This is a genomic window from Bifidobacterium erythrocebi (assembly GCF_012932675.1).
In the GTDB taxonomy this organism is placed as follows: Bacteria; Actinomycetota; Actinomycetes; order Actinomycetales; family Bifidobacteriaceae; genus Bifidobacterium; species Bifidobacterium erythrocebi.
Map to the genome: position 1 here is coordinate 1 of NZ_JAAIIF010000007.1, position 57,671 is coordinate 57,671.

Genomic DNA, 57,671 nt, shown 5'->3' on the forward strand with positions numbered 1-57,671 from the left:
TTCCGTCTCCTGGCTTCCAATCGCGGTTTTTTGTTTTGGCGAATGAAAATCGTACACAGGACGCGGGCCATGCCCTCCTGCGTCAGGGCCGGAATCCGAAAGTGCGCAAGATTTCGGACGTTATCTAGATTGTGTGGCTGATCGGCATCTATTTCGCTTATGTGTGGCACCCGGTTGGTAGTAAGCCGTCTTCGGTCGTTGAAATCGCAACGGTTGGAACTCGCAGACATGAGAACATCTGCCACACGTAAACGAGATATGTCCGGTCCATACTGCGAATCTGCCACACGTAAGCGGAATGGCCGTCATAGACGGCAGTCCGCGAAAGGATATTCTCGGCAACTCGGCTTCTTGTCTCAGGCGGCGCATTGTCTCACATCTCAAACCGACACGCCAGAAGCGAAGTAACGTGGCCGTACCATTCGAAGTGTTATATCGACGATGGTATCGCAGCATCGCATATCATCGCTTATCGCATCGGAGGGAATATGTCCTTGACTGATGATCAGCTGACGACTCTGACCGCAGCTGGCAAGGATTACGACTACTACAACATTGCGAATCTTCCCGGCATCGACCATTTGCCTTACTCGTTGAAGGTCCTCGTCGAGAACCTGGTGCGCAACATCGATGGCGCCAACATCACCGATGATCACGTCAAGGCGCTGCTTGACTGGGATCCGAACGCCCAGCCGAGCCACGAGATCCAGTTCACGCCGTCCCGCGTGGTCATGCAGGACTTCACCGGCGTGCCGTGCATCGTCGATCTCGCCACCATGCGCGATGCGGTCAAGGAACTCGGGGGAGACCCGGAGGTCATCAACCCTCAGGTCCAGTCCGACATGGTGATCGACCACTCCGTACAGATCGACAAGTACGGCGTCGCCGATGCCGTCGAACAGAACATGGACATCGAATACCAGCGCAACGGCGAACGCTACCAGTTCCTGCGCTGGGGACAGCAGGCCTTCCGGAACTTCCGCGTGGTGCCGCCGGGAACCGGCATCATCCACCAGGTCAACATCGAATACCTCGCCAAGGTCGTCATGACCAAGGCAGAGCAGAACGGCAACACCCTCGCGTACCTCGACTCCTGCGTCGGCACCGACTCGCACACCACCACCGTCAACGGTCTGGGCGTGCTCGGCTGGGGCGTGGGCGGCATCGAAGCCGAAGCCGCCATGCTCGGCCAGCCCATCTCCATGCTCGTGCCGCGCGTCGTCGGCTTCAAGCTCACCGGCTCCATCCCCGAAGGCGTCACCGCCACCGACGTGGTGCTCACCATCACCGACATGCTGCGCCAGCACGGCGTGGTCGGCAAGTTCGTCGAATTCTACGGCGAAGGCATCGCCTCCGTGCCGCTGGCCAACCGCGCGACCATCGGCAACATGGGCCCGGAATTCGGCTCCACCTGCGGCATCTTCCCGATCGACGGCGTCACGCTCGACTACCTGCGCCTGACCGGCCGCTCCGAAGAGCAGATCGCCCTCGTCGAAGCCTACGCCAAGGCCAACAAGCTGTGGGGCGACACCACCGACCCGAACTACGTGGAACCGCAGTATTCCGAATACCTCGAACTCGACCTCGGCACGGTCGTGCCGTCCATCGCAGGCCCGAAGCGCCCGCAGGACCGCATCAAGCTGAGCGAATCCAAGACGAAGTTCGAAGCCACCCTGACGGACTACGAGACCGACAAGACCGTGCAGGAACCGGTCGCGGTCTCCACCGACTTCCGCGGCGACTTCGACATCACGAACGGTGACGTGGCCATCGCATCCATCACCTCCTGCACCAACACCTCCAACCCGTCCGTCATGATCGCGGCCGGCCTCATCGCCCGCAACGCACACGCCAAGGGACTCAAGCCCAAGCCGTGGGTCAAGACCTCGCTCGCACCAGGCTCCCAGGTCGTGGCCGACTACCTCAAGGCCGCCGGCCTGCAGGACGACCTCGACGCGCTCGGCTACCAGCTCGTCGGCTTCGGCTGCGCCACCTGCATCGGCAACTCCGGCCCGCTGCTGCCCGAAATCTCCGAAGCCATCAACGCCAACGACCTGACCGTCACCTCCGTGCTGAGCGGCAACCGCAACTTCGAAGGCCGCATCAGCCCCGACGTCAAGATGAACTACCTGGCATCCCCGCCGCTCGTCATCGCCTACGCGCTCGCCGGCACCATGGACTTCGACTTCGAGACCCAGCCGCTCGGCAAGGATACCGAAGGCAACGACGTGTACCTCAAGGACATCTGGCCGACCAACGAGGAGGTCGCCGCAGTCGTCGACGGCACCGTCAGCCGCGAGATGTTCCTCAAGGACTACGCCTCCGTGTTCGAAGGCGACCGCCGTTGGAAGGGGCTCGACGTGCCGGAAGGCGAACTGTTCGCCTGGGACGAGAACTCCACCTACGTGCGCAAGCAGACCTTCTTCGACGGCATGAAATCCACCCCGGACCCCGTCAAGGACATCCACGGCGCCCGCGTGCTCGCCCTGCTCGGCGACTCCGTGACCACCGACCACATCTCCCCGGCAGGCGCGTTCAAGGCCTCCAGCCCGGCAGGCAAATACCTCACCGAGCACGGCGTCGAACCAAGGAACTTCAACTCCTACGGTTCCCGCCGAGGCAACCACGAGGTCATGGTCCGCGGCACGTTCGGCAACATCCGCCTGCGCAACCAGCTGCTCGCCTCCGTCGGCGAGGACATCACCCCCGGCGGCTTCACCTACGACTTCCTTGCCAAGAAGCCGACCACCATCTTCGAAGCGTCCCGCGACTACATCGACCATGACGTGCCGCTCGTCGTGCTCGCCGGCAAGGAATACGGCACCGGCTCCTCCCGCGACTGGGCCGCCAAGGGCACCGTCATGCTGGGCGTCAAGGCCGTCATCACCGAAAGCTTCGAACGCATCCACCGCTCCAACCTCATCGGCATGGGCGTGCTCCCGCTCCAGTTCCCCGAAGGCGAATCCTACGAGAGCCTCGGTCTCAACGGCACCGAAACCTACGACATCTCCGGCATCGAAGCCCTCAACAACGGCTCCACCCCGAAGACCGTCCACGTCACCGCCACCCACGACGACGGTTCCAAGACCGAATTCGACGCGGTCGTGCGCATCGATACGCCGGGCGAAGCCGACTACTACCGCAACGGAGGTATTCTCCAGTACGTCCTGCGCAACCTGATGCGCTGATCCGCTTAGCAGATCAGCGCGCGAGGCGGAACAAGCGGAAGCCCTGTGGGCTTCCGCCCGCCGGAGCCATCCTTCTATAGTCGAAGGACGGAGTGTCGGCTGCGCTGAGCCGTAAGGCTGTCAGTCCAGTGGACTGACAGTAGGCGAAGTGAGCGGCTATGCCGCGAAGGCTGGCGTAGCCAGCCGGAACTCGACGTACCTTCGTACGCCTTCGTTCCGTGCGCCTTGCCGACACACGCGTCCTTCGACTATTTCCAGAGGAGTTTTCTGCGTTGCTCCTCAGTCGGCGTACTGATACTCCTTCCTTCGGTGCGCCTTGAAACCGCACGCGTCCTTCGACTATTTACTGATTTGATTTGTTCAAGCAGGTTAGAGTCGACGCAATGACGAGCAGGCCGGAATCGTAAGGTTCCGGCCTGTCTGCATATCGGGGCTAGGGTGGAGGCATGCTCGATCACATCACACTCCATGTTTCGGATGCCGCACGAAGCATCGCATTCTATACTAAGGCTCTGGCACCGCTCGGCTACATTCCCAAAGCGCACCACGAGCCGACCATCGGATTCGGCGTCGACGATGGTACGCCGCGATCCGACTTCTACGTCTCGCCAATGGACAAGCCCGGGCAGACTCCCGTTCCCACTCATATCGCGTTCCGTGCCGACAGCGAGCAGGCCGTACGCGACTTCTACGAGGCAGCCCTCGCCGCAGGCGGCACCAGCAATGGCGAGCCGGGGCCACGTGCCTACCATCCCGGCTATTACGCCGCCTTCGTGCTTGACCCGGACTGCAACAACATCGAAGCCGTCACCGACTGGTCGCACGACGTCTGTCGGTGAGCGAGTCCTTCCAGGCACGGTATTCGTCGGCCTTGGCCTGCCAGTATGTGCGATCGTCGTCCGTGATCGGGCGGATCACATGGCACGGATTGCCCACGGCCACCGAATGCGACGGAATGTCCTTGACCACTACGGAGCCGGCGCCGATCACCACGTCATCGCCGATGGTCACGCCGGGGCCGACCACCACATTGCCGCCGAACCACACGTCGTTGCCGATGGTGATGGGGCGTGCGCCTTCCGGTCCGGAGGCCCGTACCGCGGCGTCGATCGGATGATAGGGGGTGTACAGTCCCACGCGCGGGCCGAAGAATACGCGATCGCCGATGGTGATCCTGGCCACGTCGAGGAAGATGCAGTCCATGTTGGCGTAGAAGTTGTCGCCGATGTACGTATTGCAACCGTAGTCACAGTTGAACGGCGGTTCCAGAAACGCTCCCTTGCCGAGCGAGCCGAACAGTTCGCGGAAGAGACGATCGCGTTCCTCGAAGGCGTCGTACGCCGACGTGTTGATGGCCTGTACCAGGCGGCGCTTGCGCATGTTCATCTCGTGCTGTTTCGGGCTGTCCGCCACGTACAGTTCGCCGGACAGCATGCGTTCCCATTCGTTCGCTGCCGTTGCCCCTGCTTGCGCATTATGCCGATCTGCCATTGCTGCTCCTTTGCATCAGAATGGGTCAAACGATTGACGTATATGATAATTCGACCATAGCACTCAATAAGACCCGAAACAAGAAGGCAGACTGCCGTCCTATCGCTTCTGCATGCGATAGGCTTTCCAGATCTCGCTCAGCTTGCGCCCGTCGGACGTGCGTTTCCACACGCTTAATCCGGCGCTGTTACCGCCCGCCGCACGCGCGGCGGCAGTGGGGGAGGAATACTCGTTGCCGTCCTCCAGCCGGAGCTTGCCATTGGCCGTTACGGTCGCGACCCAGCGCTCGCCCTTGCGAGGCCTTTCCCATACCAGCGTCTCTCCCGCGACCAGCAGGCCGGATTCCAGCACCTGCGCGATGGTCACACGCTTCGCGGTCGGCGTCCTGGGTGCCGAGCCGCGGGTCAGTTGCTGTTCGTCAAGAACCGACAGATCGGTATTGCCCTCGTCGTAACGGATATTCCAGAACTCGGCGATCAGGCGAACCGTCTCATCCTGGCGCCATTGCAGCGTTTTCGCCGTAAGCTCCTCGATATGCCCCAGCTTTTCGGTCAGCGGGAACCGTCTCGAACTGGAGGAAAGCAGCATGCGATCACGACGCTCCTTGAACGTCTGCAGCGGCGCAAGCTGCTGTTCATTGGCCTGGGTGAGCACCAGATTGCCGATGCGGGACGACCAGAAATCACGCAGCGATTCCGGCCATGCGGCGAACGGCGAATTCTTGGCGACACGTTCCGGCACGATCGGCAACGCGTTCAGACTGCGCGGGCGGGTGATGCGGAATCCCGCCTGCTGCTCGTTCGCGCGAATCAGCAGCAGACGATTCATCTTCGGATTGGTCTGCAGCTCGCCACGCAGATGTGCCAGCGCCGACCGGCGGTCATCGTCGGTGACGAGGAAGCCCTTGTTCTGCGGCATCGTGTAATCGCGGTCAAGCCCACGAACCGCATTGGCCATGCGTGTACGGCGTGTCAGCGGGCTCTGCCTGTTCAGACTGTCGACGCCGGTCACGCGTTCCAAAGCCTGCAGGATCGTCCTCAACCGCGTCCCGTCATGCAAGCGCATCGGCTCGCGCGGCGCAGGGGTCGTGCCACCATTCCCACTGCGGTCATCGGATCTCGTGAAGACCGCGGCGTCGGCACTGCCCAGATTGCCGACGGAATGCACCAATGCCCACATGGCGACGGTCTTCCAATCGGCAGTAGGATAGTCGTTGAGCAGCACCAGCTGCCTGACCACATCATCGGGCAATGCGGTATCGGTCGGATGGTCAAGCACACGCCACGCCATGGCATACGGCGCAAGCAGCTCGTCGATGAACGATATGACATTCTGCTCCTTGACATACGCGGCAAGCACATCCGCACGGAACTCCTCCAGCAGCTGCGTGCACACAGGCTTGTGGGAGACGATCAGATGCAGATCGGAGAAGAATTCCTCCAACACCTGCGCATCGTCTCCAAGCGGATCCATGATGTCATCCCATCGCGCGGCATACACGTTCCGTGCCGCAGGGGACAGCGCCGCCACCACCTTCGCCTTGAACACGTCGGACGCGGTCAGCGGCACGCCACGCATGTTCATCACATCGAAAATACGGTGCGCGCCTGCCAAATCGTCGGTGGTCACGATCACCAACGTGACCTGATTGACCAGATACGAGGCGAAACGATGGCGCTCGCCGTCATCGAGCTTTGCAAGCTCATCGAATACCTGCCGCGCATTGACCGCTATATTGCGCTGCGCATGCGTCTCCATATCGCCATCACGCAGATCGAACAGACCCTCAAGATCGCCCTCCTGCACATAGCTGCGGAAGAACTCCGCATCGCGATCGCGCAGACGCAGACGAGGCTCGGCCTTGATGCCGCGCAATTTGTTGCCAGGCTCCAAAATCAGCTCGTCAAGCTCCGAAAGCAGCACGGGATCGGTCTCCAACTCACGCAGCACCGCGATGATGATCGACAGCGAGATAAGACGCTGCTGCCCGTCGATGACCTGATACCTGCTCTCGCCGTCCCGGACCAGAATCAGCGAGCCAAGAAAATACGGCGTATTCGCGGAAGCGCTCGCATCCTGCAGGTCGGACACCAGCTGCAGGATATTCTCCGCCTGCCACGTGTAGGCGCGTTGAAACGACGGGATAACGAACCGATAATCCGACATGAACACCCTGCTGAGCGGCTTCTCCGTTGCGCTGATCGCCATAGTTGCTTCCCCTTTGACCTTATGAACCACAACTCGCCCCATTGTAGACGGCGCATGCAACCGAACAGTCCTGTCGCGTCAATGCACATCAACACGTCGATGCAGGACGACGTGGTCCGGGAATTGCGCTTTGAGGCTACTCCAAGGTTGTTGGGTAGACTGGGAGCCGTACGTACGACAAAGGAGCGATCATGGCTTTCGGTCAGGAACCCCGCAACACCAATCTCGGCAATCCCCAATACAACACCGCCGACTACAACAACCAAATGAACTACGCCCAGCCGGTTCAGCCGCAGGCGAACTACCAATACACCCAGTACACGCAGGGCGGCGCCGCCAGCGTGCAGATGTCCGCCGAACGCCAGCAGGAGTACGCCAAGGCGTACCATTCCTCCGTCACCCGTTCCTACGGCGAGATGACCATCGGCCTGCTCGTCACCGCAGCGGTGGCCATCGTCACCCAGATGACCGGCCTGTATGTCAGCTTCATCGAAGCCACCGGCATCATCGGCGTCTTCGCCCCGCTGGTCATCGAAATCGTGCTCGCCATCGCGCTCAGCGCCCGCATCACCAAGATGAAGACATCCACCGCGCGCGTCATGTTCTACATCTACGCGGCGCTCATGGGATTCTCCCTCAGCGTGATCTTCGCCGTATATGACCTCGGCACCATCGGCATCGCCCTCGCCCTGTGCGCCGGCTTCTTCTTCGCCCTCACCATGCTCGGCATGACCACCAAGGTCGATCTGCTCAAAGCCGGCCCCATCCTGTCCGTCGGTCTCATCGTTCTCATCATCGCCGAAGTCCTCCTCATGATCTTCGCCCCCGGCCAGACCACCCTCATGCTCATCTCCGCCCTCGGTCTCGTTCTCTTCGCAGGATTCACCGTCTACGACGCCCAGCAGACCCGCGCCATCTTCGCCCAGTACTCCGGCCAGGACACCGAGATGATCAAGAAGATCTCCATCCTCTGCGCCCTGAACCTGTACATCGACTTCGTGAACATGTTCCTGTATATCCTCCAGCTCCTCGGAGACCGCGACTGAAAAAACACGCAACGGAGCGTCCTCTGCGTTACGCAACACTCGACGTATTCGAATACGCCTTCGCGTTGCGTGCCTTGAGGACGCACGCGTTGCGTGTTTTTGTATTGCGGTGTCCTCTGCGTTGCACAACACTTGACGTATGCCGAATACGCCTTCGTGTTGTGCGCCTTGAGGACGCACGCGTTGCGTGTCCTTGTACGGTGGTCTCTGTTTTGCATGCCGTTCGCATGGCAATGACCAAGGACCGGCACACGAAGCGTGACTGTACAATAAGGCCTGACTGCAGTTCAGTCAGGCCTTATTCGTTGGGTGCGGATGCGTTCGGCGTGAATACGGTTACGGATATCGGGGTGCCATATGAAGAGGAAAGAAATCGTCGGCATGGGCTGTCTGGCATTGACCGCGCTCGTCTGGGGCCTGGCATTCGTCTCGCAGGTCCAGGGCATGGACTCCATGTCGCCGCTGTTCTTCAACGCCACGCGATTCACCTTGGGCGCGCTGTCGCTGATCCCGCTGCTGGTGGTCGTCCGATTACGCGGCAGCCGTTCCAGAGCTGGGGAGAAGCGCCACGATGCTTCCGGTAGGGAAGCGCCGATGCTCCTGCTCGGCAACGGCAGGAAAGTGGCCTTGCCGGCATGGGCCTCCAGTTCCGTCGCGGTCGGCATCCTCTGCGGATTGGTGCTGTTCTCGGCCAGTACGGCGCAACAATACGGCGTGCTATACAGCCGTTCCGCCGGGCGCTCCGGATTCATCACCGCTCTGTACATCGTCATGGTGCCGCTGCTCGCCTTCGCAGTGCTGCGCAGGCGCATCCATTCCAATGTCGTGCTGAGCGTCGTGCTCGCGGTGATCGGCTTCTACCTGCTGTGTGTCACCGACGGTTTCGGTTCCATCACCGTGGCCGATCTGGTGCTGTTGGCAAGTGCGGTGCTGTTCGCCGCGCACATTCTCGTCATCGACACGTTCGGCAAGGAACTGGACGCGTTGACCATATCGTTCTTCCAGACGCTCACCACCGCGGTGCTGAGCTGGATCGGCGCGCTGGCGGAGGGATCCGTGGATTGGGCCGGTGCCGGCCACGCGTGGGTGGCGGTCGTATATGCCGGCGTTGGTTCGGTGGGCGTCGCCTATACGTTGCAGGTAGTGGGGCAGCGGTATGTGCCGCCCACCCGCGGCGCGATGCTCATGTCGCTGGAATCGTTCTTCTCGGCGCTTGGCGGCGCGATCATACTCGGTGAGGTGATGACCGCCAGAGGCTATCTTGGCTGTGCGTTGATCTTCGCCGGCACCATGCTGGCCCAATTGTCCATCGAATCGCTCAAACGACATCGTCCCTGACCGTCGGAACGATCAGGGACGACAGCATCGAATCTCTTCGGATGCCTCACGCAGTGGTGCGAGGGGTGTCCTCGGTCTGCGGAGCGCCGTTGATGTCCCTGTGAATGTTCTGCATCTGCACTTCGATGTTCTGTAGGCTGCGCGCGCAATCCAGCAGGGTCTGCGAATGCTCGGCCAGCTTGGCGTCGGGCAGATCGGTCTTATAGCGCAGCGCATGCTCCAGGCTCGCCCAGTAATCCATCGCGATGGTGCGGAACTGCACCTCGACCGGCATGTAGTGCTCGCCGGACGAGAGGAACACCGGGGCCGCGTAGATCACGTGCAGCGAACGGTATCCATTCTGCTTGGGGTTCTTGATGTAGTCCTTGACGCGCAGCACCTGGATGTCCGACTGGGACGACAGGTAATTCGACACTGAATACACGTCGTCGCGGTAGTTGCAGATCACGCGGATGCCGGCCACGTCGAACAGGTTGTCACGTACGGATTCGACGGAGATCGGTAGATTGCGCCGCTCCAGCTTGCCGATGATCGATTTGATGGACTTCAGGCGGCGCTCCATATGATGAATCGGATCGTGGCTGAACCGAACCTGGAACTCGTCGTCGAGAATCTCCAGTTTGGTGCTCACCTCGTACATCGCGCCCTCGTACAGCTGCATCAGATTGATGAACTCGGCGATGTCGTCGACGCTGAACCGCCCAGTGGTGGAGTCGAGCATCTTGAGCTGTGCGCTGATGTCGGATGTTTTGAATCTGCTATGTCGGTCTAATATCACGCCTTCCAATATAGCCGACGGCATCGGGCGAACCTGTGATATTACTGAACGGGTCATGCCACGCCGATACAGTTATGCACTATGAACGAAGACATGATGACCGAGGCGGAGCGCGCCTCGAAGCTGGCCGAAGGCAGCGCCGACACCGTTCCCGCACGAGGCAGGGGCGTGTTCTATGTGCATACGCTCGGATGCCAGATGAACGTGCACGATTCCGAACGCATCGCCGGTGTGCTGGAACAGGCGGGCTATGTTCCCGCCACCGAGGAACAGTACCTCGACCACGACATCGACCTGATCGTGATGAACACCTGCGCGGTGCGCGAGAACGCCGCCGAACGCATGTACGGCACCATCGGCCTGTGGGCCAACATGAAGCGCGAGCGCCCGAATCTGCAGATCGCGGTCGGCGGCTGCATGGCGCAGCTGGACCGTGAGAAGATCGCCCGGAAGGCGCCATGGGTCGACGCCGTGTTCGGCACCAAGAACATCGGCGCTTTGCCGCAGCTGCTCGATCAGGCCCGCATCCAGGGGCATGCGCAGGTGAAGGTGCAGGAGGATCTGAACTACTTCCCGAGCCAACTGCCCACCGACCGTGCGTCCAAGGTGTCGAGCTGGGTCGCCATCTCCGTGGGGTGCAACAACACGTGCACGTTCTGCATCGTGCCCACCACGCGAGGCAAGGAGCATGACCGTCGTCCCGGCGATATTCTTGCCGAGATCCGCAAATGCGTGGACGAGGGTGCCAAGGAGGTCACGCTGCTCGGCCAGAACGTGAACTCCTTCGGATACGGTATCGGCGACAGGTTCGCCTTTTCCAAGCTGCTGCGCGCCTGCGGCGAGATCGAAGGTCTGGAACGTGTGCGGTTCACTTCGCCGCATCCGGCCGCCTTCACCGACGATGTGATCGCCGCGATGGCGGAGACCCCGAACGTGATGCATCAGCTGCATTTCCCACTGCAGTCCGGTTCCGACCGCATCCTGCGCGCCATGCGTCGTTCGTACCGTTCCGCCAAGTTCCTTGACATTCTGCGCAAGATCCGTCAGGCCATGCCGGATGCGCAGATCTCCACGGACATCATCGTCGGATTCCCCGGTGAGACGGAGGAGGATTTCCAGGAGACCCTGCGCGTGGTGGAGGAGGCGCGGTTCTCGTCCGCGTTCACGTTCATCTATTCGCCGCGCCCCGGCACTCCGGCCGCGTCGATGGAGCAGCTGCCGCACGACGTGGTGCAGGACCGTTTCGACCGTCTTGTCGCATTGCAGGAGCGTATCACCGAGGAGAATCTGAAGACCTTCGAGGGGCGCGATGTCGAAGTGATGGTGACCGGCGTTCCGGGCAAGAAGGATTCCGCCACGCATCGTGTGACAGGCCGCGAGCGTACGGGCGTGCTGGTGCATGTGGGTGTGCCGGAGGGCATGCCCACGCCGCAGGTGGGTGATTTCGTCACTGCGACCGTGACCCATGCGGGCCGTCATAATCTGATCGCCGATCCTGATGTGAAGGCGGGGCAGACCTATGCAGTCCGTCACTGAGGGTGTGGAGAGCCGCGATTCCGCGGAACGTGTTGCGGCTGGCGAGCATGGGCATGCCGCCCGCGTGGTTTCCATCGTCGGCCCCACCGCTTCGGGCAAGACCGGGCTTGGCATCGCCATCGCCCAGCGTTTGGCCGAGCGCGGCGAGCGTGCCGAGATCGTCAACGCGGACGCCTATCAGATGTACCGCGGCATGGATATCGGCACCGCCAAGCCGACCGCCGAGGAACAGGCCGCCGTACCGCATCACCTTATCGACATCATCGATCCCGACGACACGATGACCGTGGCCAGGTTCCAGCAGCTCGCACGTGAAGCCATCGCCGATCTGCAGTCACGTGGCATCCGTCCGATTCTTGTCGGCGGGTCCGGCCTGTACGCTCGCGCTGCGATCGATGACATCTCGTTCCCGGGTACCGATCCGCAGATTCGCGCACGGCTGGAACGCCGTGAGCAGGAGGAGGGTGCCGGGGCATTGTTCGAGGAGCTTCGTGCCAAGGACCCGCAGGCGGCATCGCGCATGGATCCGCGCAATCCCCGCCGCACCATCCGCGCATTGGAGGTCATCGAACTGACGGGGCGTCCGTATTCGGCGAGCCTGCCGCGCTACCGCTATGTCATCCCCACCGTGCAACTCGGCCTTGATCTGGATCGCGCGAATCTCGACCGGCGCATCGACATCCGCACCGCGCAGATGCGCCGCGATGGATTCCTTGACGAGGCCCGCCGGCTGCGCCCGCATATGGGACTGACAGCCTCGCGCGCGTTGGGCTACCAGCAGATGTTCGATCTGCTGGACGGATTATGGGACGAGCGTGATGCCTGGGCAGACGTGGCGCAGAAGACCAAGCGTCTGGCACGCAAGCAGATGGGCTGGTTCGGTCGCGATCCGCGCATCCACTGGCTGCAGGCGTTGAACCCTGCATTGGTGGACAATGCGATGGCAATCATCGACCATGCGGATGCCGGCGACTACGATGCCATCGACGCACAGGCCGACGCCTATACGCAGCATCATCTCGGCGACATCGCCTAGATTGGCGGCTGATCGCTGACAGGCATTTTCCGATGGGAGCCGTGACCCGTGACACTCGGCATTCGGCCGGTCAGTGCGCGGGCCCCTGCTCCCAACCGGCGATCAGGAACACGCGCGTCGGATTCGCCGGGCGCACGGCGGCGGCGAATATACGCTCGAACGCGTGGGTATCACCCCGGTAGGCCTTGTATTTCGCGGCCTGGTACGCTTCGCGTGTCACCGGGCTCCAATCGAGATCCCAACCGGCGTCATGTGCCAGTCGGGAGACGAACACGCGCAGGGTCATGGCATTGCCGCCCGCGAATGGGTGCAGATAGCCCAGCTCGTCATGAATCGCGGCAAGGTGCCGGACGAAGTCGATACGGTCGAGACACGCCAGATTCCGCCGTTCCGCCAGTTCCATGGCGATATTCGCCGCGCCGGTCTCGATAAGCTGGGCCGGGAAGAACGGTTCCGTGTTCGCCTGGCCGGAACCGTTCTCGCGCGGTGCGTTCACCGTGCGCAATGTGCCGGCGTCATCGAAGACGCTCGCGAACAGAATGGTGTGTATGGCGGTCAGTTCCGCAAGATCTCCGGTCGCCCGCCAGCCGTGTGCCGGCAGCAGCACGTTCCTTGCGAACAGACTCGATGCGTGGTCGGCTTCGGCGTCTTTCGCAGCGGCGTCTGCGTGATGATTTCGTCCGCTTGATGAAACGGATTCGCCGTCGGCGATCGCCATCAGGCGGGATATGTCGATTGCGCCACGCTCGTAGGCGACTGCGGCACGCATCGTTTCCGGGCCGGGCGTCATGTTCTCCAATGCACAGTTCTTCAACGCGAATGCGACTGCGCTCGCACGTTCCGCGGGTGTCATGCTCCCGATCATAGCGCGGCGGGGTGTTCCGCATGGTGGCCTCGATTCATCGAGGAAATGGGTGAATCGGGATGCGGTGGCCGATATGGGAGCGCCGATGGGTAGAATCTGACACGTTATGGCAAGAACAGCATCATCATCGAACAGCAAGAAGAACGCTCCCAAGTCGTCGCGGTCCAAGACGCAGGCTGACGAGTACGAGGAAGAGGAACCGTTGTGGCAGTCGATCCTGCTGGCGGTGCCGCGTGCGTTCGGCAGCGCCGTGCGCGCGATGACGGGAACGGGGGAGTACGATCCCGCCTATCGCCGTGACGGATTGTGCTTCGTCATGGTGGTGCTCGGCGTGCTGTTCTGCGCGTCCGAGTGGTTCCGCGTGCAGGGGCCGCTTGGCCGATTCCTGCACTCGCTTGCCTCCGGCGCCTTCGGGCTAATGAGCGTTATCCTGCCGGTGTTCCTCTTTGCCGTTGCAATCCGCCTGATGCGGCATTCCGGCCATGGTTCCGGCAATCCGCGCGTGGTTGTCGGGCTCATGGTGCTGTTCTGGGTCGTCTGCTCGATTCTCGATGTCGAACTTGCCTCGCAGGCCCAGGGCTTCGATATCGAGGCGATGCAGCATGCCGGCGGATTGGTCGGGTACATCGTCGGCACGCCGCTTGCCTGGGGCCTGTCCGAGACGTTCGCCGTGGTCGTGTTCGTGGTCATCGGCGTATTCGCGTTGATGCTGATCGCAAGAATCCACGTCGAGGACATTCCCGTCATCTGGCACAACATCGTTTCCAAGCTTCGCGGGCGGCAGACCGATGGGCAGGAACAGGCCGAGGGCGATGCGCGCGACGAGCAATTCCCCAATGAGGTTCGTTTGGACGGCAGCACCCTCGAGCTCGCGGAAGGCGTTCCCGCGCATGATGGCACCGATGATGAGCAGTCAGACGACGAAGCCGACGCCGAACCCGGCCTGCTGGCCAGGATCTCCAGGTTCTTCTCGCGCAGGAAGCATGAGGAGACCGACACCAAACTCGATTCCTACCAGGGCGACGATCCGTTCACCCAGGCGGCGTCCCGCCATGGCCAGGCAGCGGAGACGTCGTTGGATGAGCATCAAGGCACCACGCAGATCATGCCGTCCGGCATGATGCCCACGGTGGTGACGCCGTCCGCGGTGCCGCCCGTCCCGTCCGTGGAACATACGATGGTCATGGACGCCGATGACGGTACCGTGCCGGTGGCAAGCCGCGCAGCCGATGAGGGTAGCGACCCGTGGGCGCCGATAGCGCAGGAGGCCGAGCCGCCGGCACCTCCCAGCCAGGCCGCCCAGCCCGCTCAATCCCAGGTGTCCCAGGCTCAGTCCCAGCCGCAGACGCTTGCCCTCGGTGCCGGATCCGGGGCGTACGGCGCCGACTCCGGGGAATATGCGGCGGTCCCGTCCTCCGCCGGTTCCGCCGGCGAAGCACCGCAGTCCGCCGAAGGCGTGGAGCCCCCGTACCATCTGCCCGACCTCGATATCCTCGCCCATGGCAAGCCGCATGCGGCGCGTACCCCGGCCAATGACCGTGTGATTCGTGCGCTGACATCCACCTTCCAGCAGTTCAAGGTCGATGCCAAGGTCGTCGGCTTCCTGCGTGGCCCCTCCGTCACCCAGTACGAGGTCGAGCTCGGCCCCGGCGTCAAGGTCGAGAAGGTCACCAATCTGCGCCGCAACATCGCCTACGCCGTGGCGAGCTCCGATGTGCGCATCCTGTCTCCGATTCCCGGCAAATCGGCCATCGGCATCGAGATCCCGAACGAGGATCGAGAGATCGTATGCCTGGGTGATGTGCTGCGCAGCGAGAAGGTCGTCAGCGACCCGAACCCCATGATCACCGGCATTGGCAAGGATGTGGAGGGCCATTTCGTCACCGCCGATCTGACCAAGATGCCGCACCTTCTGGTGGCAGGCGCCACCGGCTCCGGTAAGTCCAGTTTCGTCAACTCGATGCTGACCTCGATCATCATGCGTGCCACTCCCGATCAGGTGCGCCTGATCCTCGTCGACCCCAAGCGCGTCGAACTGTCGGCCTATGCCGGCATCCCGCACCTGCTCACGCCGATCATCACCGACCCGAAGAAGGCCGCTCAGGCATTGGAATGGGTGGTCAAGGAGATGGACTCGCGCTATTCCGATCTGGAGTTCTTCGGGTTCCGCCATGTCAAGGACTTCAACGAGGCCGTGCGCGCCGGCAAGGTGCATGCGCCGGCGGGTTCCAAGCGCAAGGTCGCCCCGTATCCGTACATCCTCGTGGTCGTCGACGAGATGGCCGATCTGATGATGGTGGCGAAGAACGACGTCGAAAGCTCCATCCAGCGCATCACCCAGCTTGCCCGTGCGGCCGGCGTGCATCTGGTGCTCGCCACGCAGCGTCCGTCCGTCGATGTGGTGACCGGTCTGATCAAGGCCAACATTCCATCCAGACTGGCGTTCACCACCTCGTCGGCCACCGATTCTCGCGTCATCCTCGACACCACCGGTGCCGAGACGCTGATCGGTCAGGGTGACGGCCTGTTCCTGCCGATGGGGTCGGCCAAGCCGATCCGTGTGCAGGGCTCGTGGGTGAACGAGTCCGAGATCCGCAAGGCCGTGGAGTTCGTGCGGACCCAGCGCAAGCCAAGATACCGCGAGGACATCGAGCAGATGGCCGAGCAGGCCGAGAAGAAGGCTCTCGAACCGGACGAGGAGATCGGCGGCGATATGGACGTGCTGCTGCAGGCCGCCGAACTGGTGGTCACCACGCAGTTCGGATCCACCTCCATGCTGCAGCGCAAGCTCAGGGTGGGTTTCGCCAAGGCCGGACGTCTGATGGATCTGCTCGAATCGCGTGGTGTGGTCGGCCCGTCCGAAGGCTCGAAGGCACGAGAGGTACTGGTGCAGCCGGACGATCTGCCTGCCGTGCTCGCCTTCATCCGCGGCGAGACCGACAGCCTCACCCCGTCCCAGGCTTCCGCTCCCGGCGCGGACGCCTGACCGGCGGGTGACCCGCAAGGTAGAGCATCAAGGGTAACGTGTGGGGATATGGCTGAAGAACAAAGCATCCAATCAAAGAAATCCTCGCTGTTGGACGGCTGGAACGCCCCGCCGAACCTGGTGACCTACTGCCGCATCGTACTGGTCGTGGTCTTCCTCGGACTCTACATCGCGGCCGGCGCATGGGGCACCCACAGCACCTCCATGCGCTGGGCGGCGGCGATCATCTTCATCATCGCCGCCTGCACCGATAAGCTCGACGGCTGGATGGCGCGCAAGTACAACCAGGTGACCGAACTCGGCAAGCTGATGGATCCCATCGCCGACAAGCTCATGACCTGCGGCACGCTGATCGTGGCCTCCGTCTTCGCCGAATTCCCGTGGTGGGCCACCATCCTGTTCCTGATCCGCGAGATCGGCATCACCGTGATGCGCTTCTTCGTTATGGAACGCCCGGGCGGCAAGGTGATCGCCGCCGCATGGCCTGGCAAGCTGAAGACCCTGTTCCAGTGCATCGGCCTGGCCATGCTGCTGATCCCCGCCCAGATCGGCGGCCCGCAGCAGGCTGCCGCCGCATGGGTGAACGTGTACTACATCGTCACCTACGTCATGCTGTACGTGGCTTTGGTGCTGTGCCTGTATTCCGGCGGCATCTACCTGTACAACACGTTCGTCGGCTCGCGTAAGGGAGCGAACGACTGAAACGACTAATGTCGTTTCTATGAACGAAAATCAATCCTCGAACTATCAGCAGCCCGCCGCCGCGATTCTGCACGATTACGAGTCCAGGGGACTCAAGATCGCATGCGCCGAATCGTTGACCGGCGGGCTGCTTGCCGATTCGCTGGTGCGTATCCCCGGCGCATCCAACGTGTTTCTCGGTTCCGCGGTCACCTATGACATCAAGGCGAAGGCATCCATCCTCGGCGTCGATCGCGGGTTGCTTGAGCGTGAGGGGGCGGTGCATCCCGAAGTCGCCCGTCAAATGGCTGCCTGCACCGCGCATCTGTATGATCAGCCTGAATATGCCGGCGGTGTCGTCGGATTGTCGACCACCGGCGTGGCAGGCCCCGGTCCGGACGGCGACAAACCGGCAGGACTGGTCTATGTGGGCATCGCCGTTCCCGGCGGTATGGTCGGCGCATTGCCCGATCCGGCATCCGTCGCGCTGCCCGAGCGCACGGCGGTGGTCATGGATGGCGAGCGAGCCTGGCGGGATATGGGCAACGGCTGGCATGCGGTCGCCTTCGAACTGCGACTGAACGGTTCGCGCGAGCAGGTGCGGGAGGGGGTCGTGAGCCATGTGCTGCGTATTGTGACGCAGCTCACACTGCCTGTTATGGAATAAAATGCCCCTTGTTCGCTGTTGGGGTAGATAGACAGTCGAACAGCCTTATGGAGTGCAAAGGGGATCGGATATGGAAACGTTGACTCAGGTTCGTCAAGCCACGACCACGAACACCGCGAAGATTGCCCCGCCGATGGTGCAGCCCGGCGCCGCGCGTATGCGTGAATTGACTCCGGCCCAGCGTCGCGCCGTCGTGCTGGCGCAGCAGCAGGTGATGAAGGCGCGTGCAGCCAAGAAGGCGAAGGACGAGGCGGCGCAGATGCGTCGCCGCATGTGGCACGACGAAGAGGCGGTTGCCCAGGCGGCCCCGCATAGCGAGACCAAGACGGCACAGCGGCAGGAAGACACGCTGTCGTTGCGTGGGGCCATCGGCCTGGTGCTGCGCGACCTGCGTTCGCGTGACCATAAGACCTTGCGTGAAGTCAGCGAGAAGGCCGGCGTCTCCCTTGGCTATCTTTCCGAGGTGGAACGTGGCCAGAAGGAGGCCAGCTCCGAACTGCTGAGCTCCATCGCCGAGGCATTGGGCGTGAGCACCGCGCAGCTGCTGCGCATGGTGGCCGATCGACTCGATATGGTTGCATAGCGTAGAACGGCGAGCAAGCCGAAAGCATACGACATCGTTCAATGGGGTTGCCTGCGGGCAGCCCCATTGCCGTATACGGCGTATATGGCGGGGGCGGTGTGCAGGCTGCTTCGCAATGTGGGAAGTTTAACGGGCTCGTAGCAAACTGTGCCTAGGTTGTCCTTATGCCGGTCCACGGGAGTGGGCCCACAGAGACGAGAGAGGTTGCTTATGCCATTCACACGTATCAAGGCCGTCATGGCGCTGACATTGAGCGCCGCCATGCTGCTTTCCACAGCGGCCTGCGGCACCACCGACGATTCGGACTCCGGCAGCAAGGCGTCCGGCTCATCCAGCATCGAGGGTTACGACGTCAGCTCCGTCACCAAGGACGAGTCCATCGCCAAGCTGCTGCCGGAATCCGTCACCAAGGACGGCAAGTTCACCGTCGGCATGGATCTGTCGTATCCGCCGGCGGAATTCCTTGCCGCCGACGGCAAGACCCCGGTCGGCTTCGACGTCGACCTCGTCAAGGCCATGGCCAAGGAGTTCGGTCTGACCGCCGACCCGCAGAACGCGAATTTCGATTCCATCATCCCGTCTGTCGGTGCCAAGTACGACGTCGGCATCTCATCCTTCACCATCACGCCGGAACGTCTCAAGGCCGTCGACTTCGTCAGCATCTTCAAGGCCGGATCCGCTTGGGTGGTGCGTAAGGGCAATCCGAACAAGGTGGATGTGTCCGATGTGTGCGGACTGAAGGTCACCGTGCAGACCGCCACCATCCAGGAAGAGGAGGTCAACAAGCTCAACAAGCAGTGCAAGGCCGACGGCAAGAAGGCCATCGACATCCTGTCGAACAAGCTGCAGACCGATGTGACGACCAACGTGACCACCGGCAAGGCCGACGTCTCATACGCCGATTCGTCCGTCGCCGGCTACGCGATCGCCCAGACCGACGGCCAGCTTGAGACCTTGGGCAAGGCCACCGGCATGGCCAAGGAGGCCGTCGCCATCAAGAAGGGCGACACGGCCACGGCGCAGGCGGTGCAGAAGGCTCTGCAGAAGCTCATCGACGACGGCACGTACATGAAGATCCTCAAGCATTGGGGCGTCGAATCCGGTGCCATCGACAAATCCGAGATCAATCCGACCGACGTCACCGACTGACACCAACGGGACGCCGGATATAGCAAGCCTCGATTTCGATCGGGGCTTCTCCGTTTTCCGGTGGCCGACCCGAGCAAACAGGCGCATCCGTGCAATTATCGTGCCCATTGGCGATACTGGCATAGTTTGACATTGTGCGACGCGCAGAAGAGAACAAGAGAAAGAACACTGCAATGGCATTGAAGAACCTGAAGACCGTGGCCGCCGCCGTACTGAGCGTGGCCATGCTGGTTTCGGTCGCGGCATGCGGCACCAGCGACACTTCGGACGATTCCGCGTCCGGGAAGTCCAACACCACCACCGGCTACGATGTGAGCACCGTCGCCAAGGACGACGAGCTTGCCAAGCTCGCGAAGGGCAACACCGTCAAGAGCGGCGAACTGTCCGTCGGCATGGAGCTGTCGTACGCCCCGGCCGAGTTCCTTGCCGAAGACGGCAAGACCCCGACCGGCTATGACGTGGATCTCGCCAAGGCCATCGGCAAGGTGCTGGGTCTGAAGACCAAGATCGTGTCCTCCATGTTCGACACGATCGTGCCGTCCGTCGGTGCCAAGTACGATCTGGGCATCACCGCCATGACCATCACCAAGGAACGTATGGATTCCGTCGACTTCGTCAGCTATTACCGCGCCGGCTCCACTTGGACCGTGCAGAAGGGCAACCCGAAGAAGATCGATTCCTCCGACCTGTGCGGCAACAAGATCGCCGTGCAGACCGGCACTGTGCAGGAGGACGAGGCGAACAAGATCGCCAAGCAGTGCAAGGCCGATGGCAAGAAGGATGCCGAAGTCGTTTCCTACAAGCGTCAGGCCGAGGCGGCGACCGCCGTGGCCACCGGCAAGGCGGACACGTTCTACGCCGATTCGCCTGTGGCGGGCTACGCGATTTCCCAGACCGACGGTCTTGAGGCTCTCGGCAAGGACGTCGGCGTGGTCAAGGAGGGCATCGCCATCAAGAAGGGCAACACCCAGATGGACAACGCCGTGCAGAAGGCCGTGCAGAAGCTCATGGACGACGGCACGTACATGAAGATCCTCAAGCATTGGGGCGTCGAATCCGGCGCTCTCGACAAGGCCGAGATCAACCCGACCGATCTCGACTGATTCCGTCTCTAGGGTACACAGGCAAGGAAGGCAGAAAGCATGGCGAAGAAACAGGTCGACGGCGAGAACCTCGACATTCCCAATCGCATCAAGGCGTTGCCGGTGAGAAGAACCGGACCGGTCGTGGCCGCGATCATCGTCGCGTTGTTCGCCGCGATGCTGGTGCAGGGATTGATCACCAACCCGCGTTTCGAATGGAACATCGTATGGAAGTACCTGTTCAACGAGAACGTGCTTGAGGGCATCAAATACACTCTGCTGCTTACGGTGATCTCCATGGCCATCGCCATCGTCCTGGCCGTGCTGCTCGCCATCATGCGCAAGTCCATCAACCCGGTGCTGCGCGGCGTGAGCTGGTTCTACATCTGGTTCTTCCGTGGAACCCCTGTGTACACGCAGCTGGTGTTCTGGGGTCTGTTCGCCGTGCTGGTACCGCGCATCGGCATCGGCATCCCGTTCACTTCCGTGGAATTCTGGAGCATCGATTCGCAGTCCGTCATTACCGCGTTCAACGCGGCCTGGCTGGGTCTGGCGCTCAACGAGGCCGCCTATCTGGCCGAGATCGTGCGTGCCGGTCTTGAAGCGGTCGACCCGGGGCAGACGGAGGCCGCCAAGGCCCTCGGCATGAAGCGCACGCTCATCATGCGCCGCATCATCCTGCCGCAGGCCATGCGCATCATCATCCCGCCGACCGGCAACGAGTTCATCGGCATGCTCAAGACCACGTCGCTGGTCAACGCCGTGCCGTTCACGCTGGAACTGCAGTTCGCCACCACCGCCATTTCGACCCGCCTGTACAAGCCGATCCCGCTGCTGATCGTGGCCTGCATCTGGTACCTGGTCATCACCTCCATCCTGATGGTGATCCAGTCCAGGCTGGAGAAGCACTTCGGCAAGGGATTCGACGCCCGTCCGGTCGGTGCCCGCGGCAAGCGCGCGCCGTTGCCAGGCAAGACCGAAGGCGAGCCGAAGGAAGACGTCAACAAGCACAATGAAGCCGTGTTCACGGGCATGACCGCGTGAGGGGAGCGATGATGAGCAAGACAACGAAGGAAACCTCCAAGAACGTTCCCGCGGTGAAGGCCATCCAGGTGCATAAGGCGTTCGGTGACCTGCACGTGCTCAAGGGCGTGGATATGACCGTCGAGCCCGGCAGCGTCACGGTGATTCTGGGGCCTTCCGGCTCGGGCAAGTCCACGCTGCTGCGTCTGATCAACCAGCTGGAGACGTTGACCGGCGGCGAGATCGACGTCGATGGCGAGATGATCGGCTACAAGTACGTGGAGAAGAAGGGCCAGCGTGTGCTGCAGACCCTGAACGACAAGGAAGTGGCCGCCCAGCGCGCGAAGCTCGGCATGGTGTTCCAGCGGTTCAATCTGTTCCCGCATATGACGGCGCTGGAGAACGTGATGGAAGCCCCGGTGCACGTGCAGCATATGGGCAAGGCCGAAGCCAGGGAGCTGGCCGTGCGCGAGCTGCAGCGCGTGGGACTGGGGGAGCGCCTGGACTACTACCCCTCGCAGCTTTCCGGCGGTCAGCAGCAGCGTGTGGCCATCGCCCGCGCACTGGCCATGAAACCGGAGATCATGCTGTTCGACGAGCCCACGTCCGCGCTCGACCCCGAGCTGGTGGGCGAGGTGCTGAACGTCATGCTCGACCTTGCCCGCGAGGGCATGACCATGATCGTCGTCACGCACGAGATCGGATTCGCCCGTGAGGTCGCCGACCAGATCGTGTTCATGGACGGCGGCGTGGTCGTGGAACAGGGTGGTCCCGAGATCATCGACAATCCGACCGAGCCCAGGTTCAAGGACTTCCTGCAGCACGTGCTGTAAGCGTGTGCCACTGGCCGGGCGCGCCCGGCAGGACGGATGATAAAGCCCCATGGTGTAACTGCCATGGGGCTTTATCGTCGTCCGGCACGTCGGCATCGGTCCGGCGGCGTACACTGATGCCTCATGCAGGAACGGGAATTCTGGCAATTGCTCGAAGAGGTGTTCGGACGCAGCTACGGCAAGGCGTTGGCACATGACCAGCAGTTGACGAGACTGGACGACATGACGGTCATCGAGGCGTTGGAAGCGGGGCAGGAGCCGCGCGTGGTGTGGAATGTGCTGTGCGACCAGATGGACATCCCCGATTCGCGGCGATGGGGGCATGACCATAATGCACCGCCCATGCCGGCGAAATAGGGCCGTGCTTCTCCATACGCGCAACGCGCCGTGTCCGGGCGCGGAATGATGGGCGTTTCACGCTCGTCGGAACAGCGATTCGAACAAATGTTCGCATATGGGGTATAGTTGTCCACAGCGAATATCACGAGCGTCAGCGACGGATATCGCTGATAACGGCATGGAAAACGTTGCCCCTGTTGGGTTTTGCGCAAATCGTGCAGATTGTGAGGGGTGTGTCGACCACAGGGGTCGATGCGTCTTGACCGGGCATGCGACGTGTCCATACCGTGGAGGCATGTTCGTCAACTGATTCCTGAAGGAGAACACCATGGCACAGAACACCAGCGCCGATCAGACGAAGCACGAGCTCGATCCAAGGCGCAAGGCAGCCCTCGACACCGCATTGGCGCAGGTGGAGAAGAGCTTCGGCAAGGGCTCCGCAATGAGGCTGGGGGACAGACCGGAACAGAACGTGGAGGTCATCCCCACCGGTTCCCTCGCACTTGACATGGCGCTTGGCATCGGCGGCCTGCCGAAGGGCCGCATCGTCGAGGTGTATGGTCCGGAATCCTCCGGTAAGACCACGTTGGCGCTGCATGTCGTCGCCAACGCGCAGAAGGCCGGTGGCGTGGCTGCGTTCATTGACGCCGAGCATGCGCTCGACCCGGTGTATGCGCGCAAGCTCGGCGTCGACACCGATTCCCTGATCGTGTCGCAGCCCGATAACGGCGAGCAGGCTTTGGAGATCGCCGACATGCTTATCCGTTCCGGCGCGTTGGACGTCATCGTGATCGACTCCGTCGCGGCTCTGGTGCCGAAGGCGGAGATCGAGGGCGATATGGGAGACAGCCATGTGGGCTTGCAGGCGCGACTGATGAGCCAGGCCCTGCGCAAGATGACCGGCGCGCTGGCGCAGGCCGGCACCACGGCCATCTTCATCAACCAGCTGCGTGAGAAGATCGGCGTCTTCTTCGGCAACCCCGAGACCACCACCGGCGGCAAGGCGCTGAAGTTCTACTCTTCGGTCCGTCTCGACATCCGCAGGATCCAGACCATCAAGAACGGCGACGAGGCGGTCGGCAACCGCACCAGGGTCAAGGTGGTGAAGAACAAGATGGCCCCGCCGTTCAAGTCCGCGGAATTCGACATGCTGTACGGCGAGGGCATCTCCCGCGAGGGTTCCGCGCTCGACATGGCCATTCAGGTCGGTGTGGTGAAGAAGTCCGGCTCCTGGTTCACCTATGAGGGCGACCAGCTTGGCCAGGGTCGCGAGAACGTGCGTAAATTCCTGAAGGACAATCCGGCCATCACCGAGGAGATCGAGAACAAGGTCAAGGCCGAATTCGGCCTGATCGACCCCATGGACCAGTTCGCCGAGGACGATGCTACCAAGGCGGCGGCCGAAGCCGACAAGAACGTCGAGGCGGTGTCCGCCAGCGAGAAGAACTCCGAGCCGAAGCAGGATACGAAGCATGCCGGTGCCGCCAAGGCGAAGCCGGCGGCAAAGGCCTGACGGATGATCTCGGCTCAGGATTTCCTGAAACGGCATCCGGTCGATGCCGATGCGGGGGAGCGGCGTACGGTGCCGGAGTATTCCGGCAGCGCCGCCCCTCTTTCGCCACATACGTCGTATGGCGATGACGGCAGGAGAAGCAACGGTTCCGGCAGAGGCTCCGACGGCAAGTCGTTCGACCCGTCGGACTTCGATGCATGCCGTGAGGCCGCGTTCCGTCTGCTCGATGCGGCCGCGCGTTCCACGCAGACGCTGCGACGCAGGCTGCTCGACAAGGGCTATGACGAGGATACTGTGGACGATGTGATCCGCAGGCTGATCGAACTGGGACTGCTCGATGATGAGGCATATGCCCGGTCGGTCGTCAGATACTGCGTGAGCCGCATGATGGGAAGCCGCGGCACGGTGATGGAGCTCCGTCGCAAAGGCGTGCCGGCATCCCTTGCCGGCAAGGTCACCGGAGAGGCCGCAGCCCAGGGCGTATTCGAGGAGGCGGCTTGGGAGCTTGGGCGCTCGGTGGCCAGAAAGACCCGTGGACTGGATAGGCAGGTGCGTATGCGACGCTTCTGGTCGGCGGGCGGGCGCAAAGGTCATGATGCCGACACGCTCCGGCGTGTCGCGCATGAGCTGTTGAACGACTGATACGGCGTGTCGCAGCGTGTCGCGCTGCGACGCCGGCGTATGTCGGGGCCGGCAATCCCAATCCCATAGGGGGAGTGAGGGTGCATGTTTCGTGGGTCGCCGCCATTGACGGGAAAAGAAAAAGCGAGACCTCTTATACCCCGGGTTCTGTCGTGTGCCATGCACACGGATGGCCATCCATCTCGACCCAACGTTGCCGTTGGGCTCTAGCAGCCTACCCGATGACACGGGCGAGCAGCCCTTACCGTCATCTGTTTGGCCTTGCTCCCGATGAGGCTTGCCAAGCGGCCCGCTGTTACCAGGGGCCCGGTGGTCTCTTACACCGCCGTTTCACCCTTACCTTCCGGCTGAAACCGGAAGGCGGTCTGTTCTCTGTTGCGCTATCTCTCAGGTCGCCCTGGGCGGACGTTATCCGCCATCGTGCTCTGTGGAGCCCGGAAGTTCCTCAACCGTGCATGCGAACATGCCCGATCGCGGCCATCAAGAGGTCTCAAACGCACAACTATACCAAGTAATTTCGAATATGAAAAGCCAAGGAAATTCACAGATTTTTTTGCGGTTTGTTCCCGCCGTTTCCCCAAAGCTCGTTTACAATGAGACGTACCCGGTCAGTGAAGACACGGCTGGAACGCAAATAGCGGGTAACACCGCTTGAGTTTATCTAGGAGGTCCACATGGAAATCGTCATTACCGGACGTCACACTCAGATCAAGCAAAGGTTCCGTGATGTCGTTGAGAGCAAGATGAATCGTGTGACCGCTATCGCCCCCGACGCGCAGCGTGCTCAGATCGTGCTGTCGCACGAAGGCAACCCGCGCCAGGCAGACACCGCCAAGCGCGTGGAAATCACCATCATCGCAGGCAGCACCGTGGTTCGCGCAGAAGCCTCCTCGGCAGACGAGTTCAGCGCACTGGATATGGCGCTCGACAAGCTGACCCTGCGTCTGCGCCGTACGCGCGATCGTCGCAAGGACCACCGCCGCGGTTATGAGAACCCGGTCCCGGTCGATCTGGGTACCATCGAGCCCGAGACCGAAGTGGTCGAGGAAGAGGCGCCCGCCGATGTCGAGAACAGCCCGGCCGCAGCGGTCGCATCCGATCTTGGCCCGGGCGAGTCCGTCGAGGTCCAGGTCGGCGACACCCCGATCGTGATCCGTCGCAAGCTGCACATCGCCGAGCCGATGACCATCGACGAGGCGCTGTACGAGATGGAGCTGATCGGACACGACTTCTTCCTGTTTGTGAACAAGGAGACCGGCCGTCCGTCCGTCGTCTACCATCGTCACGGCTGGAGCTACGGTGTGTTCGAGATCGATACCCCGGAGCATGTGAACTGACGATTGTCCATTACGGCGATCATGAGTCGATGAATCGATAGAAGGTGGGGCCCACACCGTGCACATACGGTGTGGGCCCCGACTCATGTGGCCGAATGTCTGGTATGTGGCGCGGCAATGGCGGTGTTATCGGCAATGTCGCGTAAGATAACAGGCAGTGTGCCCGGACATCATGGCATAGAATGCCTCACGGGTACTTATTATCGCGACCGACACAGGAGCAGAACGTGGTAGATATTGTCGATAAGGCACTGCGCATGGGCGAAGGCCGTCAGATCAAGAAGCTTGAGGGTGTCGCCAAGGCCGTGAACGCTCTCGAAGATGAGATCTCAGCGCTTTCGGACGAGGAACTCAAAGGCCAGACTGCTAAGTTCAAGCAGCAGCTGGAGAATGGCAAGAGCCTTGATGAACTGATGCCCGAAGCATTCGCAACAGTGCGCGAGGCTTCCAAGCGTGTTCTCGGACAGCGTCATTTCGATGTGCAGCTTATGGGCGGTGCGGCCCTGCATTGGGGAAACATCGCCGAAATGAAGACAGGTGAAGGCAAGACCTTGGTCGCCACCCTGCCGAGCTATCTGAACGCTTTGGAAGGCAAGGGCGTGCACGTGGTCACCGTGAACGACTACCTGGCCAGCTACCAGAGCGAGATCATGGGCCGCATCTACCGTTTCCTGGGCATGAGCGTGGGCTGCATCATCACCGATCAGAAGCCGCCGGAGCGCCGCAAGCAGTACAACGCGGACATCACCTATGGCACCAACAACGAGTTCGGCTTCGATTACCTGCGCGACAACATGGCATGGGAGAAGGCCGATCTGGTGCAGCGCGGGCATCATTACGCCATCGTCGATGAGGTCGATTCCATTCTTATCGATGAGGCGCGTACCCCGCTTATCATCTCCGGCCCTGCCGAAGGCGACGTCACCCGCTGGTACCGCGAGTTCGCCAAGCTGGTCGTCAAGCTGACCCGCGACGAGGACTACGAGGTCGACGAGAAGAAGAAGGTCGTCGGCATTCTCGATCCGGGCATCACCAAGGTCGAGGACTTCCTGGGCATCGACAACCTGTACGAGCCGAACAACACCGCCCTGATCGGTTATCTGAACAACGCCATCAAGGCGAAGGAGCTTTTCCTGCGTGACCGTGACTACGTTGTCACGCACGGCGAGGTGCTGATCGTCGACGAGCACACCGGCCGTGTGCTGCCCGGCCGCCGCTACAACGAGGGCCTGCACCAGGCCATCGAGGCGAAGGAAGGCGTGGAGGTCAAGCCCGAGAACCAGACCTTCGCCACCATCACCCTGCAGAACTACTTCCGTATGTACGACAAGCTCGCGGGCATGACCGGTACCGCTGAAACCGAGGCGGCCGAGTTCATGAGCACTTACAAGCTGGGCGTGCTGCCGATCCCGACCAACAAGCCGATGCAGCGCATCGACCAGGAGGATCTCATCTTCCGCACCAAGAAGGAGAAGCTGGCCGCCATCGTCAAGGACGTGGCCAAGCGCCATGCCGCGGGTCAGCCGGTGCTGCTCGGCACCGCGAGCGTCGAAAGCTCCGAGGTCGTGTCCACGCTGCTCGATGTGGCCAAGATCCCGCATCAGGTGCTCAACGCGAAGCAGCACGACAAGGAAGCCGCTGTCGTGGCCGTCGCAGGCCGCAAGGGCGCCGTCACCGTGGCCACCAACATGGCCGGCCGTGGTACCGATATCATGCTCGGCGGCAACGTCGAGTTCCTTGCCGACGCCAAGCTCAAGGCCGACGGCTACTCCCCGGAGGACACCCCGGACGAGTACGAGAAGCGTTGGCCGGGCGTGCTGGCCGAGATCAAGGAGCAGGTCAAGGACGAGCATCAGGAGGTCGTCGACCTGGGCGGCCTGTATGTGCTCGGCACCGAACGTCACGAATCCCGCCGTATCGACAACCAGCTGCGTGGTCGTTCCGGCCGTCAGGGTGATCCGGGCGAATCCCGTTTCTACCTGTCCCTCGAAGACGATCTGATGCGTCTGTTCAACACCCAGCTCGTCGCCCGCGTCATGGCCAAGGGCCTGCCGGAGGGCGAGCCGATCGCCGCCAAGAGCGTATCGAAGGGCGTGCGCACCGCACAGAAGGCGCGTGAGTCGCAGAACTTCGAGATTCGTAAGAACGTGCTTAAGTACGACGATGTGATGAACAAGCAGCGCACCGTCATCTACGCCGAGCGTCAGGCCGTGCTCAAGGGCGAGGATATCCACGAGGACATCCTGCGGTTCATCTCCGACACCGTGATGAGCTACGTCAAGGGCGCGAACAACGGTTCCGACAAGCCTGCCGACTGGGATTGGGAAGGCCTGTTCAAGGCGCTGAACAGCGTGATCCCGACCGACGTGACCATCGACGAGGCCAAGAAGGCCGCCGAAGGCAAGAAGGGCGAGAAGGCAGCCGAAGCCGTGCGCGACGTGATCGTCGCCGACGCCAAGGCCGCATACGCCGGCTTCGAAGACAAGCTGGGCGGCGAAGGCCTGCGTCAGCTCGAACGCCGTGTGGTGCTCGCCGTGCTCGACCGCAAGTGGCGTGAGCACCTGTACGAGATGGACTACCTCAAGGACGGCATCGGCCTGCGCGGCATGGGCCAGCGCGATCCGCTGGTCGAATACCAGCGCGAAGGCTACCAGATGTACAACTCCATGATCGAGGCGATCAAGGAGGAGACCGTGCAGCTGCTCTTCCACGTGGACATCCAGCAGGTCGCCGAAACCGAGGATCTCGACTCCGAAGCCGATGAGGACGCCGCGGTGAACGCCACCCAGGCTGAGCTCGGCATCGCGTCCTCCGCCTCCGCCGGCACCGAGGACGAAGGCCCCGACGAGGACGGCGATGAGGTCACCCGCGACGAGGACGGCAACCCGGTCATCGTCGGCCCGGCACCGGTCAGCCACGCCGAAGGCAAGGTTCCGGCCAGCAAGCAGCCGAAGAGCGAGGAGCTGAAGACTCCGTGGGCCGACGGACGCACGTTCCCCGGCACCGGCAAGAACGCTCCGTGCCCCTGCGGTTCCGGTCGCAAGTACAAGATGTGCCACGGTCAGAACGAGCAGTGAGCCATGCCACGAGGCTGACGCCATGATGTGGCGCAGCTGAACGACGTATGGAGCCGTCCCACCCCGCAACAGGGGTGGGGCGGCTTTTGCGTTGTGCCCTGGATCGTCGGTTCGTCGCGTCTCGCCGATGACACCGGGGCCGGCCGGATATCGTGATACGGACGTTCGCTGGTATGGAAATAAGAAATCATTACAATAAAGCGACAAATCAATCAACAGACGCGGCATCGCGTCAAGGAGGGCATCATGGCCGAAATCACATGGAAGTCGATCCTCACCAAGCTGGTCGGAGGGGACCATCTGAGCGCAGAGGAATCCGAGTGGTTCGTTGATGACCTCATGAACGGCAACGCCAATCCGGCCGCCGTGGGCGCGGTGCTCACCACCCAGCAGCAGCTGGGGCTCACCGCCGACGAGGTGCGTGGCGCGGCCAAGGCCATGGTCTCCCATGCCATCCCGCTGGATATCGAAGGCGAAACCACCGATATCGTCGGCACCGGCGGTGATGGCGCCTCGACCGTGAACCTGTCGTCCATGGGCGCGGTGATCGCGGCAGCGGCCGGCGTCAAGGTCGTCAAGCACGGTAACCGTGCGGCGTCGAGCGAATGCGGTACCGCCGATTGCTTCGAGGAGCTTGGTCTGCCGCTCGACCTGACCCCGGAACAGGTGGCGAAGGTCGGCAACGAATGCGGCATCGCCTTCGCCTTCGCACGCGTCTTCCACCCCGCCATGCGGTATGTGGGCCCGATCCGTGCGGCACTGGGCGTGCCCTGTGTGTTCAACGTGCTCGGCCCGCTCACCAACCCCGCAAACCCGAAGCATATGGCCATCGGCTGCGCCAACAGAGCGATGAGCCCCATCATGGCCGCCGTCTACGCCGCCAACGGGCAGACCGGCATGGTGTACACCTCCAATGAGGGTCTGGACGAGATGGCGCCGACCGGCCCGATCTCCGTGTGGGAATTCAAGGACGGCAAGGTCAGCGAAACCGAATTCGACCCGACCGTGGAACTCGGCCTCGCCAAGGTCACTGTCGAGGATCTGAAGGGCGGCAAGCCCGCGGTCAACGCCCAGGCCATGCGCGACCTTCTCGCCGGCAAGAGCGTTCCCTTCCGCTCCACGGCGTTGCTGAACGCCGCATCCGCCATCGTCGCGGACGGCCACCAGGTGCCTGCGGATGGTACGCTCACCGAGCGTTTCAAGGCCGCCTACGCCATTGCGGAGCAGACCGTGGACTCGGGCAAGGCCGAAGCCCTGCTGGACAAGTGGATCGCCACGGCACAGGCAGCCAAGGCCTGATCTGATCCAAGCGTCTGTGCGTTTTCGTACTGTACGGGGCGCGCAGCGTATAAACGGGGATGATACGGAAATAGGCTTGGAACCGTCTCTTACGATGGAGACGGCCCCAAGCCTATTCGTTTGCCCAGCACGTGCCACGGCAGGGACACGTGCACAACGGGTTTGATGAGTGCGCTACCTACACGCGCGCACCGTCATCGAAATAGTCGGTGCGTGTCTCGCTATGCCCCTTATGCTGGGCGATCAGCCCGACAGCACCCAGCAGCACGCATACGCCGCACACGGTGCCGATGATGCCGGTCGACGAGGGCAGGAACACCGAGGCGATGACACCAGCCACGCCCACAATCAGCAGAATCCAGAACACCGCCTTCGACTTCTTCACCGGTCCGATCTTCGGATTCGGCGGCACGAAATCATCGCCGTACCGATCCATCACGTCATCGGTGTCCAGCCAGCTGGAACCGGTGAAATCGCGCGGACCATGCGTGGCCCCGGTCTTTGCGAAGGAATCCGCGGTCAGATCGTCGACACTGAGCAGAGCCTCCTTCTCCTTGCGCTGGGCATGCTTCTCGAAACGCTTCGCATTGCGCGATTCGGCCACATCGTTTAGATCATCCTGATGCTCGGCCTCGAACGCCGCCCAGGCGGCATCCAGATCTCCCGAGCCGGTCTCGCCATCCGGCGTGTGCTGTGACCGCTCGTCACCCGCGTTGGTATTGTTAAGGTCAGTCATATGTACCACTGTAAACCACGGTGAGCATTGAGTGGAAAGGAATGCCAGGTGCTGTATTGGTTTTTCGTCAACGGGTTCGGTTTCATCGCCCGCCATCGCCTTGGCCCGGCCGTCACCGGTCTGGAGAACGTTCCGCGTGAAGGCGGCGCGATCATCGCGGCGAATCATCTGGCCGTCATCGACGACGCCCTGATCCCGATCACCTGCCCGCGCATGGTGCACTTCATGGGCAAGGCCGAATACTTCGAAGGCAAGGGCCTCAAGGGCAAGTTCAAGAAGTGGTGGTTCACCTCGGTGGGCGTGTTCCCCGTGGACCGTTCCGGCGGCAGCAAATCCCTCGGCGCGCTCGAACACGCACGCGAGATCATCGAGGACGGTCACCTGTTCGGCATTCACATCGAAGGCACGCGCAGCCCCGACGGACGCCTGTACAAGGGGCATACCGGTGCCGCGAAGCTCGCATTGGAAACCGGTTGCCCAATCGTGCCCGTCGCGATCATCGGCTCGGACAAGCTTCAGCCAGTAGGCACGGTCATCCCCAAGAAAGGCAAGACCCAGGTGCTGTACGGCAAGCCGATCGAAGTGCATAAGAAGGCCGCGGACGAGATCACGCACGAGGATCTGCGCTCGCTGACCGATGCCGTCAGCAAGGCGATCCAGAAGATGAGCGGTCAGGAGTACGTCGACGAGTACGCGCAGAAGGTCAAGGCCCGTATGAAGGAAGAGGCCGCCAAGGCGGAGGCCGAAGGCAAAGCCGAGCAGGCCGAGGAAGCGAAGTAGCGTATTGCAGAACCGATTGCGCGGTTCCGCAGTTCCGGCCGGATAAACGGTATATCACTATGTTGAGGGCTGGCAGACGTCATGGTCTGCCAGCCCTCAACGCGTATATGGCATCCGGCAGTGCCGGAACGCAACGAACCGTCACACGACGGTCAGCGTTATCACGGTCGGATTGCCGTCCCCGTCGCGTACACGTACCTGATCGCCGGCGTCGGGGTTTTGCAGGCGCACCACATGCGTCAGGTCGCCCAACGGGGCCGACTTCTTCACGTCAAGGCCCAACGCCTTGAGCATCTTGCTCGCCTCGTCGTAGGTCTTGCCTACCACGTTCGGTATGGTCACGGTCTCGGGGCCCTTGGAGATCACCACTTCCACAGCATCGCCCCAACGCAGCTGCGTGTCCTTGTCCACGGACGTGGAGATCACATTACCGGCGGCGACGGTATCGCTGAATTCCTCGGTGAACGTCGCCTTCAGCCTCAGATCGTCGAGCGTACGTGCGGCCTCGTCCTTCGAACGTCCGACGATATCCGGCATGGTCACCGGCATCGGGCCCTTGCTCAGCGAGACCGTCACTCGTGCACCATGCCTGAGCGTGGTGCCGGGTTCCGGTGTGATTGACAGTGCCGAGCCTTCGGGGGCGGTCAGCGAATACTCGTCCTTGGCGGCATCATGCTTGATGTTGGTGAATCCGGCCTGTTTCAAGGCTTCCAAGGGGCTCTTGCCGTTGGCGCTGGTCGTGTCGAGGATGTCGCTGGGGATGGTCGCCATGCGGATGCCCTTGGAGACGACGACGTTCACCTTCAGATTCTGACGCATGCTGACATGGCTGTCTACCGCGACGGGCGAGCCGTTGACGTTCGCCGAGACCACATGCCCCTCGTCGACGGTATCGCTGTATTCGCGCGTGACGCCATAGGGGATGCCGGCATCCTTCAACGAACGCTCATACTTCTTCCAGGAAGCGCCTTCCAGGGAACAGGCGGAATCCGCCTTGCAGGTCACATCGGCGGGCTGGGGAATCTTCCAGTAGCTTCCCGGACCCATGAAATACCACCAGGCGCCGGCGGCGCACGCCACGGCGGCGATCAGTGCGGCGACGGCGATGATAAGCGCCTTTTTCCCGCGCTTCGCCGATGCGGAGGATTTGCCGTTGCCTGCGGCGGGAGCGCCGTCCGCCGGCAACGCCGTGGTGGCGTTCGTCTCGGACGCCGCGGCGGCGTCGTGCCCGGGTGCGCCCATCACCTGCGTGGCGCCGGCATTGATGGGAACCGTGCTATTCGGGGTGCCCGGGCGCATAGGTGCCGTTTTGGCCGATGCCGCATCGGCTGTCCCCGGCGTGGAACCTGCCGTCACAGGAGGTGCCGGGGGAGCAGGGATGACAGGAGCGTTGCCGGACGCCGTGGCGGGCTTGCGATACATCCATGCATCCTGATCCAAAGTGGCGCAGAGCTGCTGCAGTTCGCGCAATGCCGTGCCGGCATCGGCGGGCCGTGCCTCCATGGAGCGTTGCGTGAGATGTTCGATGAAACGGGATACCTCCGCATCGATGCCCGGGCATTGGGACGCCACGGACGGTACGTCCTCATGGACATGCTTGAACACCAGCGTCACCGGATTCTCGGAGATGAACGGCACCGAACCGGTCAGCATCTCCCATGCCATGATCCCCACGGCATACAGGTCGCCCTGTGGCGTCGCCTCGTTGCGTTCGATGGTCTCGGGAGGCAGATAGGCGGCAGTGCCCAGCAGCATGCCCGTGGAGGAAAGCGTGGCCGCCGAGGCGACCTTGGCCAGGCCGAAGTCGGTGATCTGCACACGGCCGCGGTCGTTGAGCATGATGTTCTCGGGTTTGATGTCGCGATGCACCACGTTCGCCTGATGCGCCGAGGCGAGCCCGTCGAGGATCTCTCCGATGATGCGCAGTGTTTCGCGCACGGTGAACGTGCCCTGCTGGTTCATCTCATAGCGCAGGTTCACGCCATGCACGTATTCCATCACCAGATAGGCGAGCCCGTTGAACTCGCCGGTATCGTACACCTGGACGATGTGGGGGTTGGCGATCTGCGCCGCCGACTGCGCCTCCCTGCGGAATCGTTCGATGAACTGCTCGCGGTGCGCGCCCTGCGCCAGCTGCGTGTGCATCACTTTCAGCGCGACGGTGCGATTGAGCCGTTCGTCGGTCGCCTCGTACACCGTCGCCATGCCGCCCTGCGCGATTTCGCGCACGACACGGTAGCGGCCGTCGATCAGTTGGCCTTGGGATGATGCGTCTTCGCTCATGGCTTATCGTCAAATCCTTGATATGAAAAGAGTCCGTACGTCGGTTCTGCCAATAGTTTAGCTTCTGGTGATGTCCGGGACGAAGCGTGCGCACGCCGTAAGAAGATCCGTTTCGCGGCTCTTCCCAAGGCCGCAGTCGCGAACGGCCTGCGCCGCCTCGTTCCACAATGCCTCGATGCGCCGGCGGGACCGTTCCACGGCACCGGTGGATACGAACAGCTCGATGGCCCGGCTCACATCCGATTCGCTGCGCGAGTCGGCCTCGAACATACCGATCAGCTCGCGCTGTTCTGCCGGGGCGGCGGAGGCGATGGCGTCGGCCAGCAGCACGGTCCGCTTGCCCTCTCGGATGTCGCCGCCGACGGGTTTTCCGGTGGTACGGCTCGAACCGATCACGTCGATGAGATCATCTTCAAGCTGGAACGCAAGGCCAAGGGGCCGGCCGATGGCCATCGCCTGCTCGCGGGCCTGCTGCGGGGCCAGACCGCAGCCCAGCAGTGCCAGCTCGATGGGGGCGATGGTGGTGTAGCTGGCGGTCTTCCAGCGGAACACGTTCAATGAGGCGTCGGCCAGCGCCTCGGCGTCCTGCAGGGGGGCCTGTTCCACGGCAAGATCCAGGATCTGGCCGATCTCGACCTCGCGCTGCATGTTCAGGAACGCGGAGGTCATCGCCGCGGCACGGGGCAGTCGCGCTGCGGCCTCGTCGGCGATGTCGATGCACACCGTGGCCAGCAGGTCGCCCAGCATAAGGCCCAGCCCCCGGCCGATGGCGGCGCTTCCCGTACTCTGCTCCAATGCGCGGTGCGCACTGGGCTTGCCGCGGCGCAGATCGGAATCGTCGATGATGTCGTCATGCACCAGCGCGGCGGTCTGGAAGACCTCCAAGGCGCAGGCCACGTCGAGCATAGCGTCACGGGCATCGCCGGCACCGCCGAAGGCGTCATAGGCGGCGAGCACCAGCAGCGCGCGAAGGCGTTTGCCCCCTTCGCTGCTGGATATCGCCTGCCGCGTGACCGCTTCCATGATGTGGCGGCAGGCATCGGGCATCGGGGCTTCTTGGGGCATGGCGGACCATGTACCTACCAGGGAGACGATGCGGGACTCGATATTCGAACGATCGGCGTCAGTGTTGCACATGCCTTCTACGGTATCCTCAGCGTGCTACGAATGGCGGCCCCTGATGGTTTTCCAGTATTTCCAAGGGCTCGTGGCGTGTCGACCACAATCCCCTGACGGGCGTGCGTTCCAGGGCCTGCACAGGCCATACTGTTTGCACACCGCCACGGAAGACGGCGGCGACGGAACACATCGAGGAGGATGACATGACGGCGGATCATATGGAATCGGCAATCTGCAAGGCGCATGTGGGTACGGGCGATAAGCGCGGGGCATGCGGTACCGGCCGCGTTGCCGGGAACGTGGCCGGAAGCGCGGCCGAGAACGAGGGAAATGCTGGCCGGCGGCATGCCCACGGTGCGGATAAAAGGAGTGCGGATCGGGGGAGTGTGGCGTCGGCCGATCCCGCGGCATGCGAGGAGTTCTTCGACTCGCTGGAGCCCGTCTGCGGGCATGTCGCCGACGACCTGCGCGAGAGGCTGCATCGTGAGAGGCTTCGAAACGGCCCAGGGCGTGCGGACGGCGATTGGATGGAGAAGCCGCTGCACGTGTGGCTGGACAGGCTCGACCGGGGGATGATCGATCTTGACGGGGCGATGCTCCCGTTGGCGGTCGGCATCAACGAGGTGCTCTCGATGCGCGACGCCCTGATCCTTTCGGTGGTGGGCGATGCCACCATGCGCGACCCGCGGATGCTGATGGATATCGTGCGCACGCCGCATGACAGACGCGTGGCGGCCGCCGTGCACAAGGCGCTGTCCGCCGAATTCGACGATCGGGACGGCCCCGACCGTGCCAGATGCCGCACGGCGGTGCTCATGCTCGCCGCCATGGCCAAGGTGATGCCCGAACGGATGAAGGTCCAGCCGCTGGCGATCATCTCCTATATATTGTGGTGGATCGGGGATGGCAGGGCCGAAACCTATGCGCTCAGCTGCCTGTCCATCGACGAGGAATGTTCGCTTGCCGCGATCGTGCTGAAATCGGTGAGGAACGGATTGTATCCGGCGTGCTGCGACGGCTGACGGGCAGTGGCGCGTAGGCATGATTCGACCGGAATCGCGGCTTGCCCGGCATATTCGGGAATAATCGTCCCTATCAAGTGGTTAACTCACATAGTTGACGATTTGCCCTTGCCAGAAGTGTGCCCATATGGTATACGAGGCGGGGTAAGCATTCCGCGAGGAGGGATAGTTTGGCTACCAAGAGCACAGCGGCCGCTGAGAACACCGAACAGGTACAGGACGAGGCCAAGGCCGTTTCCGCCAAAAAAGCCAGTGCCACGCGCAAGACTGCCGCGGCCAAGAAGACCACGACCAGGAAGACCACGGCTAGGAAAACCACCAAGTCCGGCGAAGAGACCGGCACCGTCAAGAAGAAGTCCGCCGCCACCAAGAGCACGAAGAACGCGAAGGGCTCCCGGTCCAAGAAGAAGGCCGAGGACGAGCTCGAGGACGTTGACGAATTCGGTGACGAGGCCGATCTGGACGAGACGAAGGACGATCTCGACGTCGATGATGTGGACGATCTCGACGGCATCGACGGCGATTCCGACGACACCGACGATGACGACGACGATTACGACGATGACGACGAAGATGATGATGACGACGAGGATGAGGACGACAAGTCCGACGCTCCGGACATCAGCAAGCAGAAGGGCGCGTTCGTCGTCAGCGATGACGATGACGACGACGAGGAGGTGAAGCCCCGTCGACGCCGCGGCAAGATCGGCAATCCGAAGCGTCGTGTCGTCACCGCCGGCGCCACCGCCGATCCGGTGAAGGACTACCTTAAGCAGATCGGCCGCGTCAGCCTGCTGAACGCCGAACAGGAGGTCGACCTGTCCGAACGCATCGAGGCCGGCCTGTACGCCCAGCATCTGCTGGACACCGAAGGCGACACGATGGACTTCAAGCGCAAGCGCGAGCTCAAGTGGGCCGCCAACGACGGCAAGAAGGCCAAGGACCACCTGCTGGAGGCCAATCTTCGACTGGTCGTGTCGCTGGCCAAGCGTTACACGGGCCGTGGCATGCTGTTCCTCGATCTGATCCAGGAAGGCAATCTGGGCCTGATCCGCGCCGTCGAGAAGTTCGACTGGAAGAAGGGCTTCAAGTTCTCCACCTACGCCACGTGGTGGATCCGCCAGGCCATCACCCGAGCCATGGCCGATCAGGCCCGCACCATCCGCGTGCCCGTGCACATGGTCGAGGTCATCAACAAGCTGTCGCGTGTGCAGCGCCAGATGCTGCAGGATCTTGGCCGCGAACCCACGCCCGACGAGCTGGCGCGCGAGCTGGATATGCCGGTCGAGAAGGTGCAGGAGGTGCAGAAGTACGGTCGTGAGCCGATCTCGCTGCACACCCCGCTTGGCGAGGACGGCGATTCCGAGTTCGGCGATCTGATCGAGGATACCGACGCCATCGCACCGTCCGACGCCGTGGCCTTCTCGCTGCTGCAGGACCAGTTCAAGCAGGTGCTTGAGACGCTGTCCCCGCGTGAATCCGGCGTGATCAAGATGCGTTACGGCCTGGAGGACGGCCAGCCGAAGACGCTGGACGACATCGGCCGCGTGTACGGCGTGACGCGTGAGCGTATCCGCCAGATCGAATCGAAGACCATGTCGAAGCTGCGCCACCCGTCTCGTTCGCAGACGCTGCGCGACTTCCTCGATCAGTGACGACATTGCTTCCCCGGGGCCGAGCCTTGGGGAAGCTTTTTGTCGTGGCATGGATACGGAAATCAAGTGGAAGAGGCACATGGCTAAAGAGGATTACGGCGCGAAGGATCTCGCCGTTCTTGAAGGACTTGACGCGGTGCGCAAGCGCCCGGGCATGTATATCGGCACCACCGATTCGCAGGGGTTGATGCACTGCCTGTGGGAGATTATCGATAATTCCGTGGATGAGGCGCTGGCGGGATTCTGCAATGCCATCGTCGTCACTCTGCATACGGACGGATCGATCACCGTGGCCGACAACGGCCGAGGCATTCCGGTCGACAAGGAGCCCAAGACCAAGCTTTCCGGTGTCGAGGTCGTGCTGACCAAGCTGCATGCCGGCGCAAAGTTCGGCAACTCCTCGTACAACGCGGTGGGCGGTCTGCACGGCGTCGGCTCGTCGGTGGTCAACGCCTTGAGCTCGCGTCTTGACGTGGAGGTCGATCGCGATGGCAAGACCTACCACATGGCCTTCCATCAGGGCCATCCCGGCGTCTACACCGACGCCGACCCGGCGAACCCCACGCCGGACGCTCCGTTCAAGCGCACCCGCAAGAACAGGCCCACCGAGCTCGACATCATCGGCAAGGTGCCGCCGAAGAGGACCGGCACGCGCATCCGCTACTGGGCCGACCCAGAGATCTTCAACAAGACCGCCGAATTCTCATACGAACAGCTGGTCGATCGCGTGCGCCAGACCAGCTTCCTGGTGCCGGGGCTGAAGATCACCGTCATCGACGAGAACATTCCCGAGTATCTGGAACCGGCCGAGCCTGCTGCCGATCAGGGCGCGCAGGCGCAGGCCGAATCCGATGGCTCCGAGACGAGCAGCGCTGCCGAATCCCCGGCTGCGGAGCACGACGAGTCCGCCGGTCCGGCAGCGCAGGCGGCGCAGGGCGAACAGGGCGACGAGGATCTTGCGCTCAACGAGGCCGAGATCATTTCTGACGGCGCGTTCGGCAAGCAGGTCGATCACCCGCGCGTGGCCGAGTTCCTGCACAACGGAGGCGTCAAGGACTTCGTCGACTACCTGTCCAAGGGCGAGCCGGTCAGCGATATCTGGCGCATCCAGGGCGAGGGCACCTATGAGGAGGAGACCCAGGCCGTCGGCAAGAACGGCGAGCTGCATGCGGAGAAGATCACCCGCACCTGCGGCGTGGACATCGCGTTGCGTTGGGTGAACGGCTACGACACGGTGATGCGCAGCTTCGTCAACATCATCGAGACGCCGGGCGGCGGCATGCATGTGGACGGTCTGATGAACTCCATCACCCGTCAGGTGCGCAAGACCGTCGAGGCGAACGCGCGCAAGCTCAAGGTGAATCTCAAGGATTCCAACATGAAGGTGGAGCGCGACGACATCATGGCGGGCCTGGTGGCCGTGGTCACGGTGCGCATCGCCGAACCGCAGTTCCAGGGGCAGACGAAGGACGTACTCGGTACCGCGCAGGTCAAGCCGATCGTCACGCGCATGACCGACAAGCAGTTCGGCGAGATGATTACCGGTTCCAAGCGCGGCTACAAGGAGCAATCCAACCGCGTGCTGGAGAAGATCGTCGGCGAGATGCACGCCCGCGTGCAGTCGCGCAAGGCCAAGGAGGTGACGCGCCGCAAGAACGCGCTGGAATCCGCGTCCATGCCGGCCAAGCTGTCCGACTGCCAGCCGGGTAACGACGATGTGGCCGAACTGTTCATCGTGGAGGGCGATTCCGCACTCGGCACCGCCAAGGCCGCGCGCAACGCCGGGTTCCAGGCGTTGCTGCCGATCCGAGGCAAGATCCTGAACGTGCAGAAGGCCTCGATCACGCAGATGCTGTCGAACAAGGAATGCGCCGCCATCATCCAGGTGGTGGGCGCCGGCTCGGGTCAGAGCTTCGACATCGAGCAGTCGCGCTACCACAAGATCATCATGATGACCGATGCCGATGTGGACGGCGCGCACATCCGCATCCTGCTGCTCACCCTGTTCTATCGGTATATGCGCCCGCTGATCGAAAACGGATACGTGTACGCGGCCGTGCCGCCGCTGCATCGCATCGCGTTGACCGGCTCGCACAAGGGCGAGTTCATCTACACGTATTCCGATGACGAGCTCGCCGGCAAACTCGCCGAACTCGACCGCAAGCACATCGGCTACAACGACGATATCCAGCGTTACAAGGGTCTGGGCGAGATGGATGCCGACCAGTTGGCGGACACCACCATGGACCCGCGCACGCGTATGCTGCGCCGCATCCGCATGGAAGACGCCGAGCAGGCCAGCGAGATCTTCAGCCTGCTGATGGGCGACGACGTGCCGCCGCGCAAGGCGTTCATCGTCGAGAATGCCGACGACTTCGACCGCTCCAAGATCGACACCTGATCTGCATTCCGCCGCATGCCCGCGTCGCGTCGCGTCCGTGACCGCGATCGCCTGCGCATGCGGCGAACGAAAGCGAAGGGCCGCTCGGGAATTCCCGGACGGCCCTTCGGCGTGCTTGCCTGTATTGCCTGATTAGCGGTTCAGCCACAGATCGAGCTTGTATTGGTTGAGCTCGGTGTTCGGATCGTAGCCGTCCTCCAGGCGCTTGCGATACATCGCCGCCAACTCGTCGCCGCGGCCCAGGGCCTCCAATGCCGCTTCGCGCAACGTCTCCCATTCGTAGGGCACGACATCTTCGGGGAACATCACCATGGTCTGGTTCGGATTGTCGCGCTCCACCAGATCGATGAAGTCGATGAGGTCGTTCCAGCGACCGGCGGCGATGAGACGTGCGGCATAGGTGTCGGCAAGCGGCTCGGTGGTGTGATGCTCGCGCAGGAACGCGTCGGCGGCATCGGCGTCCCCGCTGATGCGCATGAGATCGTGGCGCAGGAACTGCACGGCGTGGTCGAACTGGTGGCGTGCGGTGGCGACCAGTTCCCGTTCCGTAAGCAGCGACGGATCAAGCGAGGCGAGATTGTCGAGATCGGCGGCGCTGAGCTGCACATCGTCGGCACCGGCATGTTCATCCGTCGGCATCGGCCGGTTCGTGAAATCGTCCATCGAGGCTATGGCATTGGTCAGCGCGTCATAGGCGAACATGCGGGTGTCGTCCCATTGCGCGAACGACAGGCCGCACGACAGCAGTTCCACCATCTGCATGGCGTTCAGCCGGAAATCGTCGCTGCAGGCGACCGTGGTGATCATGCGCAGCGCCTGTTCGCCCGTCATCGGATCGGCGTTGCAGGCCACGGCATCCATATACACGCGCACGTTCTGGATCAGGTCCTTGAGATAATCGAATCCCTCGTTGTCCCGATCGGCTACATTGCCCACGAATTTCGCGGTCATCTCCAAGGCCTTGGCGAGATTGCCCACGGCGTCGACCCAGCGGGTGCTGACCATGGCGTTGCCGACCACGGCATCCACACCGCTGAGCGCCTGCGAATCGAGATGGAAGGTGGGCATGTCGGCGCGCGGCATCTCCACGCCGGTTTCGGTGCGCTCCGCGGTGGGGACGATGGCGGCGATGGAATCGAAATACCACTGCATGGGCATACTGATGACGTTGTCCGCGTCGGATAGGGGAGCGACGGGCGCATCGTTGCGGTTCTCGGCGTCCTGTTCCGAGGCCTTGCGGATAAGCTGGTTCCATAGAATCGTCGGACCGTCGAATTCGCCCGATTTGAGCCAGCCGTTGTCGACGTAATCGCTGAGTTCCTTGACTTCATGCCGGGCATCGACGTGTTCATGAGATATGTTTCCCATAGTCACCTTTCCTGCACTGGCAAGGCTACAACCTGCGCTGGTCGAATGGCGTGGGCATGGCACCGTGGTGCGGTTTCGCACATCGATCGGGAACGATGCGGTTCGCTGAGAGCAAATCATCCTCAAAAACGACAAAACAATGTGAAATGTCGAATAATATAGTTTATGTAGTCATGCGGTTCGCAGTGATCGCACGACGGGAAAGAGACCGGCGGAGAGCAGGACAATTCAAAGTTCTCTCATCTCCTTTGGCTGAATACCTGATCGAAGCCGGCCCCTTTCCGCTTCTTTTTCCCTCGATTCCCCGGAAGCCGCAAGGCTCCGGGGAATTTTGCATTCCGGGTCGTCCACCTTCGTCTCCTGCCGGCTTCCACGGATTGTCCTTTTGGCTAAGCGCCTTCGACAATATGCTCATGGCGCGCATATACTGGGGTGTTGGTTGAGAGAGCGACAGATTGGAACATGGTGTTGCAGGATAGCGACGACAACGACGGTAACGACGGCAAGAACGGACAACGATTGGAACACGCGCCGCATGCGGGTTCGGCGGACGTGCTGCGCGAAGCTGTGCGGAATGCCGGGCGGGCGATCGGCGGCCTGTGCGCCTCCGCCGCACGGGGGCTGCGCGCGGCTGGCAATACGATGGGAAAGCGGTGGCGGATCGTGACGGATGCGCTCAATCCCAAATCCTCCTCGACTATGAATGCGCAACAGGTGTTCCGCATCCGCCGGGTCGTCGTGTTCTCCGGCATAGCGGTCGTCGTGCTGGTCGTGGCCGTCGTCGTGGGGGTGTGCGTGCATGCAAGCCACAGCACCCAGCCCGGCAAACCCGCCGAGGTCGCCACCGCACAGTCCGGCAAGACAGGGCAAAAGGCGACTGCGGATACGAAGGATACGGCGAAGAAGAACGCGGCGAAGAAAGACACGAAGGCCGCCGCGAAATCGACCGCACAGGAAACCGCCAAGGACCAGGCCAAGAACGAAACCCAGAAGAAACTGGATGCGCTCGCCGCGTCGATCAGTGGCGACGAATCCGCATCTATCAAGGCCAAGGCGGACGAGACCGCGAAGAACAGCGGCAAGGACGTGAAGCAATACACGTATTGCATCGCCGGCAAGGGCAATGTGGGTTCTCTGGACGGATTCGCCAACACCGTATACCGCGTGCTCAACGACCCGCGCGGCTGGCCGCGCGCCGGAGCCACCTTCGTCAAGGGCGACGGCGACGCATGCAACTTCACGGTGGTTCTTTCCGAAGCGAAGTACATGCCGACGTTCGATTCCGGGTGCAGCACCGAATACAGCTGCCGTGTGGATGGCAACGTGATCATCAACCTCGACCGTTGGAACAACGGCATCGGCGACTGGATGAAGGCCGGAGGCGATCTGGCGCGCTACCGCACCATGGTGATCAACCATGAGGTCGGCCATGCCCTGGGGCACAACGACAACGAGAACACCTGCGCCGGGGCGGGGCAGTCGGCACCGCTCATGCAGGAGCAATCCATGCACCTCGACGGATGCAAGGTGAACGAATGGCCGCTCGACATCGAGCTGTGGAAGAACTGAGCGCAGGCCCCTGCGCAGGCGGCGCCGGTTATGCGATACGCCCGGTCAGATACTTATAGAACTCCGGGTCCAGGGGCTTGGCCAGATGCAGGGTCGAGAGCACCACATTGACGGAACTCGTCCCGTCGGCTCCGGGCTTGCGCACGGCACGCATATGAGACACCGAAGCGACATGCCCGAGATAGTAGTACTTCTTATCGGCCTCCTCCTGCTTGCGCATCACGAACAGCGGCACGAAATGCGTGTCGTCCCACTGCGAGGTGCCGGCGTCCTTGCGCAGCCATACGAATTCCGGGGAGGTCGGAAGCCGGTTGTTCTTGCTGTACCAGTCCATCTCCTGCGTATTGAGGAACCGGTCCTCGTACTGGCTCGCCTCGTATTTGACGAGAATGGGCATCGTGCCGGTCTCCGTGTGGCATAGATAACCGCCGACGTTCTGGCCGTTGACCTCGCTGCGCCAGCCGCACAGCCGCTCGATGTCGGTCAGCGTATAACGATGCCCGTAGAGGAAACCGTGGTCGAACGCCAGCTGCTGATCCTGCGCATCCCCGAACAGATCATGGCAATTGAGCAGACCCGTACGCAACGTGTCGGCGAAGAACACGCGGAACGTCCCGTTGCTTTTCAGCAGATCCACGAACGGCTCGCTCAGCGAGATCCGCCCGTTGCTCCGGGAGATCAGGGGAACGCCGCCGAAGCGGCTTGCATTCTGCTTGGTGAAATAGGAGTAGTCCAGCACCCTCAACGCGGACTCCCACTGCTCATCCGCATCGTCGGCCATGGCGAACTCGCTGCGGATCGAGCGCCGAAGCGTCTGCTCATCCATGGAAGGGGCCGGTTCCCAATGCATGAGATGGTCCAGACGTTCGTCGCCGAACCTGCAGAGAGCGTCCAATACCACCAGCTCATGCGGTCGGATACCGGGCAACAGCAGTTCCGTGGCCATTTTCAGTATCCCGTCCTCAACCGGAGAAGTCGGCTCAAGCATGTCGGCAAAAGTCTGCGAACCGCCGCTGCGCTTGCCGGTCAGACTGCGCTCGCAGGCACGGACGAATTCCAGATACGAGGCGGTGAGAATGCCGCCGCTCTTGCTGCTGCGTCGCAATGCGAGCGTACCGGGTAGCGACGGGTCGTGGGCGTAGACGTCCGTGAGCATGGGGATGCGCCCGATCTGGAACCGGATTTGCCGGTACTCTTCGGAAAGCTGCTTCATATTGGACCAGTCGGCCGTGTCGAGGGCATTGAGGATCCGTTCGCGGGAGATGGGATCGAAACTGATGGAACTGAAGCCGATGCTGTTGCGGGCGGCGATGTTCTTATGGGGATTGCCCTTCCTGCCGTACAACGCGATGGGAATGAGGAAGTTGTTGGCGTAATTGCCGATGAAATCGATGACGGTAACGCTGCTTTTGTGCGCGAATTTGCGGAGGCCTCGGCCAAGCTGCTGGGTGAACACGATGCTGGATTCGGTGTTGCGCAGCATGACGATCTGATTGATCGCCGGAACATCGAAGCCTTCGTTGAACAGGTCGACGGTGAAGATGTAGTCAAGCCGGTTCTCTTCAAGGTCCTTGACGGCCTGCCTACGTTCCTCCTCCGAATTCCTGCCGGTGACGGCACGGGTGCGGTAATTGCGTTCCTCGCGCTCGTAATACCGTTCATTGAACAGGTCCGAGAGCCGTTCGGCCTCCTCCTGCCGGCTGCAGAACACCAGGCCGGTCAGATCCTGGTCGTAAGGCGTGTACCTGCGCAGCTGGTCGATGATGTAATCGACGCGCCTTGCGTCGGCAAGCTGGCCGATCTCGTAGGTCAGCTGATCGCGCTGCCCGGATGTGAGGTCGCCGTTCACCTGTATGCTCTCGGGCGACCGGTCGCCATCCGCCATTCCCAGATACTCGGCGATGCCGTAATAGTGGAATGGGCAGAGCATATCCTCGTCCAGCGCCTGCTGGAGTCTGATCTCATACGCGACGTTGTATCCGAACATCTCGAAGATGTTCACCCCGTCGGTACGTTCCGGCGTCGCGGTCATACCGAGCATGAAATCCGGCGTGAAATAGTCGACGATACGCCGGTAGCTTTCGGCGGACACGTGGTGCGCCTCATCGATGAGAATGTAGTCGAAATGCTCCTTGCCGAAGGCGGCCAGCGTTTCGGGATTGGACAGCGTATTCACCATGGCGAACACGTATTTGCGGTCACCCTGCTTGCTGTTGCCGGAAAGAATACCGAGCTCGGATTCGTCGCATCCAAGCACCTTGCGGTAGGATTCGCGTGCCTTGATCAGGATCTCCTCGCGGTGTGCGATGTACAGCATGCGCTTCGGCCGGAACTGCTTGACATCGAATGCCGAAAGGTAGGTCTTGCCGGTTCCGGTGGCGGAGATCACAATCGCACGGTGCTCGCCTTTGTCGCGAAGCTTGCGAAGATTCGCCAATGCCTCGCGCTGCATGCGATTGGGCTCGATGGTTTGCCGGGCGACGGATTCCAGAAGCTCCTTGCGCGGGGGCGCGGACTTTCTGAAATCATCCTCGTATTTGCTGAATTCCTCTTCGTATCGTTTGATCCAATCCTCGGTGAGCGGGATCGATTCGTCGATCTGTGACGAGATCTCATCGCGGAACTGGCCGATAAGCGTGCCGTTCTCGGACGAGGAGACCCGCAGATTCCATTCCCGCTGCGACACCAAGGCCGGGGGAGTCAGATTCGAGCTGCCGACATACACATTGAAGTAGGGTTTGCCGTCGCTCATATGACGCGCGAAGACATAGCCCTTCGGATGGAACGCCCTGTTATTGGGATTCTGATCATGGCCTTCCCAGATTCGCACGTCCACATGTGCCTCGTTCTTGATGCGCAGCAGCTCCCAGAACGCCTTGGGATTGTTCCACATGTTCTTCGTGGAGGTGATCAGCCTGCTGGTGCCGCTGTGCCGGCAGTGATCCAGAAACGGCTGGAACAGCGATTTCAACGCTTCGGAACTCACGAAGGCGACGGACATGTCGAAGGAATCGCTGTATTGCAGCTCGTTGCTCAACGCCGTTCCCATGGTGTCGTGGTACTGGTTCGAGATGAGACGAGGGGAGAAGGTGCCGGGGGCGTCGGCATTGCCTGCCACAAGTCCGGACGTCACATCCTCAAGCAGGGAATCGGATGGGGCGAGTTCGCTGTCCGAATGCATGTTGTCGAATCGCAAGACGGTTCACTTCCTTGCAAGATCCATGGCGGAGATGAGCCGGACGGCATTCCGGTCGGCCGGCGCCCAGCACAGCTGCGGCATATCGGCAGGGATGAGCCAGCGGATCTCGCGATGCTCCGTCAGATGCGGTGTGCCATCGATGAGATGACATACGAACGTGGTGAGTATGACCGAGCCGAAGTCATAGTCATAGGTGGAGGTGCACACCTCGTCGGCAACCTCGACCTCGCACAGCAGTTCCTCCTCGATCTCACGGTGCAGTGCCTCGCGTGCGGTCTCATGCGGCTCGATCTTGCCGCCAGGGAACTCCCAATAACCGGCCAACGATCTGCCTTCGCCGCGCCTGGCGCACAGCACCTTCCCGTCACGAACGATCGCCGCTCCGACGACATTGATGGTCTTCCTTGGTCCGCATGTGGCGTCTGCCATGCCGTGCCCCTTCCTGTGAGCCGAAATCAGGACCAGGATACAACCAGCAATGCCGGAATCAGGTATATTGTTCGGAGCCGTCAGCCGAACATTCGCTTGAGATTCGTCTTCGCGAGTGCGTCGCAGTCGGCGGCCTTATCGACATACAGCTGTATGGCAGGTTCCGGCTGCATCTCGAACACTGGTACGAAACCGCCGACCGCCGAACCATACAGCCGTTTCATCACATTCGGCATGAACGGCATATACACCACGCCGTGCTGGACGATGAGCCGCTGGCTCGGCATGTTCCCTTTGCCTTTCGCGCCGAGAATGGCGATGCCGCCATCGGCGGTCCGTGAGACGACATCCGCCAAACTGCTACTGCTCGACGTGCTCGGCCAATATGACGCTCACCGCGACCGGGATGTGTTCGGTCAGGCAGCGCGCCAGCCAGTCGGTGTCGTGCTCGTTGCCCGTATCATTCATACATGCGCAGGCATCGGCATGCCATTCGAGTTTCAGTCCGTTGTCCATCCTGAACAGGATCGAAGCGTCTACGTTCATAATGGTTTCCTTCATGGTGGTTCCTTTCGTGATTGTTGGTTGGCGGGATGGGAACCATACTGATCCATCAGCAGGTGCTAGACGGGATGATGCGCCCACGATCCACGATCGATCCACGATCCGGTCGTCTGCTCCGAATCCGGCGCGTATCTCCGTTACGTGTGGCAGATAAGGGAGTCCGACGGGTTCTTTCTCGCTTACGTGTGGCATTCGAAGCCGAAAAGAACGGTATCGGGCGTTGCAATTCCGCCAATCAGGAAGCAGGCACCCATGCTGCTGTGCCACACGTAACGGAGATACCTCTTGCCGGTGCGGTCAATCTGCCACACGTAGCGGAAATACGCCTCGCGACAGGTCCTTCGTAGGGCATGCGCCCCGATATAATGGAGCGGCTTTTATTGAATCCGGAAAGAAAAACAGAGGTACGTATGGCAAGTCTGTTACTTGCGGTCATCTATGTGGCATTCATCAGTCTCGGATTGCCGGATGCGATGCTGGGGGCGGCGTGGCCCTCCATGAGCCAGGACCTGGGAGCACCGTTGTCCTGGGCGGGCGGCATCTCCATGGTCATCTCCGCAGGCACCATCGTCTCCGCACTGTTGTCGGACCGCATGACACTCCGCTTCGGCACGGGCAAGGTCACCGTGATCTCCGTGGGCCTTACCGCAGCCGCGCTCGCGGGGTTCTCCATCGCCCCGAACTATTGGGTGATGATGGCCTTCGCCATTCCCTACGGCCTTGGCGCGGGCGGCGTGGATGCGGCTTTGAACAACTACGTCGCCATCCACTACGAGAGCAAGCACATGAGCTGGCTGCACGCCATGTGGGGCCTGGGCATGCTGACCGGCCCGTACGTCATGGGCTATGCGCTCGGCCGCGGCCAGGGATGGGGCTGGGGCTACCGCTATATCGCCATCATCCAGGTCGTGCTCACCGCCATGCTCATCGCCAGCCTGCCGTTGTGGAAGCAACGCAAGTCCGGCGCGGAGCCTGCCGAGTCCTCCGAGTCCGCCGAATCCGGCAAGCCCGCGAAGGCCGAGCCTGCCGCGCGCAAGCCGCTCGGCTTCCGCGGGGTGCTGCGCATCCGTGGTGCCAAGGAGATCCTGATGATGTTCTTCTGCTACTGCGCCGCCGAACAGACCGCCATGCTCTGGGCCAGCAGCTACATGGTGCTCGGCAACGGCATCGACAAGACCACCGCGGCCATGTGGGCCAGCTTCTTCGGCATCGGCATCACCGTGGGGCGTGTGCTCAGCGGCTTCCTGACCATGCGCTTCGGCGATCCGACCATGATCCGCATCGGCCAGTCCGTCATGTTCATCGGCCTGGTCGTCCTGTTCATCCCGCTTCCTGCGCATGCAGGCACCATCACAGGTCTTATGCTGGTGGGCCTGGGCTGCGCGCCCATCTACCCGTGCGTCATCCATTCCACGCCGGCGTATTTCGGCGAGGACAAGTCGCAGGCCATCGTCGGCATGCAGATGGCGTTCGCCTACACCGGCTCCATGCTGATGCCGCCGCTGTTCGGCCTGCTTGCGCAGACCATCAGCATCTCGCTGTTCCCGTGGTTCCTGCTGGCATGCTTGGCGATCATGGTGGTCATGCACGAGTCGCTGCGCCGCAAGTGCGGTGACGCGCTGAGTGCCTGACGGCCGTTCGCACGTGCCGATGTATCGATGCCCACGGTGATGCCGTGGGCATCGTCATAGGGAGACATCGGACAAGCCGCGCGGACATCTGAACGTGATGCCATAATCGAACGTATGTACGAATGCCTGGATCTGTTTTCGGAACCCACCAAAGCGTGGTTCGTCGGCGCGTTCGGTGCGCCCACCGAAGCGCAGCGCCAGGCATGGCCGGCCATCCGGTCGGGAGAGAACACGCTCGTCGTCGCGCCGACCGGTTCGGGAAAGACCTTGTGCGCGTTCCTTTCCGCAATCGATCGGCTGATGGCGGCCAAAGCGAAGCAAGCGCCTGAAGAAGAGCCCAAGGGCAGTAAATCAGGCGGGAAGGCTCACGGCGTCACGGTACTGTACATCTCGCCGCTGAAGGCCTTGGGCGTGGACGTCGCGAAAAATCTTGAAACGCCGCTGAATGGCATTCGGGAGCAATACGCCGAACAGTACGGCAGGGCCCCGGAAATCACCGTCGCCACACGCAGCGGCGACACCACGCCGCAGGAACGCAGAAGAATCGTCAACCATCCGCCGGATATCCTCGTGACCACGCCGGAATCGTTGTTCCTGCTGCTCACCTCCAAAGCCAGGCGGATCCTGCGCGCCGTCGGAACTGTGATCGTGGACGAGGTACATGCCGTGGCCGGTACCAAGCGTGGCGCGCATCTCGCCCTGAGCCTGGAACGGCTGGATAGGCTGACCGAACGCCCGGCGCAGCGTATCGGACTGTCCGCCACGGTCAGTCCCGTCGGCGAGGTGGCGCGTTTTCTCGGCGGAGCGCAGCCGGTGCGCGTCGTCGACCCCGGCGTACGGCCGAACATGGAGCTCAAGGTGGTCGAGCCGTTGGCGAACATGCTCGACACCAGCGCCACGGGAGGCTCGGTATGGCCAGCCATCGAGCGCAGCGTACTCGACCAGATCCTTGCCCACACCACCACGCTGGTGTTTGTGAACTCCCGTGGGTTGGCGGAAAAACTCACCGCCCGGCTCAATGACCTGTATGCGGAACAGCAGGAATCGCAAGGCTGCGACCAGCCTGCGCAGGGCGATCGTGATGCCGGCTCTCCCGAAGGCCGTGAGAGGTTCGCAAGGCATTACGATTCCGTCGTCGGCTCGACCACCATGCTCGTGGGTTTCCATCATGAGGGAAACGTCATCGCCATGGCGCACCACGGTTCCGTCTCCAAGGACCGGCGCAAGCAGATCGAGGAGGACCTGAAGCAAGGGCGCCTGCGCTGCGTCGTCGCCACATCCAGTCTGGAGCTCGGCATCGATATGGGTTCGGTCGATCTGGTGATCCAGATTGCGCCGCCGCTGTCCGTCTCATCCGGTCTGCAGCGGGTGGGCCGCGCCGACCATAAGGTCGGTGGGGTGTCCCACGCCTTGTTCTATCCGGTCACCCGCCAGCAGATCGTCGGCATGGCCGCCAGCATCGAAAGCATGATGGCCACGGATCTTGAACCGCTGCATATGCCGAACAATCCGCTGGACGTTTTGGCCCAGCAGACCGTGGCGGCCGCCGCGATGGACGATCTCAACGTCGACGAATGGTACACGGAGGTGCGCCGGGCCGCGCCGTTCCGCGACCTGGACCGATCCGTCTTTGATTCGGTGATGGGTATGATGACGGGCGCATACAATAGCGAGGATTTCTCCGCGTTCCGTCCGCCGCTGCAATACAACGAAGAGGCCGGAATCATCTCGGCGCGCCCGGGGGCGCAGCGGCTCGCGGTGACCAGCGGCGGCACCATTCCGGACCGAGGCATGTACACGGTGGTGCTGCCCGAGGGCGAAGCCGGCACCAGCCCGCGCAAGGTGGGCGAATTGGATGAGGAGATGGTGTACGAGTCGCGTGTCGGCGACGTGATCACCTTGGGTACTTCGTCCTGGCAGATTCAGGAGATCACCCGTGATCGGGTGGTCGTCGTTCCGGCTCCCGGGCGCACCGCGAGGCTGCCGTTCTGGCATGGCGACGGCGAGGGCCGCGATTACGGTTTCGGTCTTGCCCAAGGCAAGTTCCTCGCCGACATGGCAAAAGGACTGCGTACACAAGGTCAGAGCGCAAACGCTTCCGATGCGGAGGGCAATGCTCCGGAATTCGCCGAGGGCACCGTCGAACGCCTACAGCGCGATGGCCTTGATGACAACGCCGTCGGCAATATGGCGGCCATCATCGCCGAACAGCTGGAATCCACGCAGGCCATTCCGAGCGACAGGCATGTGGTCGTCGAACGGTGTCGGGACGAAGGCGGCGACTGGCGTGTCATCATCCACGCGCCTTACGGCAGACGGGTGCATGCGCCATGGGCCATGGCCATCACCGTAAGGATCCGGCAACGGTATGGTTTCGACTGTCAGGCGTACGCGGCGGACGACGGTATCGTCATGCGTCTGCCGGACGGATACGATGACCTGCCGATCCGCGGACTGGTGCTGTTCGATGCGGACGAGCTGCAACGCATCATCGAAACGCAGATCGGTGAGACGGTGCTCTACATGGCGCGCTTCCGCGAATGCGCGGCGCGATCGCTGTTCCTGCCGCGAACAAGCCCCGGCAAACGCGTGCCGTTATGGCAGCAGCGGCTGAGGGCCGCCCAACTGCTGAACGCGGCCCGGACGCGAAAGAATTTCCCCCTGCTGCTGGAAACCGCGCGCGAATGCCTGCAGGACGTCTACGATCTGCCCGCGTTGCGCCAGGTCATGACCGGACTGAACGCCGGCACCATAGCCATGAGCGAGACGACCACCGAAACCCCGTCGCCCTTTGCGGAGAATCTGCTGTTCGGATTCGTCGGTTCCGTCATGTACCAGTACGACGTGCCACAGGCGGAACGCAGCAGCCAGCTGCTGTCCATGGACCCGGAAGTGCTCGAACGGCTGCTTGGCGGCACCGATATGTCGCGGCTGCTGGACGGCGAGGTGATCGCGCAGGTCGAGCGGGAGCTGGCCGGCAGGACCTTCTGGAACGACCTGCCGGCCGATGACGTGGCAGGCAGGGTGGCGCGGTATGCCAAGACGCATGGGCCGTTCACCGCGGATCGCATGATCGCCGACCTGGGGGTTGACGCGGAGCAGGGCGTGCGACTGCTGAACGACATGCACGCGAAGGGCGAGCTGATGCGGGGGCATTTCAATGATGCCGCCGCGGAGTCGCAGGGAGATGCCAAGCCGGGAGAGTCGGACGGACAGGCATGCCAGTGGCTGCACCGCGAGGTCTTCCAACGTATCCGCGCGCGTTCGTTGGCTAAGGCCCGTAAGGCCATCAAGCCGGTCAGGCAGCGCGACTACCAGGCATTTCTGTTTGACCGGCAGGGCGTGGGGTCGGTCGGCGGCGAACGCCACCACGGCACGGATGGGCTTATGCGCGTAATCGAGCAGCTTGAAGGCGTGTACCTGAACGCATCGGTGTGGGAGTCGGCGGTGTTCCCCGCAAGGGTGAACGGCTACCAGCCGCAGATGCTCGACGAGCTGCTTGCCGAAGGCGATGTCGTATGGGTGGGGGAGAAAACCGGTGCCACTGCGGCCAAGGAACCTGGTCGAATCGCGTTCTACCCCGCCGATTCGCTGCTGTTGGATGGGCTAACAAACAATAGCTTCGATACTGGTGCAAGCTCCCGATCCGATTCGGAAGATGCCGTGGATTCAGGTGGAAGCATGTCCGACGATGACACGCTCAGCGTGCCGCAGGCGATCCTGCAGGCGTTGGACGGCGGGGGAGCGTTCCCCGCACGGCAGCTTTCCGCCGGTGCGAAGGAACTCTGGCAGAGCCACGCACCGGTGACTGTGGATATCGTCACCGGCGAACTGGTGTTCCCCTCATGGGATGAACGCCAATTCGAGGAGGCGTTGTGGGCGCTGGCCTGGAACGGCCGGATCACCAACAGCTCCTTCGCGCCGGTCCGTGCCCTGGTTCGGGGAAATGGCTCCAAGCCTCGCCAAAGCGCATCTCGAAGCGCATCGCGAAGGCGTGCTTCCATGCGTGTGCATGGTCACGTCGCAATTCCCGCATATATGACGGGCCTATGGTCCCTGGTCGGCCTCCCGCACGATCAGTACGACAACGACGGTGGTGTCGGACAGGCGGAAAGCCCGGAACAGCGGGCGGTCGCATTGGTCGAGGCGTTGCTGGACCGGTACGGCGTGGTGGCGTCGCCCCTGCTCGAAGGGGAACGCGTTGCCGGAGGATTCTCCGCGCTGTACCCAGTACTCGAACGCATGGAGCGGCACGGAACGGTAGTGCGTGGCATGTTCGTGGAGGGATTCGGCGCGGCCCAGTTCGCCGACGCCGCAACCGTGGATGCCCTACGCTCTCACGCGTGGGGCGACGGTCCGTGTGTGGCGCTGGATGCGACGGATCCCGCCAACCTGACGGGTGTGGCGATCGCATGGCCGCAGCCGTGCACTTCGGGCGAACAGGAAACACCGCAGCTGCAGGGGAGCTCCAAGGCAGCGCATGGCATCACGCCCGCACGTCGCGCCGGTTGCCTGACCGTATTGGCACAAGGGATTCCAGTGCTGTTCGCCATGCCCCGCAGCCACAGGATTCTGGCGTTCACCGATGACGAGACGGCATTGAGACGTGCCTGCGGAGAGCTGGGCAACGTGCTGCGCAGACAGCCGAGCGGCAGCGTCACCTTCACCGAGATGAACGGCATGCCGTTGACGCGCCGGAACGGTTTTGTCCGGTTACTGCATGCAGGCGGGTTCACGCCATGCCCGCAGGGCATGCGACTGTACGGCTGAGCCGAAACCGCCCGGCGGCTGAGCCGAAACCGCTGGCATAGGATTTTAGGAAAACGGAATCTGGAAGGAAACGAACGATGCGGGTATTGCATACATCCGACTGGCATATCGGCAGACGATTCAAAGGCATCGATCTGCTCGAATGGCAACGCAAGGCGCTGGAATGGCTTATCGGCATCATCGGCAGCGAACAGGTGGACGTGCTGTGCGTGGCGGGCGATGTCTACGATTCGCCACGTCCCTCGACCGAAGCAGTGCGCCTGTTCAACGGGATCTTCGCGACTCTCGGCAACATGGAGGTCAACGGGCATCCGTTGGAGATCATCTTCACGCCCGGAAACCACGATTCCGCGGATCGGCTCGGCACCGGTGCCGCACTGATGCGCCCGAACGTTCACATGCGCTGCGATATCGAGGCCATCGGCGAGCCGGTGGTCGTCACCGTGGGTGGCGAGAAACTTGCCGTATACGCGCTGCCATATCTCGACCCCGACCTGTCGCGCCCGGTGCTGCAGGGCATGCTTGACGGGCGGGATGGCCCGCTGTGCGCATACGATGAGCAGGAACGTGACGAGGATGGCCATGTCCATATCGCGCGCTCGCACGAGGGCGTGATGAAGGCCGCCATGCAATGCGTGGTCAACGATCTGGCGAAACGCCGCGCCGAGAACCCTGCGCTGGCCGCGATCCTCATGGCACATGCCTTCGTATCCGGCGCACAGCCCAGCGACTCGGAGCGCAACATCAGCGTGGGCGGCGTGGACAGCGTGCCTGCGGCATTGTTTGCGAACAGCGGGCTCGACTATCTCGCCCTGGGGCATCTGCACAGGCCGCAGAACCTTACCATCGCGCAGCTGGACCGCAGCGAATCCATCTTCCATGAATCCCGCACCCCGCAGGCAAGATACAGCGGTTCGCTCCTGGCATACTCGTTCTCCGAAGCCCGCACGCCGCCGGCGGTCGGTAACGGCAAAAGCGTGGTGCTGCTCGATCTGGACGCCGCACGCGCCGCTGAAACCGGTGGCAACGCGGTGCGCGCCATCCGCACGCTTGATGTGCAATCCGGGGAGCCGGCGTTCGTGCAGATCGACGGCACGCTGGACGAGGTGCTCGGGCCGCTTGCCGACGAATACGGCGAGGACTGGGTGTCCATCACCATCCGACTGTCGGAATACCCGCACGGGCTGTACCAGCGGATCGACGCGAAATACGCGCACGCCCTGGAGAAGAACCCCGTGTATACGGTTAGGGACGCATCGGCCGCCCGCACCATGGCGGATATGCGCACTGCCACCGACGAAATGGACGTGCTGACCGGATTCGTCAGATATTCGCTCGGCCGCGAAGCACGCGACGATGAGCGAAGCGTATTGGCCAAGGCCGTGGAGGCGGTCCGGTCGCAAGGTACGGAACATGCCGGCGGAACAGGAACGAGAGAACAGACGAAGCCAGCCAGGGGCATTGCCGGCATGCAGCAGAAGGAAGGCAGGGAACGATGAGACTGATCGGATTGAAATTCCAAGGCGTAGGACCATACAAAGGCGAATTCTCAATCGACTTCGCCGCGCTCACGCGCTCGCACATGTTCCTGATCGACGGCGAGACGGGTGCCGGCAAGACCACGATTCTCGACTGCATCACGTTCGCACTGTACGGCAGCATCTCCGGCAACGCCGACGGGCGTACGGGTGCCGGCGACAAACAGAGGCTGCGTTCCCGATTCCTCGACGGCACGTCGGAGAAAACGTATGTAAGCCTGATCTTCGAGGAAGGCGGCCACTACTACAAGGTGTACCGTTCGCCGGAATATCTGCGTCTGAAGGCCCGTGGCGAGGGCCGCACCTCCGAAAGCCCCAAGGCGAACATGATGAGGGTCGCCGGCGACTACGAGGCTGCATTCCGTTCGCTTACGGCCACCGTGCCGCAAGACCGTGCCGGCAGGGAGGCGGAGCGTTACTACGAGTTCTTCGACATGCCCGGCCATGCGGAGGCCATCACCTCCAGGGTGAGCGAGGTGTCCGTCGAGGTGATCAGGCTGCTTGGGCTGAACCGCAGCCAGTTTTCCAAGACCATCATGCTCGCGCAGGGGCAATTCGCGCAGTTCCTGCGGATGAAGCCGGAACAGCGCACCGAACTGGTCAAGGACCTGTTCTCCGCGCAGGAGTACGAGGATATCCAGAATCAGCTGAACGCCATGCGTCAGCAATACGGCAGGCGGGTCGACGATCAGCGCGGCAGCTTGGTCTCCGTTATCCGCACCAATCAGGAGAACGCCGCACGTATCCGCGAGGCGCTGGAATCCTATCGTCACGATGACGCAGAACCGTACGATTCCGTCGGACCGGCTGATGCCGTGGCGCACGATACGGGTGCCGCACCAGGGACTGAACAAGGGGCCGTATCGGCTACCGACGACGCCCGATGGGCTTTGAACGCGTCGGGGGATGTGGACGAACCGGCCCACAGCGCCGACGAGATCGTGGCACAGCTGCAGGCGACGGCGGATGCCACGCAGCAGGCTGCGCAGGCACTGCTCGACGCTGCGCAAACGCGCTACGAGAGCACGGACAAGGATTGGCAGGCGGCACAGCTCAGGAACACTACCGCCAGCGCGATGCGCAAGGCGCAGCAGGATCTTCAGACGGCCCAAAACCGAGCGGCACAACTGGACGATCTTGAACCGGGCATCGAACGCGACGCCCGACGCGTGGAACTGGCCGTACAGGCAAACCCCATCGTGGAACTCATACGCAACCGTGCACATCAGGATGCGCTGATCGCGGACAACAACCGGCGGCTTGAACTCCAACAGGACGAACTGGAACGCTATGAAAGCCGGGAAGAGCTCGAACACCGCCATGCACAGGCATTGCAGGCGGCCGGCGGCGCGCAGGCTGCCGAACACGAATTGAGCATCGCGCGCGCCCACGCCGATCTCGTCGTACAGGCCCGGCAGGCGAAGCAGGCGGAACAGCAGGCCGAACAGACCATGCGGCAACGCCAGGGGAGCATGGACGAAGCGCAGCGCAGGCTCGCGCAGCTGCCCAAGGAAGACCTGCTCACGCAGCGATTGGAGGAGATCGCGGCCGCACTGGGCGCGCAGGGCCAGCTCTCCGACGCCATCGACCGGGCACGGGAACGGCTGCTGCATGCGCGGCGCCACGAGGCATTGCTGACCAAACACGACGATGCCGAAGCCAGAGTCGCAGCCCTGGAACGTTCCCGCGATGACGCCGTTGCAGCATGGGAGGAAGCCGAACACCGGTTGCAGACCGCCGGAGCCGCGCAATACGCGCAGATGCTGCACGACAACGAACCGTGTCCGGTGTGCGGCAGCAGGCAGCATCCCGATCCCGCCAGCAGACCAGCCGACGTGCCGTCCAAGGCGAGCGTCGACGCGCTCAAGGCCCAAGCGCGGCAACGTGCCGAGGAACTGAACGAGGCGCGC

At 62.3% G+C, this 57,671-nt stretch carries 40 protein-coding genes, 1 other RNA gene and 2 pseudogenes (1 of these 43 running past the window's edge); 30 read left to right on the forward strand and 13 right to left on the reverse strand.

Annotated elements, in window-relative coordinates:
- The first annotated feature begins 488 nt into the window (after positions 1–488).
- Entirely contained in the window at positions 489–3,188 is a 2,700-nt protein-coding gene (acnA, locus tag G1C98_RS03255) for an aconitate hydratase AcnA (protein WP_169079215.1), read from the forward strand.
- Positions 3,189–3,634: 446 nt separating this feature from the next.
- Positions 3,635–4,027 carry a VOC family protein gene (locus tag G1C98_RS03260; RefSeq protein WP_169079217.1) on the forward strand — a complete coding sequence of 131 codons (393 nt, stop codon included), beginning with the start codon at positions 3,635–3,637 and terminating at the stop codon, positions 4,025–4,027.
- On the opposite strand, the gene G1C98_RS03265 is transcribed toward G1C98_RS03260, so the two are convergent.
- Together G1C98_RS03265 and G1C98_RS03270 are read right to left on the reverse strand one after the other, a co-directional pair.
- Entirely contained in the window at positions 3,996–4,679 is a 684-nt protein-coding gene (locus G1C98_RS03265; protein WP_169079219.1) for a sugar O-acetyltransferase, read from the reverse strand. The two genes, G1C98_RS03260 and G1C98_RS03265, sit on opposite strands and share 32 nt — an antisense overlap.
- A 99-nt stretch (positions 4,680–4,778) precedes the next feature.
- Positions 4,779–6,887 carry a GmrSD restriction endonuclease domain-containing protein gene (locus G1C98_RS03270; RefSeq protein ID WP_169079221.1) on the reverse strand — a complete coding sequence of 703 codons (2,109 nt, stop codon included), beginning with the start codon at positions 6,885–6,887 and terminating at the stop codon, positions 4,779–4,781.
- Between the two features lie 191 nt (positions 6,888–7,078).
- Between G1C98_RS03270 and G1C98_RS03275 the strand changes: the two genes are divergently transcribed.
- Together G1C98_RS03275 and G1C98_RS03280 are read left to right on the forward strand one after the other, a co-directional pair.
- On the forward strand, positions 7,079–7,933 hold the full coding sequence (locus tag G1C98_RS03275; protein ID WP_169079223.1) for a Bax inhibitor-1/YccA family protein: 855 nt from the start codon (positions 7,079–7,081) through the stop codon (positions 7,931–7,933).
- 357 nt (positions 7,934–8,290) lie between these two features.
- Positions 8,291–9,271, forward strand: coding sequence for a DMT family transporter (locus G1C98_RS03280; protein ID WP_169079225.1), 981 nt, complete (start codon positions 8,291–8,293; stop codon positions 9,269–9,271).
- Between the two features lie 46 nt (positions 9,272–9,317).
- On the opposite strand, the gene G1C98_RS03285 is transcribed toward G1C98_RS03280, so the two are convergent.
- Entirely contained in the window at positions 9,318–10,073 is a 756-nt protein-coding gene (locus G1C98_RS03285; RefSeq protein ID WP_169079227.1) for a GTP pyrophosphokinase, read from the reverse strand.
- A 57-nt stretch (positions 10,074–10,130) separates the two neighbouring features.
- On the opposite strand from G1C98_RS03285, the gene miaB reads away from it, so the two are divergent.
- Positions 10,131–11,585, forward strand: coding sequence for a tRNA (N6-isopentenyl adenosine(37)-C2)-methylthiotransferase MiaB (gene miaB / locus G1C98_RS03290; RefSeq protein ID WP_169079229.1), 1,455 nt, complete (start codon positions 10,131–10,133; stop codon positions 11,583–11,585).
- Entirely contained in the window at positions 11,569–12,621 is a 1,053-nt protein-coding gene (gene miaA / locus G1C98_RS03295) for a tRNA (adenosine(37)-N6)-dimethylallyltransferase MiaA (RefSeq protein WP_205831869.1), read from the forward strand. The genes miaB and miaA overlap by 17 nt, the downstream gene beginning before the upstream one ends.
- Before the next feature lie 70 nt (positions 12,622–12,691).
- Here miaA and G1C98_RS03300 read toward each other — a convergent pair whose 3' ends face one another.
- Positions 12,692–13,474 (reverse strand): Fic family protein, encoded by a 783-nt coding sequence (locus tag G1C98_RS03300; RefSeq protein WP_169079231.1) that lies wholly within the window; start codon positions 13,472–13,474, stop codon positions 12,692–12,694.
- A 118-nt stretch (positions 13,475–13,592) separates the two neighbouring features.
- Here G1C98_RS03300 and G1C98_RS03305 point away from each other — a divergent pair, with 118 nt between their 5' ends.
- From G1C98_RS03305 to G1C98_RS03355, 11 genes are all read left to right on the forward strand, one after another.
- Positions 13,593–16,472 carry an FtsK/SpoIIIE family DNA translocase gene (locus tag G1C98_RS03305; RefSeq protein WP_169079233.1) on the forward strand — a complete coding sequence of 960 codons (2,880 nt, stop codon included), beginning with the start codon at positions 13,593–13,595 and terminating at the stop codon, positions 16,470–16,472.
- A 48-nt stretch (positions 16,473–16,520) separates the two neighbouring features.
- Positions 16,521–17,174: a CDP-diacylglycerol--glycerol-3-phosphate 3-phosphatidyltransferase gene (pgsA, locus tag G1C98_RS03310; RefSeq protein ID WP_169079235.1), complete on the forward strand. Its 654-nt coding sequence runs from the start codon at positions 16,521–16,523 to the stop codon at positions 17,172–17,174.
- A gap of 19 nt (positions 17,175–17,193) precedes the next feature.
- The gene (locus G1C98_RS03315; protein WP_169079237.1) at positions 17,194–17,820 is read left to right on the forward strand and encodes a CinA family protein; all 627 of its coding nucleotides are present in this window, start codon (positions 17,194–17,196) and stop codon (positions 17,818–17,820) included.
- 70 nt (positions 17,821–17,890) lie between these two features.
- Positions 17,891–18,403 carry a helix-turn-helix domain-containing protein gene (locus G1C98_RS03320; protein WP_169079239.1) on the forward strand — a complete coding sequence of 171 codons (513 nt, stop codon included), beginning with the start codon at positions 17,891–17,893 and terminating at the stop codon, positions 18,401–18,403.
- Positions 18,404–18,613: 210 nt separating this feature from the next.
- Positions 18,614–19,552 (forward strand): ABC transporter substrate-binding protein, encoded by a 939-nt coding sequence (locus G1C98_RS03325; protein ID WP_169079241.1) that lies wholly within the window; start codon positions 18,614–18,616, stop codon positions 19,550–19,552.
- 173 nt (positions 19,553–19,725) lie between these two features.
- Positions 19,726–20,655, forward strand: a complete 930-nt coding sequence (locus G1C98_RS03330) for an ABC transporter substrate-binding protein (RefSeq protein ID WP_169079243.1) — start codon at positions 19,726–19,728, stop codon at positions 20,653–20,655.
- 39 nt (positions 20,656–20,694) lie between these two features.
- Positions 20,695–21,678: an amino acid ABC transporter permease gene (locus G1C98_RS03335; protein WP_169079245.1), complete on the forward strand. Its 984-nt coding sequence runs from the start codon at positions 20,695–20,697 to the stop codon at positions 21,676–21,678.
- 8 nt (positions 21,679–21,686) lie between these two features.
- On the forward strand, positions 21,687–22,490 hold the full coding sequence (locus G1C98_RS03340) for an amino acid ABC transporter ATP-binding protein (RefSeq protein ID WP_205831870.1): 804 nt from the start codon (positions 21,687–21,689) through the stop codon (positions 22,488–22,490).
- 123 nt (positions 22,491–22,613) lie between these two features.
- Positions 22,614–22,847 (forward strand): DUF3046 domain-containing protein, encoded by a 234-nt coding sequence (locus tag G1C98_RS03345; protein ID WP_169079247.1) that lies wholly within the window; start codon positions 22,614–22,616, stop codon positions 22,845–22,847.
- Positions 22,848–23,157: 310 nt separating this feature from the next.
- A complete protein-coding gene (recA, locus tag G1C98_RS03350) occupies positions 23,158–24,342 on the forward strand; it encodes a recombinase RecA (protein WP_169079249.1) in 1,185 nt (394 codons plus the stop codon).
- A 3-nt stretch (positions 24,343–24,345) separates the two neighbouring features.
- On the forward strand, positions 24,346–24,984 hold the full coding sequence (locus tag G1C98_RS03355) for a regulatory protein RecX (protein ID WP_169079251.1): 639 nt from the start codon (positions 24,346–24,348) through the stop codon (positions 24,982–24,984).
- 120 nt (positions 24,985–25,104) lie between these two features.
- Here the strand turns inward: G1C98_RS03355 and rnpB are convergent.
- Positions 25,105–25,477: RNase P RNA component class A (rnpB, locus tag G1C98_RS03360), an RNA gene on the reverse strand.
- A 181-nt stretch (positions 25,478–25,658) separates the two neighbouring features.
- On the opposite strand from rnpB, the gene hpf reads away from it, so the two are divergent.
- From hpf to trpD, 4 genes and pseudogenes are all read left to right on the forward strand, one after another.
- Positions 25,659–26,321 (forward strand): ribosome hibernation-promoting factor, HPF/YfiA family, encoded by a 663-nt coding sequence (gene hpf, locus G1C98_RS03365; protein ID WP_169079253.1) that lies wholly within the window; start codon positions 25,659–25,661, stop codon positions 26,319–26,321.
- A 227-nt stretch (positions 26,322–26,548) separates the two neighbouring features.
- Positions 26,549–29,072 (forward strand): annotated as a pseudogene (gene secA / locus G1C98_RS03370) (preprotein translocase subunit SecA); the annotation flags it as partial.
- A 134-nt stretch (positions 29,073–29,206) separates the two neighbouring features.
- A pseudogene (locus G1C98_RS09560) lies at positions 29,207–29,398 on the forward strand (SEC-C metal-binding domain-containing protein); the annotation flags it as partial.
- A 246-nt stretch (positions 29,399–29,644) separates the two neighbouring features.
- Positions 29,645–30,697, forward strand: a complete 1,053-nt coding sequence (trpD, locus tag G1C98_RS03375) for an anthranilate phosphoribosyltransferase (RefSeq protein ID WP_169079257.1) — start codon at positions 29,645–29,647, stop codon at positions 30,695–30,697.
- A gap of 178 nt (positions 30,698–30,875) precedes the next feature.
- On the opposite strand, the gene G1C98_RS03380 is transcribed toward trpD, so the two are convergent.
- Complete coding sequence (locus G1C98_RS03380; RefSeq protein WP_169079259.1) at positions 30,876–31,433, reverse strand: hypothetical protein; 558 nt, start codon at positions 31,431–31,433, stop codon at positions 30,876–30,878.
- Positions 31,434–31,481: 48 nt separating this feature from the next.
- On the opposite strand from G1C98_RS03380, the gene G1C98_RS03385 reads away from it, so the two are divergent.
- Positions 31,482–32,213 carry a lysophospholipid acyltransferase family protein gene (locus tag G1C98_RS03385; RefSeq protein WP_169079261.1) on the forward strand — a complete coding sequence of 244 codons (732 nt, stop codon included), beginning with the start codon at positions 31,482–31,484 and terminating at the stop codon, positions 32,211–32,213.
- A gap of 141 nt (positions 32,214–32,354) precedes the next feature.
- Here G1C98_RS03385 and G1C98_RS03390 read toward each other — a convergent pair whose 3' ends face one another.
- Both G1C98_RS03390 and G1C98_RS03395 read right to left on the reverse strand, forming a co-directional pair.
- Complete coding sequence (locus tag G1C98_RS03390) at positions 32,355–34,496, reverse strand: Stk1 family PASTA domain-containing Ser/Thr kinase (RefSeq protein WP_169079263.1); 2,142 nt, start codon at positions 34,494–34,496, stop codon at positions 32,355–32,357.
- Between the two features lie 57 nt (positions 34,497–34,553).
- Positions 34,554–35,633: a polyprenyl synthetase family protein gene (locus G1C98_RS03395; RefSeq protein WP_169079265.1), complete on the reverse strand. Its 1,080-nt coding sequence runs from the start codon at positions 35,631–35,633 to the stop codon at positions 34,554–34,556.
- A gap of 185 nt (positions 35,634–35,818) precedes the next feature.
- Here G1C98_RS03395 and G1C98_RS03400 point away from each other — a divergent pair, with 185 nt between their 5' ends.
- From G1C98_RS03400 to G1C98_RS03410, 3 genes are all read left to right on the forward strand, one after another.
- The gene (locus G1C98_RS03400) at positions 35,819–36,637 is read left to right on the forward strand and encodes a hypothetical protein (protein WP_169079267.1); all 819 of its coding nucleotides are present in this window, start codon (positions 35,819–35,821) and stop codon (positions 36,635–36,637) included.
- A 125-nt stretch (positions 36,638–36,762) separates the two neighbouring features.
- A complete protein-coding gene (locus tag G1C98_RS03405; protein WP_335341281.1) occupies positions 36,763–38,292 on the forward strand; it encodes an RNA polymerase sigma factor in 1,530 nt (509 codons plus the stop codon).
- 79 nt (positions 38,293–38,371) lie between these two features.
- Entirely contained in the window at positions 38,372–40,693 is a 2,322-nt protein-coding gene (locus G1C98_RS03410) for a DNA gyrase/topoisomerase IV subunit B (protein ID WP_169079271.1), read from the forward strand.
- 132 nt (positions 40,694–40,825) lie between these two features.
- On the opposite strand, the gene G1C98_RS03415 is transcribed toward G1C98_RS03410, so the two are convergent.
- Complete coding sequence (locus tag G1C98_RS03415; RefSeq protein ID WP_169079273.1) at positions 40,826–42,061, reverse strand: DUF6880 family protein; 1,236 nt, start codon at positions 42,059–42,061, stop codon at positions 40,826–40,828.
- A 462-nt stretch (positions 42,062–42,523) separates the two neighbouring features.
- Between G1C98_RS03415 and G1C98_RS03420 the strand changes: the two genes are divergently transcribed.
- On the forward strand, positions 42,524–43,630 hold the full coding sequence (locus G1C98_RS03420; protein ID WP_205831873.1) for a DUF3152 domain-containing protein: 1,107 nt from the start codon (positions 42,524–42,526) through the stop codon (positions 43,628–43,630).
- Positions 43,631–43,658: 28 nt separating this feature from the next.
- Here the strand turns inward: G1C98_RS03420 and G1C98_RS03425 are convergent, their stop codons facing one another.
- From G1C98_RS03425 to G1C98_RS03440, 4 genes are all read right to left on the reverse strand, one after another.
- On the reverse strand, positions 43,659–46,811 hold the full coding sequence (locus G1C98_RS03425; protein WP_169079313.1) for a DUF3427 domain-containing protein: 3,153 nt from the start codon (positions 46,809–46,811) through the stop codon (positions 43,659–43,661).
- 21 nt (positions 46,812–46,832) lie between these two features.
- Entirely contained in the window at positions 46,833–47,258 is a 426-nt protein-coding gene (locus G1C98_RS03430) for a (deoxy)nucleoside triphosphate pyrophosphohydrolase (RefSeq protein ID WP_169079275.1), read from the reverse strand.
- Between the two features lie 80 nt (positions 47,259–47,338).
- Positions 47,339–47,614: a hypothetical protein gene (locus G1C98_RS03435; protein ID WP_169079277.1), complete on the reverse strand. Its 276-nt coding sequence runs from the start codon at positions 47,612–47,614 to the stop codon at positions 47,339–47,341.
- Positions 47,615–47,618: 4 nt separating this feature from the next.
- Entirely contained in the window at positions 47,619–47,819 is a 201-nt protein-coding gene (locus G1C98_RS03440; RefSeq protein WP_169079279.1) for a hypothetical protein, read from the reverse strand.
- A gap of 413 nt (positions 47,820–48,232) precedes the next feature.
- Between G1C98_RS03440 and G1C98_RS03445 the strand changes: the two genes are divergently transcribed.
- From G1C98_RS03445 to G1C98_RS03460, 4 genes are all read left to right on the forward strand, one after another.
- Positions 48,233–49,453, forward strand: a complete 1,221-nt coding sequence (locus G1C98_RS03445; RefSeq protein WP_169079281.1) for an MFS transporter — start codon at positions 48,233–48,235, stop codon at positions 49,451–49,453.
- A gap of 114 nt (positions 49,454–49,567) precedes the next feature.
- On the forward strand, positions 49,568–54,223 hold the full coding sequence (locus G1C98_RS03450) for a DEAD/DEAH box helicase (protein ID WP_169079283.1): 4,656 nt from the start codon (positions 49,568–49,570) through the stop codon (positions 54,221–54,223).
- Between the two features lie 77 nt (positions 54,224–54,300).
- Positions 54,301–55,722: a metallophosphoesterase family protein gene (locus G1C98_RS03455; protein WP_169079285.1), complete on the forward strand. Its 1,422-nt coding sequence runs from the start codon at positions 54,301–54,303 to the stop codon at positions 55,720–55,722.
- Positions 55,719–57,671: the 5' portion of an AAA family ATPase gene (locus G1C98_RS03460; RefSeq protein WP_169079287.1), read on the forward strand. The gene runs 1,389 nt beyond the window's last position; the window shows 1,953 of its 3,342 coding nt (coding positions 1–1,953); the start codon lies at positions 55,719–55,721; its stop codon lies beyond the right edge, outside the window. The genes G1C98_RS03455 and G1C98_RS03460 overlap by 4 nt, the downstream gene beginning before the upstream one ends.

Coding starts and splice junctions, on each gene's coding strand:
- acnA (WP_169079215.1), top strand. CDS start 489: ATGTCCTTGACTGATGATCAGCTGACGACTCTGACCGCAGCTGGCAAG.
- G1C98_RS03260 (WP_169079217.1), top strand. CDS start 3,635: ATGCTCGATCACATCACACTCCATGTTTCGGATGCCGCACGAAGCATC.
- G1C98_RS03265 (WP_169079219.1), bottom strand. CDS start 4,679: ATGGCAGATCGGCATAATGCGCAAGCAGGGGCAACGGCAGCGAACGAA.
- G1C98_RS03270 (WP_169079221.1), bottom strand. CDS start 6,887: ATGGCGATCAGCGCAACGGAGAAGCCGCTCAGCAGGGTGTTCATGTCG.
- G1C98_RS03275 (WP_169079223.1), top strand. CDS start 7,079: ATGGCTTTCGGTCAGGAACCCCGCAACACCAATCTCGGCAATCCCCAA.
- G1C98_RS03280 (WP_169079225.1), top strand. CDS start 8,291: ATGAAGAGGAAAGAAATCGTCGGCATGGGCTGTCTGGCATTGACCGCG.
- G1C98_RS03285 (WP_169079227.1), bottom strand. CDS start 10,073: ATGCCGTCGGCTATATTGGAAGGCGTGATATTAGACCGACATAGCAGA.
- miaB (WP_169079229.1), top strand. CDS start 10,131: ATGAACGAAGACATGATGACCGAGGCGGAGCGCGCCTCGAAGCTGGCC.
- miaA (WP_205831869.1), top strand. CDS start 11,569: ATGCAGTCCGTCACTGAGGGTGTGGAGAGCCGCGATTCCGCGGAACGT.
- G1C98_RS03300 (WP_169079231.1), bottom strand. CDS start 13,474: ATGACACCCGCGGAACGTGCGAGCGCAGTCGCATTCGCGTTGAAGAAC.
- G1C98_RS03305 (WP_169079233.1), top strand. CDS start 13,593: ATGGCAAGAACAGCATCATCATCGAACAGCAAGAAGAACGCTCCCAAG.
- pgsA (WP_169079235.1), top strand. CDS start 16,521: ATGGCTGAAGAACAAAGCATCCAATCAAAGAAATCCTCGCTGTTGGAC.
- G1C98_RS03315 (WP_169079237.1), top strand. CDS start 17,194: ATGAACGAAAATCAATCCTCGAACTATCAGCAGCCCGCCGCCGCGATT.
- G1C98_RS03320 (WP_169079239.1), top strand. CDS start 17,891: ATGGAAACGTTGACTCAGGTTCGTCAAGCCACGACCACGAACACCGCG.
- G1C98_RS03325 (WP_169079241.1), top strand. CDS start 18,614: ATGCCATTCACACGTATCAAGGCCGTCATGGCGCTGACATTGAGCGCC.
- G1C98_RS03330 (WP_169079243.1), top strand. CDS start 19,726: ATGGCATTGAAGAACCTGAAGACCGTGGCCGCCGCCGTACTGAGCGTG.
- G1C98_RS03335 (WP_169079245.1), top strand. CDS start 20,695: ATGGCGAAGAAACAGGTCGACGGCGAGAACCTCGACATTCCCAATCGC.
- G1C98_RS03340 (WP_205831870.1), top strand. CDS start 21,687: ATGATGAGCAAGACAACGAAGGAAACCTCCAAGAACGTTCCCGCGGTG.
- G1C98_RS03345 (WP_169079247.1), top strand. CDS start 22,614: ATGCAGGAACGGGAATTCTGGCAATTGCTCGAAGAGGTGTTCGGACGC.
- recA (WP_169079249.1), top strand. CDS start 23,158: ATGGCACAGAACACCAGCGCCGATCAGACGAAGCACGAGCTCGATCCA.
- G1C98_RS03355 (WP_169079251.1), top strand. CDS start 24,346: ATGATCTCGGCTCAGGATTTCCTGAAACGGCATCCGGTCGATGCCGAT.
- hpf (WP_169079253.1), top strand. CDS start 25,659: ATGGAAATCGTCATTACCGGACGTCACACTCAGATCAAGCAAAGGTTC.
- trpD (WP_169079257.1), top strand. CDS start 29,645: ATGGCCGAAATCACATGGAAGTCGATCCTCACCAAGCTGGTCGGAGGG.
- G1C98_RS03380 (WP_169079259.1), bottom strand. CDS start 31,433: ATGACTGACCTTAACAATACCAACGCGGGTGACGAGCGGTCACAGCAC.
- G1C98_RS03390 (WP_169079263.1), bottom strand. CDS start 34,496: ATGAGCGAAGACGCATCATCCCAAGGCCAACTGATCGACGGCCGCTAC.
- G1C98_RS03395 (WP_169079265.1), bottom strand. CDS start 35,633: ATGTGCAACACTGACGCCGATCGTTCGAATATCGAGTCCCGCATCGTC.
- G1C98_RS03400 (WP_169079267.1), top strand. CDS start 35,819: ATGACGGCGGATCATATGGAATCGGCAATCTGCAAGGCGCATGTGGGT.
- G1C98_RS03410 (WP_169079271.1), top strand. CDS start 38,372: ATGGCTAAAGAGGATTACGGCGCGAAGGATCTCGCCGTTCTTGAAGGA.
- G1C98_RS03415 (WP_169079273.1), bottom strand. CDS start 42,061: ATGGGAAACATATCTCATGAACACGTCGATGCCCGGCATGAAGTCAAG.
- G1C98_RS03420 (WP_205831873.1), top strand. CDS start 42,524: ATGGTGTTGCAGGATAGCGACGACAACGACGGTAACGACGGCAAGAAC.
- G1C98_RS03425 (WP_169079313.1), bottom strand. CDS start 46,811: ATGCATTCGGACAGCGAACTCGCCCCATCCGATTCCCTGCTTGAGGAT.
- G1C98_RS03430 (WP_169079275.1), bottom strand. CDS start 47,258: ATGGCAGACGCCACATGCGGACCAAGGAAGACCATCAATGTCGTCGGA.
- G1C98_RS03440 (WP_169079279.1), bottom strand. CDS start 47,819: ATGAAGGAAACCATTATGAACGTAGACGCTTCGATCCTGTTCAGGATG.
- G1C98_RS03445 (WP_169079281.1), top strand. CDS start 48,233: ATGGCAAGTCTGTTACTTGCGGTCATCTATGTGGCATTCATCAGTCTC.
- G1C98_RS03450 (WP_169079283.1), top strand. CDS start 49,568: ATGTACGAATGCCTGGATCTGTTTTCGGAACCCACCAAAGCGTGGTTC.
- G1C98_RS03455 (WP_169079285.1), top strand. CDS start 54,301: ATGCGGGTATTGCATACATCCGACTGGCATATCGGCAGACGATTCAAA.